Here is a 55757-nt window from a genome sequence, read left to right on the forward strand (position 1 = left end):
GAGACGGTGCGGATTGCCAGGCGCGGCGTGCTCAACGTGCTGCGCCATGCGGGCATCGTTTCCGGGGCGGTCGAGAAGACCCGAACCCAATGGCTGGACATGCCCTCCGGCGATTGCTTTGCCTTCGCCGGGGACGACGGCATGATCGAGACCATAGTCGATCTCGGCGAGAAGGTGGAGGAAGGCCAGGCCGTGGCGCGCATCCATTCGACCGGCCGTACCGGCATCGCGCCACAGGAAGTCAGGGCCAAGATGTCGGGCCTGCTGGCAGCGCGTCATTTCCCGGGCCTGGTCAAGGCCGGCGACTGCGTCTCGGTGCTTGCCGTCGAGGTCGATTGACGCGGATCGTGCCAAATCGCGCGTCGTACTGAGCGGTTGAGAGTGCGAAGCCGTAACGCAGGCCCAACTGGCTGCGTTACGGCTCGTATTCAACCTTGGTGCCGGTAGGCGACGATGGAATCCGGCTTCATCTCGATCGAGAAGCCCGGCGCCGCCGGCGGCATGTAGGCCGCATTCTCGATGACGCAGGGATCGAGGAAATGCTCGTGCAGGTGATCGACATATTCGATCACGCGTCCCTCCTTGGTGCCTGAAACCGCGACGTAGTCGATCATCGAGAGATGCTGGACGTATTCGCATAAGCCCACGCCGCCGGCATGCGGCCAGACCGGCAGGCCGAACTTGGCTGCGATCAGCAGGACGGCCAACACCTCGTTGAGCCCGCCCATGCGGCAGGAATCGATCTGCACTACGTCGATGGCACCGCCGGCGATGAACTGCTTGAACATGATCCTGTTCTGGCACATCTCGCCGGTCGCGACCTTGATCGGCGCCACCGCCTTGCGGATCTTCGCATGGCCGGCGACATCATCCGGGCTGGTCGGCTCCTCGATGAAGAATGGCTTGGCGAAGGCGAGGTCGCCCAGCCAGTCGATCGCCTGATCGACTTCCCAGACCTGGTTCGCGTCGATCATCAGGTAACGGTCCGCACCGATCACCTCGCGGGCGATCCTGAGGCGGCGGATGTCGTCCGCACGATCTCGACCAACCTTGAGCTTGATGTGGTTGAAGCCCTGGTCGACCGCTTCCTGGCAAAGCCGCCTCAGCTTGTCGTCGGGATAGCCGAGCCAGCCGGCCGAGGTGGTGTAGCAGGCATAGCCTTCGCGCTCGAGCGTGGCGATGCGCTCGGCCTTGCCGGCCTCCGCCCGTTTCAGGATTTCCAGCGCCTCCGCCGGCGTGATCACATCGGTGAGATAGCGGAAGTCGACGATCCGCACGATCTCTTCCGGGCTCATCTCGGCGACCAGGCGCCAGACCGGCTTGCCGGCTTCCTTCGCCCATAGGTCCCAGACCGCATTGGCGACCGCACCGACCGCGAGGTGCATGGCGCCCTTGTCGGGGCCGATCCATCGCAACTGGCTGTCGCCGGTCACGTGGTGCCAGAAACGGCCGGGATCCTGTTTAACCCAGTCGAGGTCGAGCCCGACGACCAGGTGGCGCAACGCTTCGATCGCCGCGCAGCAGATCTCGTTGCCGCGGCCGATGGTGAAGGTGAGCCCGTGGCCCTTCAATGACTGGACGTCGGTGTCGAGGATGACGTAGGCCGCGGAATAGTCCGGGTCAGGGTTCATCGCGTCCGACCCGTCGAGGCTTTGCGACGTCGGAAAACGCAGGTCGAAGACGCGAAGATCGGTAATGCGGGTCATGTTTTCAATCCCATCAGATCGACCAGCCGCCGTCGATATTATAGGCCTGTCCGGTGGTGTAAGTGGCGCCAGCGAGATAGACGGCAAGATCGGCGATTTCCTCCGCCGTGCCCAGCCTTCCCATTGGCTGGCGAGCGATGAAGGCTGCGCGCGCGGCCTCATAGTCACCCTGGGCGCGCATGCGGCTTTCGAGCGACGGGCTCTCCACCGTGCCGGGGCAGATGGCGTTGCAGCGGATACCCCTGCCAACATAGTCGGCGGCGATCGATTTGGTGAGGCCGATCACGGCCGCCTTGGTCACGCCATAGGCGAAGCGATTCGGTACGCCCTTCGGTGCGCCCGCGACCGACGACATGTTGATGATGGCGCCATCGCCGCGCTCCAGCATGCCGGGCAGCACGGCGCGGATGGTGCGGATCATGGCGCGCACGTTGAGATTGAAGGCGAAGTCGAGGTCCTCGTCCTTCATCTCCAGGATGGAGCCGGAATGGACGAAACCGGCGCAGTTGAACAGCAAGTCGACGCGGCCGATCTCGGCGAAGGCCACCTTGACGGCATCGTCGCTCAACACGTCGAGCCGGCGAATGACGATCCCTTTATGGCCGTCGAGATCGGCCAATGCGGCTTCGTTGATGTCGGTAGCGTGGACAATGGCGCCGACGGCGGCAAAGGCGAGCGCGCTAGCCCGGCCGATGCCTTGCGCGGCCGCTGTGACGACGACGGTCTTGCCGTCCAGTGAATGAGCCATGTCGTGTCTCCTTCGGTCTATCTCTTTGTTTGACGCAATTCCGGACGGAAAACCGTTTCACACTCTTCCTGGAATTGCTCTAGGCCGGCTGCTTGCGCCGCTCGACGATATAGATGTGGTCCGCGGCCAGCACGACTTCGTCGCGCTGGTTCAAAACTTCGACGCGTTCGATGACGCGGCCCGATCCAGGGCGTTTCGGGTCATCCTCCTTCGCGGCGATCGTGGTGCGCGTGCGGATCGTGTCGCCGATAAACACCGGCTTGATGAAACGCAGCCTGTCGTAGCCGTAGGAGAAGGCGACCGGGTTGATCACGTTCGCCGTCAGGCCGACGCCGACCGAGAACACCAGCGTGCCATGGGCGATGCGCTGACCGAAGGGCGTCGTCTTCATGAACTCGGCGTCCATGTGGTGCGGGAAGAAATCGCCGGTATGGCCGGCATGGACGACGAAGTCGGTCTCGGTGATCGTGCGCCCGCTGGTTAGGCGCGACGAACCGATCTCGTAGTCCTCGAAATAGGTGACCCGTTCCATGCCGTTCCTTACGGTTTCTCGGCCAGCGGCGTCGCCGGCGCGACGCTCGATCGATAGGCGGCTTCCACCAGCGCCATCGTGTTCCAGGCATCCTCGACGGAACTGACCAGTTCGCTGTCCTCTCCTGAAGCGAAGCGCTGGACATTGGCCATGCGCCCGACAAAGGCGTCGGGGAACCATTCGCCGGTGAGCGGCACGCTGACCCAGTCGGATCCACCTTTGGGGTAGATCTCCAGCACGTCGGGCTCACCGCGCGGATAGTCGAGATTGAGGCCGAGCTTGACGTAGGCGGCACCCTCGGTGCCGCAGATGCGGAATTCGCACGCCTGATGCCGGCGCCCGAACTTGTGGTCGTGGTTGATCGAGAGCGAGCAGCGCAGCGTGTCGCCATAGTCGAGAATGGCGCTGGTGCGGGTCTGCGCGACCTTGTGATTGGGATGGCCGAGCGTCTTCGCATGAACCCCCTTCGGGTCGCCGAGGAGCTGCCGTATCAGGTCGAGATAGTGGATCGAATGCATGGCGATCTCGACGCGCGGTGCCTTGAGCAGGAATTCCCAGAGCTGCCACGGGGTCGCCAGCGCCAGCCAGGCATCGAAATCGACGACCTCGCCAAGCCAGCCCTGGGCGATCGCATCCTTCAGCGCCAGCATCATCGGCGCGAAGCGCAGCTGGAAATTGACTGCAGCCTTGAGTTCCTTGGCGCGGCAGATTTCGAGGATCTCGGTTGCCTCGCCGAGATAGTTGCCCATCGGCTTCTGGATCAATGCGACTGCATCGTCGGGCAGAGCCTTCAGGACCTCGGCATGCCGCCCCGGCGGCGTTGCCAGATCGAAGATCGCATCCTTGACGGCGGCCGCCTCGTCCACCGAGCGGAAGGCCGCAACGCCCCATTGCTCGGCCAGTGTCTGCGCCTTGGCCCGGTCGGGATCATAGAGGCCCGCCACTGGAAAGCCGGCCTTGCGGTAGGCCGGGAAATGCGCGTCGCCGACGATCGAGCCGGCGCCGAAGGTGACGATGGGGCGCGGCTTCGCAGGGCTTGGCCAGGACTGCGCCAGCGATCGAGGATCGAAGGCGTCAGTCATGATGGAAGACTTCATCCATCATCGCCCACCATTCGCCTTCCTGCCTGGTCGGCAAGGGCTCCTGGCAAGGCATACAGACAGCCCACCATTCCTGGGTCTTGGGATCGGCGGCCATCTTGGCCATGTCGGCGGCGTAGTCGGTGCCGTGATACTCGAAATAGGAAAAAAGCAGGTTCTCCGGCCGTTTGAGATAGATCGAGTAGTTTTTGATGTTGCAGGCCGAGATCATCTTCAGCACGTCCGGCCAGACGGCCGCGTGCAGGCGCACATATTCCTCGACCTTCTCCGGCTTCAGACCGAGCACCATGCCCATTCGCTGCATTCTCAATTCCTCCGTTCGGTAACGGTGACGCTGAATTCGGCGATGCCGCGCGCCTTCAGCGCATCGAAATCCCAATCGATGCCGAGGCCCGGTTCGCTCGGCGCCAGCGCATGGCCGTTCTCGATCACCATCTTGTTGCCCGTCAACTCATCCAGCTGCGGAATGTACTCGACATATTTGCCGTTCGGCACCGCGCAGGCCAGGCTGACATGCAGTTCCATCAGGAAATGCGGGCAGATCGGCATGTCGAAGGCTTCCGCCATATGCGCCACCTTCAGCCATGGCGTGATGCCGCCGAGGCGGCCGACATCGACCTGGACGATGTTGCAGCCGCCCTTTTGCATATACTCGCGGAAATGGCGGATCGAATAAAGCGATTCGCCGACCGCCACCGGCGTCGCGGTCGAATGCGACAGCCGCACATGGCCATCGATGTCGTCGGCCGGCAGCGGCTCCTCGATCCAGGCGAGATCGAGATCGCGCAAGCGCTCGGCGCGCCGGATGGCCTCGTCGACGCTAAAACCCTGGTTGCAGTCGGTCATGATCTCGTAGCCGTCCCCGACCGCCTTGCGCACCGCCGAAAGACGGGCGAAATCCTCCGAGCCGTGCGGCTTGCCGATCTTGACCTTGGAGCCGGTGAAGCCTTTCGCCTTGGCGGCCAGCGCGTCGGCGACCAGCGCCTGCGTCTCGATGTGCAGCCAGCCGCCTTCGGTGGTGTAGAGCGGACAGCGATCCTTGGCGCCGCCGGCGAGTTTCCAGAGCGGCAGCTTCTGCTTTTTCGCCCGAAGGTCCCAGAGCGCGGTGTCGATTGCCGCGAGCGCGATTGCGGTAATCGCGCCGATGGTGGTGGCATGGGTGGCGAATTCGAGATCGTGCCAGATCGCCTCGATCTGGTCGGCGTCCTGTCCGATGAGGCGCGGCCCCAGATGATCGGCCAGCAGCCGCATCACCGAAGAGCCGCCGGTGCCGATCGTGTAGCTGTAGCCCATGCCGACCGCGCCGTCGGCGTCGGTGACGGTGACGATCGGGGTCTCCTGGCTGACAAAACTCTGGATGGCGTCGGTGCGCTTCACCTTCGGCACCAGATCGACCATTGCAAGCTCGACTTTCTCGATCTTGGCCATCGTCAGCTCCTCAAGGATTTGCCGGTTTCCGCGCAAAAGAGATGCGCCTGCGACAGGTCGAAGCTCATGGCGACCCGGTCGCCAGCCTTCAGCGGCCTGGGATTCAGCATACGCGAGACCCAGTCGCGGCGGTCGAATTCGGCGAAAACCAGCGTTTCGTTGCCAAGCGGCTCGGTCACCGTCACCGGCAGCTCCATCTCATGGACGTCCGCGGCATCGCCCGAATGCAAGCCGTGGCCCACGGGGTAGAGATCGTCGGGACGCAGGCCGAACACCACCTTGTCGCCGGCGCTGACCCTGTCCTTGAAACGGCCGGGCAGCGGCAGGCTCTGGCCGCTGGCGAAGACCACCTTGCCGTCGGCGACGGTCGCCTCCTGCAGGTTCATCGGCGGCGAGCCGATGAAGCCCGCGACGAAGCGGGTCGCCGGGCGCTGGAAGACCTCGTCCGGCGCGCCGACCTGCTCGATATAGCCGTCGCGCATGATGACGATGCGGTCGGCCAGCGTCATCGCCTCGATCTGGTCATGCGTGACGTAGATGACGGTGGATTTGACCTTGGCGTGCAGTTTCTTGATCTCGGTGCGCATCTGGGTGCGCAGCTTGGCGTCGAGATTGCTGAGCGGCTCGTCGAACAGGAAGACGTCCGGATCGCGCACGATGGCGCGGCCCATGGCGACGCGCTGGCGCTGGCCGCCGGAGAGCTGGGAGGGACGGCGCTCGAGCAGCGCATCGAGGCCGAGGATAGCCGACGCCTCGGCGACGCGGCGGTCCATCTCCCCTTTCGGCGCGCCGGCGATCTTCAGCGAGAAGCCGAGATTTTCGCGCACCGTCATGTGCGGATAAAGCGCATAGGACTGGAACACCATCGAGATGTTGCGCGAGCGCGGCGGCAGGTCGTTGACGACGCGGCCGCCGATCTCGATCGTGCCGCCGGAAATCTCCTCAAGCCCGGCGATCATGCGCAGCGTCGTCGACTTGCCGCAGCCGGACGGCCCGACGAGCGCGATGAACTCGCGGTCGGCGACATCGAGGTCGATGCCGTGCACGATCTCCATGTTGCCGTAACGCTTGGTGAGTTTCTTGAGCGAGACAATCGCCATCGGATCAACCTTTCACCGCGCCGGAGGTCAGGCCGCCGACGAGGTGTTTCTGAACGATGAAGGTAAGGATTAGCGCCGGAATGATCATCACCACGGCCAGCGCGCACATGCCGCGCCAGTCGATGGTGAATTCGGCGGTGTAGTCGAGCAGCCCGACGGGCAGCGTCTTGGAATTGATCGAGCGCGTCAGCTGCGAGGCCAGTGCGAACTCGTTCCAGGAAGTGAGGAAGGCGAAGATGCCGGCGGAGGCGATGCCCGGTCCTGCGAGCGGAAACTCGACCTGCCAGAAAGCTTGCCAGCGCGTGCAACCGTCGATCTGCGCGGCCTCGGCAAGGTCCTTCGGCACCTGGCGGAAGAAGCCGTCGATCAGCCAGATGGTGAACGGCACGTTGAGCGCGACATAGGCCAGGATCAGGCCGAAATGCGTATCGATGATGTCGAGCCGCGCATAGACGAAAAACAGCGGCAGCGACAGCGCGATGCCCGGCACGGTGCGCGTCAACATCAGGCCGAGGAACATCGCCGACTTGCCGCGGAAGCGGTAGCGCGCGAAGGCGTAGCCGCCGGCCATGCCGATGGCTATGGCAATGACGGTCGACGTGACCGAGATGATCAGCGAGTTGCGGAAATAGTCGAGGACGGGAATGCCGCCCTTGCCGACACCGCTGAACATGGCGATGTAGGCGTCGAGCGAGACCTGCTGCGGAATCCAGACCGGCGGCTTGGCGAGGATCTCGACCGTCGGCCGCAGGGAGGAGAGCACGATCCAGATGCCGGGCAGGCAGATGAAGAGCATGGCCAGGAAAAGGCCGACGCGGTGCGCGACGGTCGCCGCGCGGCGCTTCAGGCGGGCGGATGCGTTGGCGTCCATTCTTACCACTCCGCGCCGATCTGGGTGCGCGCCGCGGCGAGCTTCCTGAAGAAATAGACGGTGAAGACGATCGACAGCAGGATCGAAAAATAGGCCATCGCGTTGGCCACGCCCATACGGGCATCGCTGTAGGCGGTGCGCGCGACCAGCGTCCACAACAGCTCCGTGCGGCCGGCGGGGCCGCCATCGGTCATGATCTTGACGATGTCGTAGGCGCGCGCGACGTCGAGCGAGCGGATGGTCATGGCGATGTAGGCGAAGGGCGTGATGAAGGGCCAGGTCACATAGCGAAAGGTCTGCCACGGCGTGCAGCCGTCGACGCGCGCTGCTTCCACCGGCTCCTTCGGCATGGCGAGCAGGCCGGCGAGGATCAGGATCGCGAAGATCGAGGTCGACGACCAGATCTCGGCGATCGAAATGGCGATGAAGGCGAGGTGGCCTTCGATCAGCCAGGGGATGGCATCCCGCGTCAGACCAAGCGACTGCAGCGCGTTGTTCACCAGGCCGATGTTGTCGTTGAACATGAATTTGAACTGGAAGCCGACCAGGATCGGCGAGAACATCATCGGGAACATCATGATGGTGCGCAGCAGCCGCTGGCCGCGGCTGGCCTTCTCGACCAGCAGCGCGAGGCCGAGCCCGAGCAGCATCTCCAGATTGAGCGCGACGGTGAGCAAAAGCACGGTGCGGCCGAAGGCCCACCAGAAGTTCGCGTCGAAGAGGATGTTGCGATAGTTGCGCAGGCCGATGAAGGTGAAGAAGGTTTCCGGCCGCGTCAGCCTGAACGGCGTAAAGCTGGAATAGAGGGACAGGCAAAGCGGTACGACCACGACCGCCGCCAGCACGAGGACGGCCGGCAGCAGGAGAAGGGTTGGCGCGGATAGCCGCTTGGCCGTCATGCAATGTCCCAAAGCTGGTTGCGCGGCCGGCGATTCGTGTCGCAGGCGGCCGCATCGGTCAAAGCGGCGCCGGTCGCGAGGACCGGCGCCGCGGGGAGGATAGCGCTTAAAGCGCGTCGCTTCGAAACGAACTCCAAGCGACGCGCTTTAAGCCTTTGTTCTGATGCATGTCGTTCACCCAAAACCGCTGCGCACTATTGGGCGACATGCATTAGAGCTTGCCCGCGTCCTCGAGGATCTGCGTCGCCTTGGCGGCCGCGTCATCGAGCGCCTGCTTGGAGGTCTTGTCGCCAAGGATCGCGGCCTGCAGCTCCGGATAGACGGCGTTGGAGATCTCGATCCACTCAGGCGTCTGCGGCACCGGGAAAGCGTTCTTGGCGGCTTCCTGGAAGGCCTGCAGCACTTCAGTCTTGTAAGGATCGGACTTAGCCTGCTCGAGGTCCCATTCCCACACCTTGGTGCGGGTGGGCAGCGGGCCGGCGGCGGCTTCCAGCTTCTGGCTGTCCTCGTTGGTCAGCCACCAGACGAGCGAGGCGGCGGCTTCCTTGCTGGCGCAGTTCTCGGTCACCGAGAAGCCATGCGCGCCGGACCAGCCGGAGCGCTTGCCGGACGAGCCCTTGGGCTGCACCTTGACGCCGACATTGCCGGCGACCTTGGACGATTTCGGGTCGTTGAAGAAGCCGGCCCAGCCCGGCCAGTCGAGGTTGATCGCCACGGTGCCGGACGCGAAGCCCTGGCCGAGATCGTCCCACAGATAGTTGGTCGTGCCGGCCGGCACGGCCTTGGCCTTGTAGAGGTTGACGAACCAGTTGAGCGCCTTGACGCCGGCCTCGGAGTTGAAGGCCGGCTTGCCGTCCTTGTCGAGATATTCGCCGCCGTCGGCGATCAGCATCTCGTAGAAGCGGCCGTTGATCGCCTCTTCCTTGCCGGCATATTGCGTGCCGTAGAAATCGGGCGGGCTGGCGAAGAATTCCGCCTGCTGGGCCATCTCGTCGAACGTGTCCGGCGGCGCGAGGTCCTCGCCGTACTTCTCCTTGTAAGCCTTCTTCTTGGCTTCGTCCTGATAGAGGCTCTTCTGGTAATAAAGCGCCGAGACGTCGAACTGGGCGCGCGGCAGCATCACCAGCTTGCCGTCCAGCGTCCCGGCCGCGATGTTGGCCGGAACGAAGGCGTCGATCTCCTCCTTTGGCAGGAGCTTGGCGAGATCGGTGTAGATGCCCGGATATTGCGGCGCGAACGAGGTGTGGTTGGAGCCGACGCACCAGGTGATCGAGTTGGAGGCGATGTCCGACTTGATCTCCTTGTCGAGATCGAAGTGGTTCTTCTTGGAGATGACGTTGACCTTGGCACCGGTCGCCTTCTCCCACTCGCCGATGCGCTCGTAGAGCTTTTCGTATTGCTGGCCGCCAATCAGCTTGGCGTCGATGGCGACGCCGGGAAACTTGCCCGGCAGATCGGCTGCGAGGGCTGCGCCCACGCTCGATGCCATGAGCAATGCGCCGGCGGCGACGCCGGAAAGCAGTCTGTTCATGAATTCCTCCCTGGACGGCCGCGGGCCGTCATGACTGAAGCCTTGCCGCTTCATTCATATGCAAACAAAATATTCATAAGTCGTCAAGCCGAAACTTCTTCCCAATGAAGGCGCTCTTGCGTATATGAAGATAGCAATTCACCAGAGAGGCATCCGGTGCAGGACAACGAGGAAGACCGCTATCGCGCGCCGGCTCTGGATAAGGGGCTGGACATTCTGGAGCTGTTGGCGAGCGTCGATGGCGGCCTGACGCAGGCCGAGATCGCCAAGCGGCTGGACCGAAGCCCGAACGAGTTCTACCGGATGCTCGACCGTCTGGTGAAACGCGGCTACGTCACCCGACCCGAGGGCGACCGCTACTCGCTGACCTTGAAACTGTTCGGCCTGGCGCAACTGCACGCGCCGGTGCGCCGGCTCGTCTCCTACGCGACGTCGATCATGCGCGAACTGGCCGAGACCTCGTGGCAGGCGAACCAACTCGTGGTGTTCGACCGCGGCAATGCGGTGGTTATCGCGCAGCAGGAGGCTCCGCATTACTGGGGCATCTCGATCCGCGTCGGCTCGCATATCAGCCTGTTCGACACCGGCTCTGGGCACGTGCTCTTGGCATTCCGTTCGCCGGAAGAGCGCGAGATGATGATCGCCGAGCACCTGCGCACCAATGAGGAGATGAAGCAGTCGCCGGATTTCTTCGCCCGCCTCGACCAGGTGCGCGACCGCGGCTACGAGATGATGGCCTCGCTGCAGACGGCCGGCGTCTATAATCTGTCGGCGCCGGTGATCGGCTCGGATGGCCGCGGCATCGCGGCGCTCACCATCCCTTACATCACGCTGGTCAATGCGCAGACCGCTCCCGACATCACCAGGACGATCGCGCTTCTGCAGGCGGCCGCGGCGAAGCTGTCGCAGCTTGCCGGGTCGGATATGCAGATGCGGATATGATTCTTATTTGAATGATGAATTCTCCCGTGAGATGATCGAATCCATGTTTTGATGCATGTCGCTTCCAAAACCACTGCATAGTTTTGGGCGAACTGTATGTGCGCGACAAGGGAGGAAGCGATGATCGTCGACACGCATCTGCATCTCATCGACAAGACGGCGCTGCGCTATCCGTGGCTCGCCGGAGTGCCGGCGCTCGACCGCGATTTCTCTGAAGGTGAATACGCCACCGAGGCGCGCCGCGCCGGCATAGAGCTGGCGCTGCACATGGAGGTCGACGTCGACCCGGCCGATATCGAGGCCGAGACGGTTCACGTGGAAGGATTGTCTAAGAAGCCGGGCGGCCTGGTGCGGGGCGCGATCGTCTCCTGCCGGCCGGAAGAGCCGGACTTCGCCGCCTGGCTGGACAAGGTGAAGGCCGATCCCTTCGTCAAGGGTTTCCGCCGCGTGCTGCATGTCGTGCCCGACGATGTCTCGGAGGGTGCGTTGTTCCGCGAGAACATTCGACGTATCGCCGGCAGCGGCCTGACCTTCGATCTTTGCGTGCTGCCCAGGCAAATGAAGCAGGCGATCGCGCTCGTTGATCTGGCGCCGGACGTGCAGTTCGTCCTCGATCATTGCGGCGTGCCCGACATCAAGGGCAAGGCCGAGCACCCGTGGCGCGAGCAGATCGCCGAGATCGCGCAGCGCCCCAATGTCGTCGGCAAGATTTCCGGCGTCGTCGCCTATGCCGATCCCGCGACCTGGACCGTCGAGACGCTGCGGCCCTATGTCGAGCACACGATCGAAAGTTTTGGTTGGGACCGTGTCGTGTGGGGCAGCGACTGGCCCGTCTGCACACTGGGCGGCGGGCTGCTCGGCTGGGTGGCGGCGACCCATGCGCTCCTTGCAGGCGCAAGCGACACCGAGCGCGCCAAGCTTTTGTCCGGCAACGCGAAGAAGCTGTGGCGGCTATAAGCTGGACACGGCTGCGCGGTTGGGCGACGGGCGTTAGCCGGCGACGGCCGCCGCGAAACTTTCTCGGAACAGGCGGTTGATGTCGGCGACGACGCGGCGTGCGTCCTGCCTGCCGACAAGGCCCTCGTTGAGGCGGTCGGATGCCGCCTGCTGGAACGGCATGTAGCCGTCATGGCGCGGACGCACCCAGGCGCCTTCGAGCGTTGCCCGTGTGGCGCGATAGAAGTCGCCGGTCGCGGCGTTGACGGCCTCGTCCTCCCAGGCGGCGGCATGGCCGGGCTGGCCACCGGCGGCGGCATAGGGTCCGCGCTGCACCTCGCCGCTGGCGATCCAGTAGGCGAAGTCGATCGCCTCCTTGCTCGCGGCGGAGAAGGCCGAGACGGCGATGCCGGTGCCGCCGAGGGCGGAGCCGACCGGGCCGTTGCCGCCGGCGAGCGGCATGTCGCAAAAGGCAAGCCGGTTCGGGCGGAACCCTGCTACCGCATAAGGCACGTAGCCATAGACCAGCGGCACACAGGCCATGCGCGAGCCGGCCTCGGCCGTCTTTTCGAACACGGCGATCGGATCCATCGTCAGGCATTCGGGATCGACGAGCGCTATGATCTCGCGCAGCATTTCGAAGGCGATCTCGCCGGTCTCCGGATCGGCCAGGTCGCCTGATCCATCGACAACGCATGGCCGGCCGAGATCGGCGGCAAGCGTGTAGAAACACATCAGCGAATGGGGTGGCCTGAGCGGCAAGAGCACGCGGCCCTCCAGAGCAAGCTCCAGCACTTCCGTCCAGAACGTCGGCGCGGCCTCGATCAAATCCGGACGCCAGGCCTGAACCTGGGTCGCGGCATCGATTGGGAAGGCCCATTGCCGTCCTTGCCAGGTATAGCTTGGGTAGGATCGGCCGACGCTTGCCTTCGCCAGCGCTTGGCGTTCCGCCTCGCGGCCCGGCACGTCGAGCGGCGCGAGACACTTCTCGGCGGTGATCTGGCCGACATGCGGATGGTCGATGACGATCAGGTCATAGGCGCGGGCGAGCTCTTCGACCGGGAAGGATTCGAAATCCTGCAGCGAGCGCTTCTCCCATTCGATCGAAACGCCGGTCTTTTCCTTCCATAGCCCGGAGCAGGCGACCATCGGGTCGTAGCCGCGCGGATGGTTCCAGGTCATGCCCTTGAGCGAAGTCACAGTCCGAACTCCTTACGGATTTTTGCGCTGTGTTCGCCGACGCGTGGCGCCGCCCGCTCGACCTTGGCGCGCACGCCGTCGACCCTTAGCGGCGACCGGGTGGTGTGGATCGCAACACCGTCCTCGCGCGTCACGGTCTGCAGCAGGTCGAGCGCCGTGAAGCCGTCGCTCTCCAGCACCTCCTTCCAGTTCAGCACCTTCGCGCACCAGATGTCGGCCGGCTCGAGGATCGCCAGCCATTCGTCGACCGACTTCTGCGCGATGCGTTGGGCGATGATCGCCTTGATCTCGTCGCGCGCGGTGAACCAGGTCGACGGCTGGTCGCGGTAGGGCGCCAGCGCCTCGATCTCCAGCAGGTCGGCAAGTCTCGGGATCGGAGTCATGGCGATCGCCAGGAAACCGTCCTTCGCCGGATAGACGCCGTAGGGCGCCGCCAGATAGGCGTGGGCGCTGCGGAAGGACGAGCGGCGCGGCAGGCGCCGGCCATCGTTGAGATGCGTCGTCAGGACCTCGAACTGGAAGTCGATCAGCGCCTCGAACAGGCTGGTCTCGACATGGCCGCCTTTGCCGGTGATGCCGCGCCGGACCAGGGCGGCGAGGATGCCTTGCGCGCAGGCGGCACCTGCCAGCATGTCGGCGATCGCCAGGCCGAACGGCACCGGACCCTGATCCTCGTCGCCGTTCAGCCACATCACGCCGGAACGCGCCTGGGCAAGCAGGTCCTGGCCCGGGCGCTTCACCCACGGGCCTTCCTCGCCATAGCCGCTGATCGAGGCGTAGACTAGGCGCGGGTTGAGCGTGCGCACATGCTCATAGTCGAGGCCGAGCCGCTCGATGACGCCGGGCCGGAAATTCTGGATCAGCACGTCGGCTTTCGCGAGCAGCCCGCGCAGCGCTTTCAGGTCGTCCTCGTTCTTCAGATCGACCGCAAAGCTTTCCTTGGCCCGGTTGATGGCGTGGAAGATGGTGGAATCGCCGCCGATCTCGGTGTCGCTGAGATAGAGCCGGCGCGACAGGTCGCCGCCATCGGGCCGCTCGATCTTGATGACGCGGGCGCCGAGGTCGAGGAGCCTCAGCGAGCAGTAAGGTCCCGACAGGAACTGGCTCATGTCGACGACGACAAGGCCGGACAGCGGCAGGTCGGCGGCCATCGTCACTTCTCCGTCTTGCCGGCGAAGTCGGCCGGGTTCTTGTATTTCACGGTCTGCAGGTGCTCGCAGTAGAGCACCAGCTCGCCTTCGCCCTTGAACACTTCGTAGCTGGCGCGGATCAGCCCCATGTCCTTGTAGCGAGGCCTTTTCTCCATGTTGGTGCGGATCGAATAGATGGTGTCGCCGATGAAGACCGGCTTGATGAAGCGAAGCTTGTCGTAGCCGTAGGAAAAGGCGTTGACGCAGTTGGTCGCGACGAGGCCGAGCCCGGCGGAGAAGACGAATGCACCCGCCACCAGACGCTTGCCGAAAATGCCTTCGCGCTCGGCGAACATCTGGTCCTGAACATAGGGATGGATGTCGAGCACCAGGGTGTTGAAGAGATGGCTGTCGCCCTCGGCCATGGTGCGCCGGAGCGAGCGGATCTTCTGGCCGACCGGCCAATCCTCGTAAAACCAGTTCTCAGCGTTCCACACCGGCAGCTCGGCGTGATCGGCCGGCATGTCGCAAGGGCGTGTCGAAGCGACGCCGACGGTGGGCGGGAAGCTGGTCATTGTCCTGTTCATCCGCTGCCGGAGAATAGGCCGCGCCGTCCGGGCAAAGCCGGAGCCAGACGCGATCGATCCTCCCCAAATCTTCTCTTGTGAAGATTATATTCACATATGAGATTTCGGTACAAGCGGGGTCGACAGAAATTTTGGCTGTGCGGTTGCGCCGTCGATAGCGCCGTGTTGGTCGGGACAGCGGCAGCATCCTGCAGTGGCTCAAGGGCTGATCGCAAAGGCTGGCCAGGGCAATCAGGAAAGGCATGCATTGGCTCTCCACCGGATTCACGCGAAAACAGATGATTATTAGTCGATCCTACAACCCTTAAATATCTTTGGAGTTGTAGAATTTGGAAGCTCAGTTGTGGCGGAGGAGCGCTGCGCGGCGGCGTGAGATATGGCCAATAAAATTGGCTTCGCCAGCAGTGTAATTCGTTAGTAATCGATCGTCAGGATAATACGGACCTCGACCATATCCGGTGCCTTTTTTCTTGAGTCGACCATGGCGGTTCTCGGTGCATTTCCTCCCGGTGTCGGCTGCCGACCCTTCGACGAGGGAGATTGGGAAGGCGTGGCGGATTGCCTGCACAGGGGCTTTCCGGAACGCAGCCGGGGCTATTGGATAGATGCGCTGACGCGTCTCTCGCAGCGGCCCGTGGTCGCCGATTTCCCGCGATATGGATTTGTCCTCGAGAAGTCAGGCCGGATCGTCGGCGCCGTGCTTACGCTTTATGCCAGGCACAGGAGCCTGGAGGGCGACGAAATCCGCTGCAATCTGTCGAGCTGGTCCGTGGACGCGGAGTTCCGGCCCTATGCCAGCAGGATGATCGCGACGGTCATCATGCGGAAGGACGTAGTCTATACCAATATTTCTCCATCACCCGGGACCGTGAAGCTCAACAAAGCGTTCGGGTTTCGCCTGTTTTCCGGGGGACAGGTCGCCTTCCTTCCGGCTTTCAATTCCGTGCCGCCGTCGGACCGCGTGCTGGAAGCCCATGCGGAGCTCGCCGAAATGGCTGAGCTCACCGACAATGAAAGATACATACTCCTGGAGCATGCGGCGCTGGGCTGTCTTTCGCTAATCTGCATTTGCGATGGCGTAGCGCTGCCCGTTGTACTCAAGCCGCGCCGGATCTTGCATGGCCTAATTCCGTGCTGCCAGGTCGTCTACTGCCGCTCCCACACGGACTTGGTCCGGTGCGCCGGAGCTGTGGGGCGTTTTCTCCTGCGGCGCGGAAAACTGCTTTGCCTTGTCGACGCCATGGGGCCGGTTTCCGGTCTGTCCGGCAGGTATTTTCCGAAGAAGGGGATCAAGTATTTCAAGGGTCCGAAACAACCTTCGCCGGGAGACCTGACGTTTACCGAGATGGTTCTGTTCGGCTCCTGAACGACATCGCGCAGCTGGCTAAATCAGCCGGGCGAACCAGCTCTTGCCGCGGCGGCCATGCGCCAGCGTGTTCCGAGCGAGATCCCGACGAGCAGCAGGCAGAAGGCGAGGGCGAGCGGGGAGTAGAACGCTTCCTCCTGCAGCACGGCGTTGGCCGAGATGGTGGCGATGCCGACAAAGCCGAACAGGAAATCAGGGTCGCCGGTTTCGATGAGCTGCCGCCGCAATGCCACCAACAGTGACGCCAGGAAGCCGAAGAACACCAGGCTGCCTACGCCCATCTGATAAAGCATGACGCCGACCGCGCTCTCGACCGGCACGGAGGCGGCACCCTCGGCCTGAGCGCTTTGCCAGTTGAGATTGATGCTCGTGCTCGACAGGTTGCCGCCGAGACCCAGTCCTTGGCCGAGCGGATCGGCCAAGAAGTCGCGCATACCGGCGATCAGCCCGAGGACATGGTAGTCGCCATGCGTGGCGCCGTAGGCGATCGCCGCCGTCGTCCAGACCACGGCCAGGGCGATCACGGCCATGAGCGCCAGACCGGCGCGGGCGGGGCTGTAGATGAGCCGCACGGCAATCGCGACGAAGAGCATGAAGGTGGCGCCCTTGGAGCCGATGACGAGCAGCAGCGGCAAGGCCGCGAGAGGCAGCAACCATCGTCCCCTGAAGAGAAGCCAGGCCGATATGATGCTCAAGGCGTAAGCATAGCTGATCGGATGGAAGTTGGGGCCGCCGATGCGGAAGACGCTCGGCAGGATGTCGTTGAACAGCGGCGTGTTGAAGAAGGTCGTGGTCATCACGTCCTCGATCCCACGGTAAACGAAACCCGTCTCCTTCAGCGCCTGCTCCCATACACCTGTCTCGACCTGTCGCGATATGCTGCGCTCGACATATTGGTCGCCATGGAAGAGCCCGAGGAAATCCATGGTGAAGGTCAGTTCCGCATAGCCATAGATGATCGCGCCGGCGCCAAGCCAGAGCATGCTCTTGCGCAGGTCGACGGGATAAAGGCTGGCGGCAAGGACCGCGACGTGGAAGCAGGCCAGCGGCGTGATCGTATTGCGGAAATAGACGACGGCGTCCTTGGGGCCGCCATGCACGACCCCGAGGGCGAAATAGAAACAAACCGTGCCGCACAGAACCATGCTCAGCAGCAGCCATGGCCGCAATTCGGTCAGCGCGCGGACGCGGTGCTGAAACGAGGCGGCCAGGAAAATGCCGAACGCGGTCATCAGGATGATGAAGTTGGTGCCGCGCAGCGTGTCGAATGTGTCGTTGTCGGGAATGTAAGGGGTGAACCAGGCGACCACGAGGTTCTGGTAGAGGAAGGCGCAGATGATCAGCACGGGAACGCCCGAAGGCATCGCGTTCGCAATGATCAGCGTCAGCACGAAGGTTGCGGCGACCCCGAACGGCGTCCAGACGGCGAAGGAGGAGACGGCGAGCGCAACCACAAGCAGGGCCGTGCCGACATGCAGCAGGGCTTCGGGCGTGTCGCGGCCCGGCACGCCCAGCCCGGCGGGCGAATAGGCCTGCGTCGTGCTCATCGCTGTCCCGCTTCGGTCAATGCTTGCCGCGGCAAGCGTTTGTGTCGCCCTTCGTCCACGTCCGTTTTCCGCCTAACCGCCAAGGAGGGCGGCGATCATCGAGCCGTCGAACCCTTCGACGCTCTGCCTGCTCCTGATGAAGCCGAAACCCTGATCGAGCTCCCAATAGGTCCATGCCACATGGTTCGCTTCGGCCGCCTTGCGAACGGCGCGCACCCAGGATGCGCGGCTTTCGGCGTCCACGCAGAAATTGAGCACGCCGAATTCGTTCAGCATGACCGGACAGCCGTGGGTCGCGGACCAGCGCGCCACGTCGGCAAAGTCCGCGGCGATCCGCGCCTCCGTCCAGGGCGCCGACAGTTCGTCCTCGACGAGGTTCGCGGCCTCTTCGTCGCCAGTGGCGCGCAATTTGGAGAGCACCTGACTGACTGCCGGTGTTCCCCTTGTGGCGGGAAAGGGCAGGTTGGCGATGCGGGCGAGCGGCGAGGCATCCCAGTTCTCGCATTGATGGGTGAATGCCATCGGCGCGTAATAGTGGACGGCGGCAATCTGATTGCCGTCGGCGAGCGGCGGCGTGTCGGCGATTTCCCAGATGCCCTGGAAGCGCGCCGGTCCCCAGACCAGCGTGTGAAGCGGACAGCTCGCCCTCAGCGTTGCGGCGATCTGTTCACGCAGCGCCAGCCAGGTGCTCCGTTCCATGGGCGGCTCGTTGAGCAGCTCCGGATAGACCGATGCCGCCGGCAGGTCGGCGACGACGACACGCAGCGCCGTCCATGCCTGGAGGACCCGTCCGCCCGCGGCGTCGGGATCACGCCGGAAGGCTGCCACCAGTTCGCCCGAGGGATGCATGTCGAGGAGAACCGAAAACCCAACCCCGACAAGGTCCCTGATGCCGTTCTGAATGCGGCGAAGCATTGCCGGGTCGCCGCTGGAGACGAGATCGCCGTTTACCGGCAGCCGGATCGTTTCGAATCCCGCCTGGCGCAGCTTTTCAAGCGTGGCGGTGGCGGGGACCAGCCCGCCGTTACGGTCGAGCCATCCGGGAAGGTTGAAGCCGCGCGTCGGGACGCGGGTGGCGGTGGTCGCCAGCGCGGCCGACCTTGGCAGGAGGGAAGTGGCGAAAAGGGCTCCGGCGGCGAGCGCCAGCGCATGTCGCCGCGACACCTTGGGCGGTGATGTCATCGATCCACCGCCTCCACGGCTCATCCGCGGGCGGCGGTTATGTGGCGCCGTTCGCCCATCGCTCGCGGACCGTCGATCGCTCCGGCCGGCCGCGCGCCATCCGGCGCGACAACAAGAGTGGCACTGCGGCCGATCTGGCCGGCGCCGAATTTCTGCGCGATGAGCTTGGCAGCCTCCGAAGGCTGTTCGGACGGGCTGAGCGCCAGAATCGCCAGGTCGGCTTTGGCGAAGAGTTCAGGATTCCAGCCGTCCTCCTTGAACGAAGGCACGGTCACGAGCACGAAATCGAATGCGCTCCCAGCCTCGGTCAGAATGCCGCGGAACGTGTTGCGGTCCGCAACGCCAGGACTTTTCTCCGCCACGGAACTGCACACGACCGTCTGTAGACCGGTCGCGCCATCGATGAACAATCCGGCTCCGTCCGTCGTCGAGTTGGACAGGTGATCGCCGATTTCCACCATCAGCACATTTTGATCCGCCCTTTGCATGCCGATGCCCAGCATGGCGCCCGCAATTCTTGCCTCGAAGCTGCTGCGTATCGACGACACGAGGATGACAAAGGGTTTGCCATGATCGTTCAAGTGCAGGATCATCTGCCGCATGATCTTCAGGACGTCGAGCGAAAGCGTTTCGTTTCCGGTCTGGAACAGCTGCTTCCTGATCGCCTTGATGTTGGAGTAGGCGGTCCCGCCGGCAACGCCAGGCAGACGGTATTCGCCGAAATTGGCAGGCATCGGCAGCGGCCGGGGGCTGACAGTCGCGCTGTCCTTGCGGTCCGCGACGGGCTCCGGCGCGGTATCCTTCGGTGCCTGCGGATCCTCTTCCGGCTGCGGGACCGGACCAAGCGCCAGAGCGAGGCCGCATCCGGCGAGAAGCCCCAGGACGGCGCTGACCAGGAGGAGCAGGACGGGCTTCGGCCATGTCGGCTGGACAGGCGGCGAGGCGACGCCGATCTTGCGCGCCTCTGAGGTCTGCACGCCCTGCATCTGGGACGTTTCCTGCGCACGCTTCAGGTAGTCGTCGAGTACGGCGCGCGCGGCCTGCGCCTTCGATTCCAGTTGTCGCAACTGCACCTGCGCGATGTTCGAGTTCGTGGACTGCTGACGCAAGGCTTCGAGCTTGTCCTGCAGCTTCCCGACATTCTGCACCGCAAGATCGTAGTTGGCCTTGAGCTGCTGCCTGATCCGATCGGCTTCGGCGGCCATCAGCCGCTTCATCCGCTCCAATTCGGACTGCAGGCGCCCAATGGCCGGATGACGAGGCCCGTACATGGTCTGCAGGCTGGCAAGCTCGGCGGCGCGCTGGTTGTAATCGTCGCGCAATTTAATGGCGGAGGTGGAGGTAAGAATGTCCGCGAGCTTGGCGAGCCCGGCCGGCGAATTGCCCGCCGCCAGCGCCTGGTTGTAGCGGTCCTTGGCCTGATCGGCGTCGCTCTGGGCGGCGATCAGCTGCGCCGTGAGCTGATCGAGCTGCGACTGCAGCGTGCCGCCATCCGTCGAATTCACGATATTGTGCTTCGTCTTGAAATCCTCGACCGCCCGCTCGGCGTCGCTGACGTCCTTCTGCAGGCCGGAGATCCTGTCCGTAAGGAGCGTATTGACGTCGCTGTTGGCGGTCTCGCGTTCTCCGACCAGGCCTGCCCGGTACTGGTCAACGATGGCATTGGCGATGCGCGCGGCCTTGTCCGGCGACGGCGACGTGAAACTGACATTGATGACGTAGGTAAGCCCTTCGCGCTCCACCGATACCTTGCTCTGGAAGCGCTTGAAGGCTGCATCCGGCGGCGAGGTTGCGCCGGCTCCAAACATCGACAACAGGCGCGACATCAGGCCGACGCTGGCAAACTCCGGATCGCTGTCGAGCTTCTGGCTTTTGAAGACGGAACCTAGCAGGTCGGGCGACTGGATGACGAAGACCTGGCTGGCGATCGCGGCGCTGTCGGAGCCTATCCCGGGAAGCACGTTGTTGAAATTGGTCGCGCGCGTGTCGCGAGGGTCGATCAGTATCGAGGCGGTCGCCGTATAGCTCGGCTTCGTCACCGCAAGATAGGAGAGCGCCAGCAGCACTGTCGCGCCGGCGATGGCAAGCACCATCAGGCGACGCGCCCAAAGGATGGCCCAGACGGCACCTATGTCGAACAAGGGCGGGAGAGAGCGCTCGTCGATACTGGCTGGCTTCATCATTTCCCTCATGCAGAGCCGCAATCTCACGACCTCACGCGTCTCCACATTATTAAGGATCATCGTTAGCCATCCGTTAAGGGTGGCGGCGTGAGGATGCTTTTGATGTGGGCGATGCCGGTAACCATGCGAAGCGTTCGTGCTGGCGCGATTGCGGCATTTTGCTTATGCAAGATTGGGTTTTGAGCGTCGTCGTAGGTGCGGGGTAGGCCCATCGCCGATCGTCTCAGGAGGCGACGTTGAAGGACAAGACAGGGGACCGCGAGGCCGCCCAGGGGGCAGCGGCCAGCCCGGCGACCGACATGCGCATGTCGATTACCGCGCTCGCCAAGAGCGGCGCCGTCGCCGGCATCATCAAGCTCGCAAGCGCCGGCCTCTCCTTCCTCATGTTCGTGGCCGTGGCGATGGTGACGGACGAACGGGAATTCGGCCTTTACAGCGCGACCTATGCCGGCGCGAGTCTGGTTTCCTTCTTTGCTTCGGTGGGCCAGCAGAGCACCGTGCTCCGGTTCTGGCCCCAATATGCCGGATTGGGCGACCTCGCCTCGGCTCACGGGCTGATGGCGCGCGCCATTCTGGTTGCGCTGGCCGGGCTTATCGGCACCAGCCTGCTCATCGTCGTGGTGGGATTCCTGCCCTTGATCGGCAGGGGAACGCCCGAATGGCTGCCGCTGTGCGTGGCGGCCGCGGTGCTGTCCTTCTCGCTCGGCTGGTCGGAGTTTACCTCCGGCGCTTTCCGGGCCAAGAACGCGTTGATATCGGGCCTGTTGCCGCGGGACATCATCTGGCGCGCGGCGACGATCACCGCAGTGCTGGCGCTGCATTTCATGCATGTGAAGATGGATGCGGTTACCGCAACGTACCTGACGGCACTGCTGCTCATCCTCTCGGTCGTCCCGCAAACAATCATCCTGGCGCGCGACACGGCGCGGGCCGATCGCGGCGGTCTCACCGAAGGGCAAAAGCAGGAATTCAAGACCGTCACCCTTGGCCTTTGGGGCGTCACCTCGCTGCCGCCAGCTCTCGGCCAGGTCAGTACCCTCCTCGTGGCGATGATCCTGGGGCCCGAGGCGGCCGGCGCGATCTTCGTGGCGGACCGGACCACCCGTTTCGTGACCCTCGCCCTCAACGGCCTGAACCAGGCGCTGGCGCCGCAGATATCGGCCGCTTTCTACAGCGGCGACAGGGCTCATGTTCAGCGCATCACCAGTCTCGCCGCGCTTGGCGGCTCGGCCATTGCGCTATGCGTTCTGGCGACGTTCTGGATATTCGGCAGCTTCATCCTGTCCATATTCAATCCGGCCTATGCGACACCGACCATGAGGGCAACGCTCGTCATCTTCGGCATAGGGGCGACATTCGGCACCGCCTGCGGCCCGATCGAAGTCCTGCTGCAGTTGACCGGTCTCCAGCATGCGCTGTTCAAAGTGCTCATCGTCGTCAACGTCGTCGGACTTTGCGTGACGGCCGTGGCAACCTACTACCTCGGACCCATAGGCGCGGCACTCAGCATCGCCGGAACAGTGATCGCCTGGACGGCCTTCGGGGTGTCGATCGCCCGGCGCAGGATCGGCATCAACCCGTCGATCCTCGGCTTGTCTTTTGACAGGATTGGTCTCGTGCCCCACCTGCTCCTGAGAGGGCGCACGTGAAAATCGTCCAGGTGCAGACCCAGGCGGAGGCGGCGGGGGCGCAACGCATCTCCGATATGGTGGGCGAGGGATTGCGGGCCCGCGGCCATGACGTGCGCACCGTCTTCATGTATCGCAAGACAGATGCCTATGACCGCGACCCCAATGCGGATTTTGTCCTGCCGGAACGCCCGCGCGGATTGCCGGGGCAGATCCGGGCGACCATCGGCCTGGCGCAATACCTGCGTAAAGCACGCCCCGACGCCGTCATCACCTACCAGCACTATGGCAATATCTTCGGCACGATCGGCGCTCGGCTGGCCGGTGTCAGGCACATCGTCGCAAACCAGAGCGGTGCCCCGCACAGCAAGGGCGTCATGGGTCTGCTCTCCCAGATCGACAAGCTGATGGGCGTGGTCGGCCTTTACCAGGCGAATGTCGTCAATTCCGGCTGGACGCAAGCGCAGTTCGATTCCTATCCACGATCCTACCGGCAGCGTATCCGCCGCATCGACCATGGCGTTCCCTTGCCGGGCGAGGAATTCGACAAGGCGGCGGCGCGCGCTGCCTTCGGCCTGCCGCAGAACGTATGGCTGGCGGTCTCGTCCGGCCGGCTGACGCCCATGAAGAACCAGATCGCGCTTGTCGGCGCGCTCGACCGGCTGCCCGATGTCCATGTCGCGCTCGCTGGCGCCGGGCCGGAGCGCGAGGCGCTCGTCGCCTTCGCCGAAAGCCACGGCGTGGCGAACCGCCTGCATCTCGTCGGTGAGGTTCTTCCGACGCGCATCTTCGAATTCCTCGCTGCCGGCGATGCCTACGCGTTTCCGTCGATGACGGAGACCTTCGGCCTTGCCTGCGTCGAAGCGGCTATTTCCGGCTTGCCGGTCGTTGCGAGCAACCTTGACGTCATGCGCGAGGTGCTGACCGCGGAGGACGGCGAGTCCGCCGCGCTGTTCGTCGAGGCCGACGCCGCCGGCATGGCTACCGGACTTGCCGATCTGTTTGCGCGGCCGGAATTCAAAGCCAGGCTTTCGGCCGCGGGGCGGCGGCTCCGCGACAAATATTCGCCGGCCAGGATGTGCGCGGGCTACGAGGCGCTACTTCTTGCCTGATCGTTTCCGCACGGCGGCGATCCCGTCGATCACCTCCAGGCGGCCCGCCCGGTTGAGCGTGTGGATCTTCGGATAGGGCCAATCGCCGGCGGCATCGATCGACCGCGGCGCGGAGAGCCGCACCGCCTGCTGGCTGAGCTCCAGCAGTTCGGACAAGCCAAGCCCGCCGCCATAACCCAGCGTTCCGTCCTGGACCGGAAGAAGGATGCGGCCCTCGCGGTCGCGGACGAAGGCGCCGCCGGGGCGAGCCATGCGATGGTCGATCAGGATCGGGTTCGCGGGATGCGGCCGCCATGGGCCCGCGAGCGCGGGAGCGGAGAAAACCGCCAGCGTATCGGAAGTGCTTCCGCGGCCGTCCCGGTCCGTGGCGAACAGCCAAAGCATGCCTTCATGCTCGAACAATGTTGCGTCGGAAATCTCGCCTTCGACCAACACGGTCTCGGCAACCCAGCCATCCGGGAAGCCCGAGGCGCGGTAGAGCGTGAGCTTGCCGCTGGCGCTCGCCTCCGGCAGCATCCAGATCACGCCGTCGCGCTCGAATACCTGCGGGTAGGAGAGGTGGTGGGCCTCCTCCAGCACGACACGAGGCGTACCGGGGACACCGTTCGCGTCGAACGCAACAACGGAGATGACCGCCTTGCCGGTGGCATGCGGATAATCCTCGACGAAGACGAAAGGGCGACCCTGCCACCAGAAGGGGAAGGGGTCGGCATAGAAATGATCGCCCAGGTCCGGCAATACCGACCAGCCTGTCCCGAGCTTGCCCGTATCGGCGACGCCTGGCGCATCGGTGAAGCGGTAGCCGACGCGCCAGTGCGCATGACGGAAGCGTGCGCGCCGGAGTGCTTCCCGGCCCAGCCGCGGCAGCGCGGCGCCGAGATATGCCGATGTGAACCGGCCTCGCTGATCGCGAGCATGGGTCTCAGCGATCGGCTCCAGCGGCAACCGACCCGCAGCAAACGCGCGAGCTACCGATTGAACCAGGGTAATGGCCCGGGCGAACACGTCCTCGGTTCCGAGCGCGGTGGATTCGCGCTTGTCCACCATCGGCCGCGCCTGGCCCACGACTGTCTTCTTGTCGAGGACTGCCTCGATCACCGGCAGCCTGCCGGCCGCGACGGCAATTGCCGCCGAGAGATCGGCGCCCGATCCGTCGAACCAAAGGCCGATGGTCGGAACGTCCGATGGGGCCGCATCGCCGGCGAGGTCGAGCCTCAGCGCGGCGGGGCGATTGCCGGATCGAGCCTGGATTGCTTGCACCGCTGAGCCGAGAAGCGGTCCGGGCCGGCGGAAAAGACGTTGCTCGAACTGGAAGGCGGCTTTTGCCGCGGCCGGCCAGCTCGCCGGCCCCGGTCGATACGCCACCGCGACATCGTGGCCGTCCGCCTCAAGCCGCTCTATGACAAGCTGCTGCCAGCGGCGGGGCGCCGATTGCGGAACAATGACCTCGATCGCCAGCATGTCTTCCCGTCCGGCTCTCATCGTGCTCGGGTTTGCGAGGAAGAAATGACTTGGCTGAAAAAGCTTACCTTGCGGTTACAGGCAAAGCCCGACGGCGCGCTTCCAGGCAAAAAATTCTTGGGGCCACCCGCCGCAATCCGGTCGCCTTCCGGCCCTGTGCAACGCAACATTAGCACTTTGCGCATATACCAAGATTCCAACAATCCCGGCGATCGATCTTGACCTGAAACGCAAGACGTCGTCGATAGGCCGCTGTCGCGCCGGTTCGGATCACATGTTTGAAGTCACTGCCGAGGATGTGTTCGATTTCCGCTCGACGGAATACGCCGAGCTGTTCGCCAGTTCGGCGGCGACCGCTTTTCAGCATCCCATATGGCTCGCGCAACTGTATGAGAGGCTCGTACGGCAAGGCGCCGCGACGCCGCTGATCATCCTCGTACGCGCGCGGGCAAGCGGGAAGCTTGCGATGGTCCTGCCGCTGGTGAGGCGCCGCTACACGCTGCTGAAGGCCGTGGAATTCGCGGATATGCGGGTTTCCGACTATGTGTCGCCGGTCGCCGATGAGGAGACCTTCTCCCGCATCCTCGCCGACAGCCACGCAGTCGCCGCCATCCGCAAGCATTTGCGGCCCTACGATCTCTTGCGCGTCGGCAAGCTGGCGGACCGCTCGCTGGCGATGGAGCGCTTGCTTGGCATCGACAAGCGCGACAGCATGGGCATGAGCGCCTATTCCAGCAAGCTGGAACCGACATTCGCCGGCTGGCGCGAGCACCGGCTGGACCAGTCCTATCGCAAGGAGCTCGACAAGAAGTCCCGGCAGCTCAACCGCATGGGCGAGGCGCGCTTCGAATGCGTGGACGGCGCGGCCGCCATCCGCACGACATTCGATGCCCTCAAGCTCTATCGCGGCAAACGCTTCGACGGGAGCAACGGTCCCGCCGACCTTTTGCAGTTGCCCTCCTATTTCGATTTCTATCTGGCCGTCGCCAATGAAGGATGCGGCGGCTTCGCCCGCACCTATGCATTCTGGATGAACGGACGGCCGATCGCCGGCGCGCTCGGGCTCGAACACCGCGGCTCGCTCCTGGTCATTCTGGGCGGCTTCGACGAAGCAGGCTACAGAAAACAGTCGATCGGCAGCCTGATGTTCGAGCAGATCGCCCGCGACTGTATCGAGCGTGGCGACCACCAGCTCGATTTCACCATCGGCGACGAGCCCTACAAGCGCATCTTCGGCGGCCGGCCTTCACCGATGTGGCAAATCTACCGTGCGGGGAGCCCGCTCGGTTTCGCGGCGCATCTGACGGTGGAGAAATTGCCGGCGGCCAAGGCGCTGGCGCGGCGTATCCTGGAAGCCGCGCACGTCAAGAAGGCCAAGCCTTCCCCCGTGATGGTGCCGCCGGCCTCCGATGAGGCTGCCGAATCGTCCTGATGCGTCGGGCTTGAACGGCTTAGAGCGTTTCACCGTTTCACGGAAACGGCGAACCGCTCTATCTCTTTGTTTTTGACGCAATTCCGGACGGAAAACCGCTCACACTTTTCCTGGAATTGCTCTAGGTGCGCTTCAAAACCCTGTTCCATCGCGCCGTCAAAACGGCCGCGCATCTTCATGCCGGAGCCCGGCATCGAACGAAATGCGCTAAGGCGCGTCGCAACGGAATCAGGCGACGCGTTTTTAAGCCCTTGTTTTGATGCATGTCGTTTTCCCAAAACCGCTGCGCACTTTTGGGCGACATGCATCGGCCGACGGTCCGCGATCAGGTGACGGCTTCGATTTGCGGCCGCTTGAGGCCGCGCAGCCTCGCGGCAAAGCTTGGGCTCACCTTGTCGATCTCGTGCAGGATGCGGCGGCGGCTGAAGTGAACCTGCCGGCGCGCGCGCCAGCGCAGGTCGGTGTCGATGGTCAGGCTGCGGCGGAAATTCGCCATCTCGAGTCCCCGCTCGTCCATCGCCTGCTTCATGGGATCATCATAGAAAGTGGCGATCTTTGCCGCCGCCATGCCGGGCGATGCCATCCACTGCGGCACGTGCACCATGCACAAGCGTTCGACGTCGGTGAGCAGCCGGCTGACCCCTGTTCCGGCGGCAGGACAGGATGTCTGATAGGCATCTCCGATCAGGACGACGCCATCGCGCTTGCAATTCTCGGCGACGGTGATGTCGGTGAGCCAGCTCGAGACACGGTCGATGACCTCGAAATCGCCGAATGTGTTGAGAAGTCCGGGAAGCGTTTCGATGAGCGTCTCGCGAGGGCGGTCGCGCAGCGCCTTGACCCACGGGTCGGTGTGCTCCCGGAAAACAAATAGATTGGCGCGGGTGACGCCGCCGGCCGGGAAAAAGTTCAGGTAGTCGATCCCGTCGGAGACCCGTTCGCCGTAGTAGGTCAGCGCCGGATGCTTGAAGGCGCTTGCGCCCGCCGGCCGGACATTGAAGCCGAAGGTCAGCGATTGGCGCTGGTGGACGAAGCGGCGCTCGATACCCACGTCACGCCGCAGGATGTCTCCCATGCCGGTGGCGAGCACAAGCAGGCGAGCCTTCACGTCCGACTGGCCAATGATCGACACACGCTGCCGTTCGGGCCCTGCCTCCACCGCGCTCACCCGGCCGGCGACGAAGCGTACGGTCTCAGGCAGTTCGGCCCGCATCGCCGCGACGAGGTCGTCGTAGAAAATGCCGTAGTGGCGGGCGCGCGTGCGGTCGAGCACGCGACCCCTGCGCACGTTGACGATCTCGTCGAAGGACTCGGCCGCCGCGGAAAGACTGTCGAGGAGACCGATCCGGCGCAGTTTGTCGATCTGGTCGCCGGCGATCTTCTCGACGCGGAACTCGCGCGGAAAAACGGGGTGCCGGTCGATCAGCGTGACACGGTAGCCCGACCGCCCGAGCAAGGTCGCGGCAAGCGTCCCGGAGAGCCCGCCGCCGACGATGGCGATCTCCGTGTCGGTTCCCTCCGGCAGCGGACGAAGCGAATGGTCGGCTGTCATTGCGAATACCTCAGGAGGGCATAGAGGGCGCGGGGGTTGGTGGTGAAATAGCGCCAGAAAAGCCGGCGCGGCTCCATCAGCATGCGCCAGAGCCATTCGAAGCCGGCCTTCTGGACCCAGAGCGGCGCGCGCCGGACCTTGCCGGCGATATGATCGAAGAGCCCTCCGGAGGTCTTGATCACGCCGACATTCGAGAGCCGCGACGCAAAATCGCGGACAAAAATCTGCTCGCGCGGAACGCCGAGGCCCAGCCACAGTATGTCCGGCGCAAGCGCGTTGATCTCATCGAGCTTTTTCTCGAGCGCCAGGCCGGAAAGATAGCCGTGGCTGTGGCCGACGATGCGCAGGCGCGGATAGCTGGCCTTGATGGCGGCCACGGCGTTGGCGTTCCCAGTCTCTGTCGACCCCAGCAGATAGAAGCTCGCGGCCTCGTTCTCGGCGAGCTTTGCGACGTCGTGGAACAGATCGGTGGTCGCCACCCGTTCGGGTAGCGGCGTGCGGCACAAAAGGCGCGAGGCAAGAACAAGCGGCTGGCCGTCGGCGAAGATCTGGTCGGCTTCGCGGAAGAGGGCAGCTATTTCCGATTTCGCACGCGCCTGGGCGATGACCTCGCCGTTGGCGGAGGTGAAATAATACGGGCGGCTGCCGTGGCGGTGTTGCCGCGCCGCTGCGATTATCAGCCGGGCGGCGCCCTGCCGATCGATCACGGTGACGGGCAGCCCGCCCAGCTGCACCGTCGGCAATGCGAGCAGTTCCTGCCGGGAAGGCGCTGCCTCCAGCTTCGTTACGGCGTTCACGCTGGTGTGCCCGATGGAAGTCTGATGCTGCAACCGGGGGAAATGAGAGGTCTCATGATTCGCGGGCGTCAAATGTTGGCTGGGATAGAGCGGATCCGATCCGCCGGTCGTAGCGCCGTCTTCTTCAAAATCCTTTTTTGAATTCCCTAAAACTTTTCGCATAGGAGAAATCGCCCCATTCTCCGATATTAAAGCTACCCCCTTCATGGGCACCATAAGTAAAAAAATCAAAAAGTTAAGCGATATATTAATAGTTAGTTAATATATAAAAATTGAATTGAAATATAAATTAATTTAATTATTTTGGTTGCAATCGCAGCTTGTTTTTTTGGCGGTTCGAAGTTGCAATTTGTCCAGACGAATTGTGATGCGCTGGTCGCGGCCGCTGCGGCTGCGCAGCGGCGCGCCTCAGGCCGCCTGTCACATGATGCCGAAGGTCTTGTAAGCGTCCACCGCGCTCATGGAGGCCCGTCGATCTGGTCATCGGGCTTCGATCCGGATGCTGCTGGATTGATCGGTACGGGAAGGTCCCAGCGCCGCGGCGTTCTGCATCAGTGCGCGCATATAGCCGAGCGCGAAGGCCTTGCCCGCATGCCAGGGCGCGTCGCAGGACATTTCCGGCGTATGGTCGGGGATGATGACGCCATCATAGCCCTCGTCGCGCAGGATGCGGACGATCTCGGCCATGTCGATATCGCCGTCGTCGACGAAGGTCTCGTGATAGTTCGGCACCTTGCCGCGCACGTTGCGGAAATGGATGTAGCCGATCCGCTTCCGTCGGGCGAAACGCCGGACATGCCCGTAAATCTCGTCGGTGCCCGGCATCTCCTGCAGCGAGCCGAGACAGAGCTCCAGCCCGTTGGACGGCGAATCGACGATGTCCATCAGCCTGGAGTACTTTTCCGGCCTGTTGACGAGCCTTGCCGTGCCTCGCAGCGTTTCGGCCGGCGGATCGTCAGGGTGCGCGGCGAGCACCACGCCGGATTCCTCGGCCACCGGAACGACTTCCCGCAGGAAGGCGCCGAGCCGCTGCCAAAGCTCATCGCTGCTCACCGTCACTGGTTCGGCGTCAGGCCGGCCGGCGCGGTAGCGCATGTTCCAGACGACGCCGTCGGGCAGCGGCAGATCGGGATCGATGGCCGCAAGATCGAGCCCCACGGACATCGCCTCGCCGCGCGCAAACGGTCCGCGCGACCAGCCCCAGACGCCGGCAATGGAGAAGTTGTAGCCGATGCACGGAATGCCGGCGCGCCCGGCATCGCGGATCAGGCGCTTCAAGCCTTCGATCTGCTTGGCCCTGTCGGGGCCGTCGAGCAAGATGTCGGACCAGAAGCGCGGCGAGAAATTCTCGATCGCGGCGATTTCCAGCCCGTTGTCGCGTACTGTCTTCACCAGGCCGACGAAGTCCTCGTAGTTCCAGAGCTCGTCGGTGGAGCAGTCGCCCCAGCCTTCCTTCTCGCTGCCGGCGGACAGCGAAGGATCGCGCCCGCGAAAATAGTTGGTGAGATGGGCAACGATGTGCGTGGCGCCCGCCTGACGGGCAAAGCGGAAATTGTCCGGCGTCAGCGACTCCCGGTAAAGGCCAAGGCCGATCTTCATGGTTACTTCACGCCGATGCCGGCGGTCAGGCCGCCGTCTATTTTGTAATCCGCGCCGGTGCAGAAGCCGGCCTTCGACGAGCACAGAAAGGCGATGAACTCCGCCACTTCCTCCGGCTCGCCGATGCGGCCAAGCGGATGCGCCGCGCCGAAGCGCTTGTAGGCTTCCTCGACATCGGCATCGCTGCCGTTTTCGCCGCGAGCGGCCTTCTCGAGGATCGGCGTGCGGATCGAGCCCGGGCTGACCGAATTGACCCGGATACGGGCGGCCGCGTAGTCGAGCGCCAGCGAGCGCGTCAGCGTGTGGATGGCGCCCTTGGTCGTGGCATAGGCGGCGACGTTCTGCTGGCAGGCGAAGCCCTGCACCGAGGCGACGTTGACGATCGCGCCGCCGCCGCGCTTGATCATTTGCGGGATGCCGAAATGGGCGGTCAGATAGATCGAGCCGATATTGACCGTCATCGCCTTGTTCCAGGTTTCCCAGTCAGTCGTCGTCGCGGTTCCGTAGGGATGGACCGCCGCCGAATTGACGATCACGTCGAGGCCGCCGAAACGCCCGACACCGGCGGCGACGGCGTCTCGAACCTGGTCGGAAACGGAGACGTCGGTGTCGATGACCAGCACGCCGGCCTCGGAACCTTCCAGTTCCGCTCTCATCGCCGCATTGGCCGAGCGGTCGATGCCGCAGGCGATGATCGCGGCGCCCCCTGCCGCAAGGCGCCTGGCGGTTGCGAGACCAATTCCGGTCGTGCCGGTCACCAGGGCGATCTTGCCTTCAAAATCCTTCATTGCGGGGGACTCCTTCAGTCACTCTCGGAAGCCGGCTCTTCCGGCAGGAATCGCAGGGCGAAATCGAGGTGGCGGCTCATCAGGTAGGCGTAGGCCAGCCTGTCGCGCGCGCGCAGCGCGGCGATGATCTCGCCATGCGCGGCGCGGGTGTCGGCCAGCACCGGGCGCATTTCCTTGCCGATGGTCATGATCCGCAGGATCACGGGGGAAAGGAAGGAATACATGTCCGTCAGCATTCGGTTGTCGGCCAGCCCGATCAGCGCCATGTGGAAATTGAAATCGTTCTCGGCGGCTTCCTCGATCGAGCGGCTGTCGACGATCCGGGCATTGATCTCGTCGAGCGCCTCGATCTGTTCGTTCGTGGCGTTGAGCACGATGTGGTCGCCGATACCGACCTCGATGATGCGCCTGAAGCCCTGAATGTCGGCGAAGGACGAGCGCGAGACATCCATATGCGCGGCGAAGAAATTCTGGATGGCGATGCTCTGCCCGTCGGCGAGCACAGCGCCGACGCGGGGTTTTGGTTCGATCAGCCCGTAGGTTCGGATGGTGCGCAACGCCTCGCGCACGGTGTTGCGGCTGGCGCCGGTGATCTCGCTGAGCTCGCGCTCCGTCGGCAGCACGTCGCCGACATTCAACCGCCGCGCGCGGATTAGGTCGAGGATCCGCCCGGCCGCGGCGTCGACCGCAGAGCTGCCGCCGGCGCGGCGGGCGACGACATTGTCGCGCGCCACTTGAGAGTTTTCCGACATCGATCCTCCTAATTGTTGGACCACAATATCGTAAGATTTCGGGAAAACAACCGCTTTTGGCCATGTCAGCGAATTTCGTAAGCCTTATTGCGAGAAGATAATCGCCGTGAGCGCCGCGATTTTTAATTTGACTCCCATTGTGGCCCAACAATAAGTTGCCGACCTCTCACACAAAGGAAGGCGGCAATGGAACAGTGTTGGCGTTGGTATGGCCCGGACGATCCGGTGACACTCGATCACGTCAAGCAGGCGGGCGCGACCGGCGTTGTCTCGGCCTTGCATGACATCTATGACGGACGCGCCTGGCCGCTGGAAAACATCCTGGAGCGCAAGCGGATCATCGAGGCGGCAGGGCTGACCTGGTCGGTCGTCGAGAGCATTCCCGTCCACAACTCGATCAAGATCGGTTCGCCGGAGCGGTCCCGCTATGTCGGCTTCTACAGGGACACGATCCGCGCGCTCGCCAAGGCCGGCATAGCGACGATCTGCTACAATTTCATGCCGGTGGTCGACTGGACCCGCACGGATCTGGCTTACCGCCTTCCGACGACCGGCTATGCGTTGCGTTTCGATGCGATCGATTTTGCGGCTTACGACCTGTTCGTGCTGAAGCGCAGGAATGCCGAGGCCGGCTACGCGCCCGCACGCATCGCCGAAGCAGAAGCGCGGCTGAAGGAACTCGGCGAGGAGAAGATCGACGGGATCGAGCGCAACCTGATCGCCGGCCTGCCGGCCACCGAGCGCAGCTACAACCGCGACAGTTTTCGGGAGGCATTGGCCGAATACGATGCAATCGGACCGAAGGAATTGCGCGACAATCTCGCCTGGTTCCTGCGCGAGATCATTCCGGTGGCCGAAGAGGGAGGGGTGCGCATGTGCATCCATCCCGACGACCCGCCCTTCTCGCTCTATGGCCTGCCGCGCATCGTTTCGACAGCCGAGGACGCGCGCTTCATCCTCAACGCCGTCGACAGTCCGGCTAACGGGCTGACGTTCTGCACCGGCTCCTACGGCACGCGCGCCGACAACGACATCGTTGCCATGGTCAAGGAATTCGCCGACCGCATCCATTTCGTCCATCTGCGCAACATCACGATCGAGGATGACGGCTCTTTCCATGAGGCCGAGCATCTCGAGGGCGGCACCGACATGGCGCATGTCATCCTCGCCCTGATGCAGGAGGAGGCGCGCCGTCGGAAGGAAGGCCGCGCCGACTGGCGCATTCCGATGCGGCCGGATCACGGACATCTGCTTGCCGACGACATCGGCAAGACCAGGATCAATCCCGGTTACTCGCTGATCGGCCGCCTGAAAGGCCTCGCCGAGTTGCGCGGCATCATGCGGGCCGTCGAGCGGTTTGGCCTGGCTTGAGGTTGCGGCTGGCCGGGGGAGCGCTGCAGTTTGCGTATGTAAAAACTATTTGCTCAGGTAAAAATACCTGCTACTGATTTGCGAGCCGGGCAACAAGCCCGGTTCCAGGGAGGAATTGCCGGATATGACAAGACTGCGCGGTCTTGCGTGGGATCATCGACGCTGCTGGGGTCCGCTCGACGCCAGCGTCGCGCCGTATTGCGCCGCCAATCCCGGCCTGGAAATCGAATGGGACCGCCGCAGTCTCTATGAATTCGGCGAAGGCGCGCTCGGCCCGGTGCTCGGCAAGTACGATCTGGTCGTGTTCGACCATCCCTTCATCGGCGACATCGCGCAGGACGGGCTGATGGTGCCGTTCGACGCCTATCTGTCGGCGGAGCAGATCCGCTTCTTCGAGCGGGATTCGGTCGGTCCGTCCTGGCGGTCCTACGAGAAGAATGGGCGCCAATGGGCATTGCCGATCGATGCCGCCTGCCACGTCGCCTCGTATCGTCCGGACCTTATGGAGCGCTATGGGCCGGTGCCCCGCACGCATGAGGAGGTCATCAAGCTCGGCCGGCTCGCGCGCAAGGACGGCAAGTGGCTCGGCCTGCCCTTCGTGCCGACGGACGCCATGTGCCTGCTTTTGACGTTGACAAATCCGCAGGAAGACGGCGAGCAATTCATCGCCAGGGAGATGGTCGAGCAGGCCGTGGCACAACTGCGCGAGCTTGCGGCGTTGTCACATCCCAACTCGTCCAAATGGAATCCGATCCGCTGCTACGACCACATGGTCGCGCATGACGACGTGGTCTATGTGCCTTTCGCCTTCGGCTACGTGAATTACGCGTCGAAGACCGACGGGCCGTATGTGCGCTTTGCCGACGTGCCGACGACGCGATCGGCCGGCGCCTTGCTCGGCGGCGCCGGCATCGGCGTCAGCGCCCAGTCGAAGCACAGGCAGGAGGCGATCGACTACGCGCTGTTCCTGTGCTCGCCCGAATACCAGCGTGGCGACTATGTGAGATCGGGGGGACAGCCGGGATCGCTGGGGGCCTGGAAGGATGCGAAGGTTAACGAGCGTTCCGGCGATTTCTTCAATTCCACGCTGCGGACGATCAGCTCGTCCTATCTGCGTCCAACGCATCCGGGCTTCATCGCCTTCTTCCGCGAATGCGCGCCGCGCGCGGCCGCTGCCATCGCCGGCGACATCGCGGCCGCCGAACTGGCCGAGCACGTGAACCGTCTCTACCGCGAAACCAGGCAACCGGAACGGAGCGTCGCGTGATGGCTGCCGGCATTGCCGAAACGATCGACGAGGGCGAAAGCGGCCGCAACGGCTATCGCGTGCCGGCGGTGGAGAAGGCGCTCGACGTCCTGGAGTTCATGGCTTCAAGCGCCGAGGCGCTGACGCAGACCGAGATCGCGACCGGTCTCGGCCGCTCCATCCACGAGATCTACCGCATCCTGCTCCTCCTGGAGAAGCGGGGCTATATCTTCCGCACGCAATCGGACCGCTTCCGGCTGTCGCTGAAGCTGTTCGAATTGGCGCATATGCATCCGCCGGTAAACCGCCTGGTCGAATGCGCGCTGCCGGTGATGCGCGAATTGACCGCCAATGCCGATCAAAGCTGCCACCTTGTCGTGCGCGAGGGACAGAACGCGCTGGTGGTGCTGCAGATCGATTCACCGCTGCCGATGCGCTATTCGGTTGCGCTGGGATCGCATTTCCCGATCCTCGAAACCAGTTCCGGCGCGGTCCTGCTCGCCCACTTGAACTGGGCCGAGCGCGACCGCATCGTCGAGCGCATCGTGGCCGCCGGCGAAGGCCAGGGAACGCGGGCGGAAATCGAGGCGCGGCTGAACGAAGTGGCCAGGCTCGGCTACGAGATGCGCGCTTCCTTGGCCGTCGAGGCCTGCACCAACATCTCCATGCCGGTGCGCGATCACACCGGCGCCGTCATCGCCGCGCTCACGGTGCCGCTCTTGCCGCAGAAGGCGGCGCGCTTCGACCGCGAAACCGTCTTCGAACGGACCCGCGCCGCCGCCGAGAAGATATCGGCTGCGCTCGGCTGGGGCGAATCCACCTCTTCGTTACGTGCCGACCCGGAACGGCGGGACTACCCGTTCAGCGACTGACAAAAGCGAAAAAACCTGGGAGAAGGAAATGCACTGGACCAAGACAATTCTGTTCGCATCCGCGGCCGTACTGGCCTTGGGCGCCGCCGCGGCGCACGCCGAGAACATGCCCAAGCGCATCGGCTACGTCACCAATTACGCCACCCATGAGTGGTACCAGAACGTCATCAAGGGCATGAAGGCGCGCGCCAAGGATCTCGGCATCGAGTTCGAGGTGCAGGACGCCAATCTCGACATCGCCAAGGAAGTGTCCGCCGCGGAAGACTTCATGGCCAAGGGCGTCGACGTGCTGATCATCACGCCTGTCAACGAAGAGGGCGTGGTGCCGTTGCTGCGCCAGGCGAAATCCAACAACATCCCGGTCGTGCTGGAAGGCAACCCGGTCAAGGGCATGACCACAATGGTCGCCATCTGCGACTACGACACCGGCTACATGTCCGGCGTCGAGGCCGGCAAATACGCCAAGGAAAAGCTCGGCGGCGTCGCCAAGGTGATGAATGTCGGCCTGCCGCTGCTGTCCGCCACGGTGCTGCGCTCGCATGGCTTCATGGACGGGCTGAAGACGATCATCCCCGACGCGGTCATGGTCCACGACCTCGACGGCGGCGGCAATCCGGACCGCGCGCTCGAAGTCTCCTCGGCGGCGCTCGCCAAGAATTCCGACATCAACATCATCTACGGCATCAACGATTCCTCGTCGCTCGGCGGCCTGCAGGCCTGGAAGGCGGCTGGCAAATCGCAGGACGGCCTGCTGACCGTCGGCACCGGCGGTGAAGGGCTTGCCTTCATCAACGCGATGCAGAACGAGCCGTCCTACCGCATCGAGGCCGCGATGTTCCCGGAAAAGGAGGGATTCACCGCCATCGATGCCGCGGTCAAGCTCTTCAACGCCGAGGAGGTGCCCGAGCACATCGTCAGCCCGACCGCGCCGATGACCGGCGAGGACTGGAAGAAGTTCTATGATTACGACGGCACTGCCCGCACCATCAAATGGGACGCCGTCAATGCGCTGCAGCCGCCGGCAAAGTGCATGAAGACCTCGGCCGACCTGAAGAAGTAGGCCGATCGACCGGCCCTTCCCGCGGCGCGGGAAGGGCCCGAGGTGCTGCGCCTGACCTCGAGCGACGGGAATGGACTGAGATGAGCGAACTTACACACGCCCCCGCGCAGAGGCGCTCGATCGGCGGCCAGCTTCTGGGCGGCAGCCAGCTCGTGCTGGGCGCCATCCTGGCCGCGCTGTGCATCGCCATCTCGATCGCGGCGCCGCAATTCTATTCGGAGGCCAACATCATCGCCATCCTGCGCCAGTGCGCGCTGGTGCTGATCGTCGCCTCGGGCATGACCATGCTCATCATCACGGCGGAAGTCGACCTGTCTGTCGGCGCCTCGCTCGCCTTCGTCGGCTGCATCGGCATGGCGGTGCTCAATTCCACACACAGCCTCACGCTCGGCATGCTGGCGGCGCTGGCCTTTGCCGGCGGGGTCGGCCTGTTCAACGGGCTGGTCGTCACCAGGCTCCGGGTGAACTCGCTGATCGCCACCATCGGCACGATGATGATGCTGCAGGGCGGCGTCTATCTGTTCACGCGCGAGGCGGTGCAGAACCACAATCAGCTGGCGAGCTTCACCGATCTCGGCGCCGGCTATGTCGGCGCGGTGCCGGTTCCCGTCATCCTGGCGGCGCTGATCTTCGCGGTTGCCTATGTGACGCTGCGCTTCACCACGCTCGGCCGCTATCTCTACGCGGTCGGTGCCAACGAAAAGGCCGTGCGCCTGTCCGGCCTGCGCTCGGAACGGCTCAAGCTGTTTGCCTTCGTCGTCACCGGGCTATGCGTCGGCGTTGCCGGCATGATCTTGTCGTCGCTGATGAATGCCGGCCAGCCGACCGCCGGCCGCGGTTTCGAACTGACGGTCATCGCCGCCGTCATCCTCGGCGGCACCAGCCTGCTCGGCGGCCGCGGCTCGCTGTTCGGCACGTTGCTCGGTGTGCTGGTGCTGAAGGTGATCGACAACGGCATCATCATTCTCGGCTGGAACCAGGATCTGCAGATGGTGGTGCCGGGCATCGTCATCATTCTGGCGACTTATCTCGACATCATCCGGAACAAAGCCAATGTCCGTTGATTTCCTGCATCCCGGCGAAGGCACGGCTATCGATACGAATGTGCCGGCGCTGGAACTGCGCGGCATCGGCAAGCGCTTCCCGGGCGTCGTGGCGCTGGACAATGTCGATTTCACCCTGGAGCCCGGCAAGATCCACGCCCTGATGGGCGAGAACGGCGCCGGCAAGTCGACGCTGATCAAGATCATGGCCGGCGTCTACGGCAAGGATGCCGGCACCATCCGCATGCGCGGACGCGAGGTCGACATCCGGTCGCCGCGCGACAGCCTCAAGGAAGGCATCAAGGTCGTGTTCCAGGAGATCGCATTGATCCCCGAATTCACCGTCGCCGAAAACATCTTCCTCGAAGGCTATCCGACCGGCAAGGCCGGCTCGATCGACTGGAAGAAGATCCGTACCGATTCGGCAGCGCTGTTCAACCGCATCGGCTTCAAAGTCGATCCGGCGGCCCGCACGGGATCGCTGCCGGTCAGCCAGCAGCAGATGGTCGAGATCGCCCGCGCGCTCGCCCACGAGGCGCGCGTCGTGGTGATGGACGAACCGACGTCCTCGCTGACGCCGAACGAAGTCTCGCTGCTGTTCACCGTCATCCGCCGCCTGGCGGCCCTCGGCATCGCGGTGGTCTATGTCAGCCACAAGCTCGACGAGGTGTTCGAGATCGCCGACACGGTGACGGTGCTGCGCGACGGACGCCACATCTCGACCAAGCCGATCGGCGAGCACAGCAACGACACGCTGATCCAGGACATGATCGGCCGGCGCATCGACAATCTGTTTCCCCGCAAGCGCGGCGCGCCAGGCAGCAAGGTGGCGCTGTCGGTGGAAAACCTCAGCACGACGAAGAAGCTGATCGACGTGTCCTTCGAGGCGCGCGCCGGCGAGGTGCTCGGCTTCTTCGGGTTGATGGGCGCCGGCCGCACCGAACTCGCCAAGGCGATCGTCGGTTACGACCCGATCAGTTCGGGCACGATCACGGTCGACGGCCAGCGCCTGGCGCCGCATGACACGCGCGCCGCCGTCCGGCTCGGCATCGGTCTGCTCACCGAGGATCGCAAGAGCGAAGGACTGATGGGCGAGCTGCCCGTCTACCAGAATGCCAGCCTTGCTTCGCTCGGCGCCTTCGCCCGTCTGGGGTTCGTCGACAAGGCGAAGGAGCACAAAGCGGTGCAGGACTATGTCGACCGCTTCCGCATCAAGACCCCCAGCCTGTTCCAGCAGGTGAAGAACCTGTCGGGCGGCAACCAGCAGAAGGTGCTGATCTCGCGCTGGCTGATGCGCGGCCTGAAGGTCATCGTCGTCGACGAGCCGACGCGCGGCATCGATGTCGGCGCCAAGTCGGAGATCTTCGCGCTGATCGACCGGCTTGCCGGCGAAGGCCTGGCGGTCGTCATGATGACGTCGGAGATGCCGGAACTGCTCGGTCTCGCCGACCGCATCGCGGTGATGTGCGAGGGTCGCCTGACGGCGATCATGTCGCGCGAAGACGCCACGCAGGAAAAGATCCTCAATGCGGCGATCGGATAGAACCATGGCGCGTCGCCACGGCATTCCTTGCGATCCGCGCCATTCCTTCGAAGGGAGCAAGCGATGAGCCTTGCAAGCACGGCTTCCGCGAAAGACCAGCCATCCATGCTGGCGCGGCTCTTTGCCCGGCAGGAACTGGCGCTGCTCGTCTGCCTCGTCCTGGTGCTGGTGTTCTTTTCCGCCACGGTCGAGAATTTCCTCTCCGTGCGCAACATGACCAACGTGCTTGGCCAAGCCTCGCTCGCGCTCACCGCAGGCATCGGCTGCGCCATCGTCTTCATTTCCGGCGAGGTCGACATCTCGATCGGCTCGCTGCTGGCGACGATTGCCCTGCCGCTGATCATCATCATGAACGACACCAACTCGCTGCTGCTCGGCGTCGGCGGCGCGCTGCTGTTCGGCCTGATCATCGGTGTCGTCAACGGCTATCTCACCGCCTATGCCGGCATCAACTCGCTGATCGTGACGCTCGGCACGATGTTCATCATGCGTGGCGGCGTCTATCTCTACACCGGCCAGCGCGCGATCCCCGACGATGCCAGCCTCGATAGCTTCATCGCGCTGTCCGACGGGCGCCTGTTCAATATCATCCCGTATTCGGCGGTCATCGCCATCGTGCTCCTCGCCGCCTTCGGCTACATGATGCAGCACCGGCCGTTCGGGCGGCAGATCTATGCCGTCGGCGGCAATCAGGAAGTGGCGCGGCTGGCGGGCTACGACGTGCGGCGCGTCAAGTTCATCTGCTTCATCATCAGTTCGCTGCTGGCGACGGTTGCGGGCATCATCCTGGCGGCGCGTGTCGGCTCGGCGCAGCATACGGCAGGGCTCAATTTCGAATTCCAGGTTGTCGCCGCGACCGTGCTCGGCGGGGTGAGCCTCGCCGGAGGCATCGGCAGCCTGACCGGCATGGCGCTCGGCGTGCTGATCCTGCAGTTCCTGTCCAACGGCCTGCGCGGGCTTGGGCTGCCGACCGAATGGCAACTGGTCATCACCGGCATGATCATCATTGCAGCCGTCGCTTTCGACGAGGCAAAGCGCCGGCGTTCGAATGGAGGCTGACATGGCTCGTCTAGAAGGAAAAACCGCCGTCATCACCGGCGCCGCCGACGGCATTGGCCACGCGATCGCCGAGGCGATGGCACGGGAAGGGGCGCATGTCTTCCTCGGCGACATTGCCGACAGCGCCGGCGAGGATTTCGCGGCCGCACTTCGCGCTGCCGGCCACCTTGCCGACTATGTCCATTGCGACGTTTCGCAGGAAGCCGATATCGCCGGCCTCATCGACAGCGCGGTCAAGAAGACCGGACACCTCGACATCCTGGTCAACAATGCCGCAATCGCCATCGGCGGCATGCCGGTGCACGAGATGACCGACGAGCAATGGCACCGGCTGATCGCGGTCAACCTGACCAGCGTCTTTCGCGGCTGCAAATACGCGCTGCCGCACATGATCGCGCAGAAGTCGGGCTCGATCATCAATATGGCCTCGGCGCAGGGCCATATCGGCCTCGACGGCTGGACTGCCTATGCCGGCGCCAAGGGCGCGGTGTTGGCGATGACGCGTCAGATGGCGGTCGAGTTCGGCCCGGTGAACATCCGCGTCAATTCGATCTCGCCGGGCACCATCAACACGCCGATGAACGACAGGCTGATCAAGGAGATCGGCGGCAACCTCGCCAAGGCCTGGGTCAAGATGCATCCGCTCGGCCGCATCGGGGAGCCGTCCGAGGTGGCCGAGGCCGCCGTCTATCTGGCTTCCGATGCGGCCGGCTTCACCACCGGCACCGACCTGCGCGTCGACGGCGGGCTGACCGCAGCGCCGCGCTACGTTCCCGAACTGCTCTGAAACACGAAACGAGAATTGAAATGAACAAGGCCCTCGAAGGCGTCCGCATCCTCGATTTCAGCCATCTGCTGCAGGGGCCGTTCGCCACGCAGCTGCTTGGCGACATGGGCGCCGATGTCATCAAGATCGAGCGGGCTGGCGCCGGCGACATGTTCCGCGGCATGACCTTCTTCGCCAAATGGGTGGGCGGCTCTGAGAGCCCGAATTTCCTCGCCTGGAACCGCAACAAGCGCTCGATCGCGCTCAACCTGAAAAGCCGCAAGGTGCATGCCATCATCATGGAGATGGCGAAGAGCGCAGACGTGGTGGTGCAGAATTTCCGCCCCGGCGTGCTGGCCAAGCTCGGCTATGGCTACGAGGACTTCAAGGCTGTCAATCCGCGCATCATCTATTGCTCGGGTTCGGGCTACGGCGAGGAGGGTCCTTACGTCGAGCGCCCTGGCCAGGACATGCTGATCCAGGGGCTCGCCGGGCTGATCGCCAATACCGGCCGCGGCGACCAGGCTCCTGTTCCCGCCGGCGCCGGCCTCGCCGACCAGATCGGCGCCATGAACATGGTCTACGGCATATTGTCGGCGCTCTATTATCGCGAGAAGACCGGCAAGGGTCAGAAGATCGAGGTCAATCTGCTGGCCGGCCTTTTGGCGCATCTCAACCAGGAATATGTCGCCGTGCTCAATCTCGGCGAGGACTTCGTGCGGCCGAATTCCGGCATCGGCCACCCCGGCATGCAGGCGCCGTTCGGCATCTACGAGACCAAGGACGGCGGCTACGTGTCGATCGCCATGAGCCCGTTCAAGACGCTTTACGAGGTGCTGGAAGCGCCGCAGCTTGCCGTCTATGACGACTTGAAGACGCTGTTCGACAGGCGCGACGAGGTCTTCGAGAAGGTCAACGCCGAAACGAAGAAATTCGCCACGCAGGATCTGCTCAAGCGGTTGCTAAAGGCCGACATCTGGTGCGCCGAGGTGAAGGACATCCGCCGCGCGGCGGAAGACCCGCAGGTCACGCATATGGGCATGATCACCAGCTACGATCATCCGCGCGGCGGCAAGGTGCGGGTGGTGGCGCCGGCGGTCAAGATGAGCGAGACGCCCGCGACCATCGAACGGCCGGCGCCGCTGGTCGGCCAGCATGGCCGCGAGATCCTGGCCGAGTTCGGCCTCTCCAGGGACGAGATCGCGGCACTCGAGGCGTCCGGCGACATGACCGTGGACGCGGCCTGACGATGAGCGCCTACCAGACACTCGCGGTCGAAACCTCGGGTCGCGTGGCGATCGTCACCTTCCGGCGCGCCGATCAGCTCAACGCCATGAACCGGCTGATGCAAGGCGAGATCACCGAGGCCTTCGAGGCTCTGTCGGGTGACGCGGGCGTCGGCGCGATCGTGGTGACCGGCGAGGGGCGCGGCTTCATGGCCGGCGCTGACATCAAGGAATATGCCGCCCAGACGGCGGCCGAGTTCGACAGGTTCCAGGCCGCCGGCACGCGCATGTACGCGGCGATCGAGAACAACCGCAAGCCGGTGATCGCGGCGGTCAACGGCTTCGCCTTGGGCGGCGGCATGGAGCTGGTGCTGTGCTGTGACATCGTGATCGCCAACCAGTTCGCGAAACTTGGTCTGCCGGAGATCAAGCTCGGGCTGGTGCCGGGCGGTGGCGGCACGCAACGCAGCGTCGCCAAGCTCGGCCGCAACCGCGCCAATTTTCTGCTGATGACGGGCGCCATCGTGCCGGCCTCCGAATTCGTCAATGCCGGCCTGGTCAACGAGATCGTCGATGTGGACAGGCTGATGCCGCGTGCGCTGGAATTGGCCGAGATGATCGCCGCCGAGCCCGCCGCCACGATCGAAGGCCTGAAAGCGCTGACGGCGCATGCGGTATCGGGCGATCTGGCCGATGGCCTCGCCATGGAGCGTGACATACTGGGCGGTCTCTACCGCAGCGAGATCGGCCAGCGGCGCGTCAAGGAGTTCGCCGAGAGGAAGGCCGGCTCATGACGGGCGATGACTATCGCGGCCTGGGCTGGGCACATGGCGCGCTGACCGTGCAGCGGCTCGGCGCGATGCTGGCACCGATCACCTTTCTGCTGGCCGATGGCCGGCAGGTCTCGCCGGTGCACATCGCGCCCTGGTCCAACGAGCCCGGCACTGAAACGCTGCCTGGCATTCTGCGCAAGCTGCGCGGCGAATGGCCCTGCGTGCCCTTCGGCTATTCGGTGCCAGCCGAAGGATGGCCGGAAGATTGGGCGCGCGTGATGGGGCCGCCGGCGCCGGACGAGGAAGTCCATGGCCACAGCTCCAACCATGACTGGACCTGGCGCGACTGCGAGAGCGGGTCGCTATCGCTGGCGCTTGCCTATCCGCAGACAAGCCCGATCGAGCGTGTCGAGCGGACGGTGAGACCCGATCCGTCGGCGCCGGCCATCGACATTGAATTCAAGGTCGTCGTCCGCCGTGATTGCCGCCTGCCGATCGGCCTGCATCCGGTGTTCCGGCTGCCGTTCGAGACGGGTGCGGCCATTCTGGAGCTCGGGGGCTTCGATGAAGGCCGCACCTATCCGCACGATGTCGAACCCGGCGCGGCGCTGTTTGCCAGGAATAGAACGTTCTTCGAGCTGATAGCGGTGCCGGCGCGCGCTGGGGGCGCGATCGACGCCTCCCGCTTGCCCCTGGCTGCCGCCACGGAGGAGTTGCTGCAGATCGAAGGCGTCGACGGTATCGCGGCGCTTGCCAACCATGAGGACGGCTACCGGGTGCAGCTGTCCTGGCAAAAGGAGCATTTCCCAAGCCTTCTGCTTTGGTATTCCAATCGCGGGCGCAAGGCGGCGCCCTGGAACGGGCGTCACGTCGCCATCGGCATCGAGCCGATCTGCCCGCCCTTCGGGCTCGGTCCGGCGACCGCGCTGGCGGACAATCCGATCGCCCAATCCGGCATTGCGACGGCGCTGGAATTCTCGCCTGAAAACCCGTTCGTGACCCGCTACCGCATCGAGGCATCCGCGCTGTGACAGATCGCAGGTCAGTCTCCTTGGTCAAGCCGAACCGGCCTCAATTCACCGATGTCGAGGGGCTGGCGGCGATGGTCGGCCATGGCGATGCCTTCGGCGTCGGCGGCCATCATTTCGCCCGGCTGCCGGTCGCGCTGCTTCGCGCGATAACAAGGTCCGGCGTCAAGGACTTGCATTACGTTTCCTGGGCAGGCGGATTGCCGCTCGAGCTGCTGCTGGAAGTGGATGCGGTGGCGGAGATCGACCTCTGCTTCTCCAGCCTCGACATCTTCGGGCTGCCGCCGAAGTTCCGCGCCGCTGCCGAGAGTGGCGCGATTCCCGTTCGCGACTGGACGGCCCTGGCCATGATCCAGGCGCTGCGGGCGGCACAGCAGAACCTGTCGTCGATGCCGTTCCAGCTGCCGCAGGGCTCGGACATGCTGGCGCGCATGCCCAATGCGATCGCCGGGCCCGATCCGCTTGCCGGGACCGATACCGGATTTATCCCGCCGCTCAGGCTCGATACATTCGTCGTCCATGCCCAGCGCGCCGATGCAAGCGGCAATGTGCAGATCATCGGGCCGCGGGCACTGGACTTCGCCATGGCGGGCGCGGCGCGCAAGGTGCTGGTCACCGTCGAAGAGATCGTGCCGGTCGGAGCGCTGCGGCAGGATGGCCGCCAGAGCATCCTCACCCGCAATCAGGTTTCGGCGATAGCGCTGGCGCCGGGCGGCGCTTATCCGGCCTCGTGCCTGCCATTCTACGTCACCGATTATCAGGCATTGTCGGAGGCATTCGCGGCGAAGGACACAGTCTTGTCGGACAAGCTCCGCCTGCCTTCGGGCGGCCTGTCGGAGCGGCTTCAGGAAGCCGCGAAAGTCAGCGCCGAGACGGTGCTGGCGATGCCGGCGCCCGCGCAGGGCGATAAGAAAGCATCCGTCGACGAGATCATTGCCGCGCGGATCGCCGCCGAACTCGACAATGAGAGCTTTGCAAGCGCGGGCGCGGTATCGCCGCTCGCCAACGTCGCCTACCGGCTGGCCAAGGCAACGCACGCGCCGGACATGATCATCGCGACGATGAGTTGCGGCCATCTCGACATCGCGCCGAGCCCGATGGTGCTCTCGCTGATCGAAAGCCTCGATTGCGAGACGGCGGCGGCGCATGCCGGCGGCGATGACACCTATTCGACCTACTACCAGGCCGGCGCGGTGACGCATGAGATTGTTGGCGCGGCACAAGTCGACCGGCGCGGCCGCGTCAACACCATCGCGCTGCGCAAACCAAGCGGCGGCCTTCTGCGGCTGCCCGGGCAGGGCGGCATGGCCGACGTCGCCAACATGCACCGCGACTACCTGCTCTACATTCCCCGCCATTCGGTTCAGTCGCTGGTGGATGGGGTCGAGATTGCGAGTTCCGCCCGCGGGCTGCTGACGCCGGCCGAACGCGATCCGATGGGCTATCGCACGGGCAAGGCGCTGGTCTTCACCGATCTCTGCGTCTTCCGGCTCGACCAGACATCGAGGGAATTGATCGTCATCGAAACCATGCCGGGCGTCACCCACCAGCAGATCCGCGACGCCACCGGCTTTGCCGTGACATTCGATGCCGGTTGCCGGGAGGTGCCGATGCCGTCTGGCGATGTGCTCGCTGCTTTAAGAAACCGCGTCGATCCGCTCGGTCTGCGCCGTCTCGAATTCGTCAGCGCCAAGGAGCGCGGCGCGCTCATCGCCGAGATCCTTGCCGCCGATCGCGCCATGCTCGAGCGCTTGATCGCCGCACAGAAATCGCCTGCCGCAAGCTGAGGAGCGCTCCATGGCAACGCCGTTGCTCGATATGTCCGCCGCGCGCATCTTCTTCGACGGCATCTTCACCAATCCGCGTGTCGCGCATCCGGAAGGTGTGGCCGTCCACCGCGATGGATCCATCTGGTGCGGCACCGAAACCGGCGATCTCCTGAGGCTGGCCGCCGATGGCAACTCGGTCGAGCGCATGGGCGCCACGGATGGCTTTCTGCTCGGCATTGCCTTCGACAGCGCAGGGAATTGTTTTGCCTGCGATCTAAAGCATGCCGCGATCTTTCGCTGGGACGCCGCGACAGGTAGCATGGAGCGCTTCGCTTCCGCAGGCATCCGCGTGCCCAACTATCCAGTTATCGACGAGGCGAGAGGCTGGCTCTTCGTTTCGGACAGCGTCGGCGAGGACAATCGCTCCGGCATCTTCCGCTACGATCTCAAGACGGGCGAGGGCGGTCTATGGTGCCGGGAGGTCATGTCGTTCGCAAACGGCATGTCCATGGCGCCGGACGGCAACGGCCTCTACGTGGTGGAAAGCAACGCGCCGTGCGTCAGTCATGTGCCGATCCTTGCCGACGGCAGCGCAGGGGCCCGGCAGATCGTCGTCGAAGACGTGCGCAATGTTCCGGACGGTGTCGCCGTCGCTCCCGACGGCTCGCTGTTCATCTCATGCTACGAGCCGAGCCGGATCTATCGCTGGCGAAAGGAGCGAGGTCTCGAAGTGCTGATCGAGGATCCGGCGGCGACGACGCTGGCGCATCCTACCAACATTGCCTTCAAGGGTGACAAGCTCTACACCGCAAACCTTGGCCGCTGGCACATCACCGAGATCGATCTGGCGGCAATTCCAAGCTGAGCAGCTTGGCGCTGTCAGTGAGCTGCTGCTTGCGAGTGTTGACCGCCAGTTTGAGAGATGCCTTCAAGCGCTTTTCCAGCATGGGTCGTTTCGCCGTTTCCGACGAGGTCGCCGAGCGAGACGATGCCCACCAACCGTTTGTCCCTGTTGAGCACCAGAAAGCGCCGCACCTGGATATCGCCCATATCCTGAAGGACGGCACCGACTTCCTCATCCTCGAAGCAATATTTGACGTCAGTCGACATGACATCGCGCACGGGAGTGTCAGGTTCCATTCCCGCGGCGATGCCCCGGATGGCGATATCCCGGTCAGTCACGATGCCGACCAATCGGCCGTTGTCGGCAACGGGGATCAGCCCCGCGTCTAGAACGGCCATCGCTTGGGCAACATCACGCAGACTTGCTTCCAGTGTCGCAATCCGCACGTTCCTGGTCATACACTCTTGCACTTTCATAGCGTTCTCCCGGAAAAATTGGTGCGCTCGCTGAAGCGCTGATCAACGCCCAATGAACCTGCGGCAAAAAAGGTTCCGACAAATCTGGACCGGCCATTCAGCTAAGTCATGGCTCATGCAACCGGGGGCGACGCAAAAATGCCGCCGCGCGCACTCGCATTGCGGAACTGCCAGTCTGCGTCATCGGCCACTCAAGGAGCGCGATCGGTAAGCGCATCAGCGCCTTCCTGCTCCGCGCAGTGGACGCAACAGTAGATGACGTCACCTTGCTCGACGCCATGCCCAATGATGCGGACCTGGCAATGGGGACAGATAGGCGCGAGCTTCTGGATCGCGCATTCGAAGCTGTCGAATGTGTAGGTTTCTCCTCCCAGATGTAGCTGAAAGGACTTGTCGTAGTCGTTGCCGCACTGGTCGCATCTGGCCATGGTCATACTCCTTTGGAAATCAGTTCTCATCAGGGCTGCTCTCAGGCCGATCGCAACACCTGATCGATGTCATGAGGCTCTATCCCGAGATCGCGGAATCCCGGCAGTTGAGTATCCGCAATATTGTCGATCTGCATGAGCTCGACCTGGTTGCGCGTCAGCGGCACGCCGGGGACGAACTCGCCGAAAGTGGCGAGTGCGTGCCAAAAGACAAACGGAACGGGCACCAATCGTGTCCTGATGCCAAGCAGCCGGGCAACTTCCAGCACCAGGTCTCGATAGGTGTAGACACGCGGCCCACCGAACTCGAACAGACGAGCATGGGCGTCGGCACCTGCGGACGCGATGCGCGCAATGGCTTCCGCAACGTCTTCAACGAATGCCGGCTGGAGACGGGTGTCGCCGTTGCCGAACAGCGGATATGCAGGAAGGATGCGCAACAATCTCGTGATCGTCGTCAAAAAGGCGTCGTCCCGTCCGGTCATCACCGCGGGGCGGATGATGGTCGCGCCCGGAAATCCGACGTCGACGGCCTCTTCACCTTGCCCCCGCGCCTTGATGTAACTGGACCGCGAGCGTGAGTCGGAACCTATGCCGGATATCTGGATGTATCGTTCGGCGCCGGCTCGCCGCGCCGCGTCCGCCAATTGGGAAGCTGCCTCGACATGGACGCGCTCGAAAGTAACGCCTCTATGTTCGGAATAGAGGCTGACTGCGTTGACGACCGTGCTTGCATCCGAAACGGCCGCGGCAATTTGGCTTCGGTCGAGGATGTCGGCTTTGACCGCGCTAAAGAGCTCGTGATGAGCCTGCTTCCGTCCCGCACGTGCGGGATGGCGGGAAGCCGAGCGCACGACAAGCCCGTGGTTCAAGAGGTGCTTGACGATTCTTCGCCCAAGAAAGCCAGAACCGCCGAACACTGTAACGCATCCTGACTGCGGTCGAGTGTTTGATGACGAGGTTTGTGCGCCGGCCATATCCGTAAACGGTCTTGCGAGCGAAATGTTCGCTCGGAACGATCTCACGACATGCTTTGTCCCTACGGTACGCAGGACCTATCGGGCTCAAGCTTCGAGCGTTCCCGTCCGTTCGCTGCCTGGTCGTCAGGCCGAAGGCGAAAATCGCTTATGGGCGGGAACATTCATGCGCTGCCAATGTTCGTAAAGCATGGCGCGCAGTTCTCGCTCCCCTGCGAACAGCGCGCCGGCAAGCCGAGCATCAAGCCCGAGCAAAGCCGGCCCCGGCCGCCCTCTCGAGGCGGGCTCTGAAGTCAGCACTGGGAAAGATCATGCTCTATCGCGCGGCCAAGATCGCTGAAGAAGCTCATCGCGGCCAGAAAGACAAGACCGGCCAACCCTATATCGAACATGTCAGGCGCGTCGCCAACGCGGTCGAGACGCTCGACGAAAAGACCGTCGCCTATCTGCACGACGTGGTGGAGAAAGGAGAGGGCTGGACTCTCGATCGGCTGGAGGCGGCAGGCTTCAGCCTTCCCGTCGTGGCGGCGGTCGACGCCCTGACGAGACGGCTCGACGATAGTGAGCAGGGTTTCATTTGCCGCGCGGCTTCCGATCCGCTGGCGAGGCGCGTCAAGGAAGCGGATCTGACGGACAATCTGCGGCAGGCGCATCATGCAGGCGTATCGCCGGAAAAATACGAAACCGGGCTGCGCCTGCTCGGCGATATGGTCGTCAAAAACTGATAGCGCCTGCGAACGGCCAACTGACGAAGTTGGCCGCTCTGCAAAACACCACGGCGCGATCTCAGCTAAGGCATCATTTCGGCCTGGTGGGCGCTCATCGGAGCCATGTTCTGACCGAGATGCGTCATGATCCAGACCGAGCCGATCACAACGAGCGCGACGATCAGCACGCCGAAGGCGAGCGCAAGCACATTGTTGGTGTTGTCGGGTCCGGTTGTCAGGTGCAGGAAGAAGACGAGATGCACGCCCATCTGCGCAATGGCGAGCACCACCAGGGCCGAGATCACCGCCGGCTGATAGATCAGGTCGGTTTGTGCGGCGAGGAAGGACGCGATCGTCAAAAGGATCGCCAGGCCGAAGCCGAGCAGATAGCCCTGCAGCCCTCCCGCCAGCTCGTGCTCGGTGATGCGCTCCTCGCCCGGCGCTGAATCGCGGCGGTCGAGCTCCTCTTCAATCCGGCTTTCGATGTCGCTCATGGCGATACTCCCAGGAGATAGACCAGGGTGAAGATGGCGATCCAGATGATGTCGAGCGCGTGCCAGAACAGGCCGAAGCAGTGGAGCCGCCGCAATATCTCCTGCCGGAAGCCTTTCACCCAAAGCTGCGCCATCATGGTGCCGAGCCAGAGCAGGCCGAGCCCCACATGGCTGCCGTGGCAGCCGACGAGGGCGAAGAAAGCGGAAAGGAAGGCGCTGCGCGAGGGGCCTGCCTGCTCGGCGACCATCGCGGCGAACTCCTGCACTTCCAGGAACAGGAAGCCCGCCCCGAGCAGGCCGGTGACAAGCAGCCAGAACTGCGTGCCCGCCATCGACCTGCGGTGGATTGCGAGCGTCGCCAGGCCCCCGGTGAAGCTCGAGGTAAGCAGAAGGCCGGTCTGGGCCGCAATGCGCGTGAGCTCGAACAGATCCTTGCCGGTCGGTCCGCCGGCCGTCGCCTTGGACAGGACGGCAAAGCCGGCAAAGAAGGCCGAGAACATGATGATGTCGGACAATAGGAAAATCCAGAAGCCGTAGGCCACCGTGACGAATTTCGAGGCCGGGCCACCCTGGCCGTGGCCGGTCGCCGAGAACAGGCCATGGCCGTGCGTGTCGTGCTGTCGGGGCCGATACGGTTCGCGCACCGCGCTGCCAGCCGCGATGTCGCTCATGCCACGCGCTCCCGTCTGCGCATCCAGGCAAGCTGCGCGGCTTTGCCGTCGCGGTCGATGCGCTCGACCTCTTCCGCGGGAATCTCGTAGTCGCCATGCTCGCGCCAGGCGAAGACGACGAAGGTGGCGTAGGCGCCGATGAAGCCGACGATCGCCAGCCACCAGATATGCCAGATCAGCGCGAAGCCGATCAGCGTGGCGAAGAAGGCGGTAATGAAACCCGTCGGGCTGTTGCGCGGCATCTCGACCGGCTCATAGCTTTCTTCTTCATCCGGGCCTTGGCCGTCCAGCGCCCGCTGCTTGACGGTCCAGTAGGGCTCTTCGTCCTCGACATGCGGCAGATGCGCATAGTTGAAGAAGGGCGGCGGGGAGGACGTCGACCATTCCAGCGAACGCCCGTCCCAGGGGTCGCCCGTCTCGTCGCGCAGCTCGTCGCGATGCCTGATCGAGACGATGAGCTGCGCCACCTGGCACGCGGCGCCGACGATCATCACCGCAATGCCGAAGGCCGCCACTAACAGCCACGGAGTCCAGAGGTCCATATCGATATGCTGGAGGCGGCGCGTCATGCCGAGCAGGCCGACGATATAGAGCGGCACGAAGACCAGCATATAGCCGGCAAGCGTGAACCAGAACGCCGCCTTGCCCCAGCCTTCATGCAGTCGGAAGCCGAAGGCTTTCGGGAACCAGTAGGTAAAGCCGGCGAAGGCGGCGAACAGCACACCCGAAATGATGACGTTGTGGAAATGCGCCACGAGGAAGAGCGAATTGTGCAGCATGAAATCGGCCGGCGGAACCGCAAGCAGCACGCCGGTCATGCCGCCGATGATGAAGGTGGTGACAAAGGCCAGCGCCCACAGCATCGGCGTGTCGAAGCGCACGCGCCCGCCATACATGGTGAAAAGCCAGTTGTAGATCTTGACCCCGGTGCCGACGGCGATGACCGAGGTGGCGATGCCGAAGGCGGCGTTGACGTCGGCGCCGGCGCCCATGGTGAAGAAATGGTGCAGCCAGACCATGAAGGAGACGATGCAGATGAAAAGCGTAGCCGCCACCATCGAGCGATAGCCGAACAGCGGCTTCGACGAAAAGGTCGAGAAGATCTCAGAATAGATTCCGAAAGCCGGCAGCACGAGGATATAGACCTCGGGATGGCCCCACGCCCAGATGAGGTTCACGAACATCATCTGGTTGCCGCCGGCTTCGTTGGTGAAGAAGTGGAAGCCGAGATAACGGTCCAGCGTGAGCATGGCGAGCGTTGCGGTCAGGATCGGGAAGGCCGCGACGATCAGCAGGTTGGAGGCGAGCGAGGTCCAGCAGAACATCGGCATGCGCAGATATCCCATGCCAGGCGCCCGCATCTTCAGGATGGTCGTCACCAGGTTCACGCCGGTGAGCAATGTGCCGACGCCGGAAATCTGGATCGACCAGAGGTAGTAATCGACGCCAACGCCCGGAGAATAAGCCGTCTCCGACAGCGGCGCATAGGGCAGCCAGCCGGTGCGCGCGAACTCGCCGACGACAAGCGAGACGTTAACCAGGAGGGCGCCGGTTGCCGTCAGCCAGAAGCTGACCGAATTCAGCGTCGGGAAGGCGACGTCGCGGATGCCGAGCTGCAGCGGCACGGCGAAATTCATCAGCCCGATCACAAACGGCATCGCGGCGAAGAAGATCATGATTGTGCCGTGCGCCGAAAACACCTGGTCGTAATGCTCCGGCGGCAGGTAGCCGGGCCCGTGGATAGCCATCACCTGCTGCGTCCGCATCATGACGGCGTCGACGAAGCCGCGCAGCAGCATCAGCGCCGCCAGCACGATATACATGACGCCGATGCGCTTGTGGTCGACCGAGGTTATCCACTCGCGCCAGAGATAGGGCCAGTGTCCTTTCATCGTTATCCAGATCAGCACCGCGGCGGCCGCCAGGAAGACCATGAGGGCCGCGCCGAGCGGAATGGGCTGATCGAAGGGAATGGCCGACCAGTCGAGCTTGCCGAGCATCGTCATCCTCCCACCTTGGGCTGTTGGGCCTCGGGTGGCGTTCCCGCCTTCGGCACAGCCTTCGGGCTCACCTGTGGCTCGCCGGCGGCGGTTTCGGCGGGTCCGGGACCTGGCGGCAGCGTCTGCCGCACGATCGCGTCGAACAGGCCGGGCTGCACGTGGCCGAACGAGGCCGGCGGCACATTGATGCTCTGTCGAGCGAGCTCGCGATAGGCGCTGGCGTTGAGCACGCCGCCGCCGCCATGGAGCGACGAGGCCCAGCTGGCGAAGGCGTCGGCCGGGATCGCCCTCACGCGGAAATTCATGTCCGAAAAGCCGTCGCCGCTGAAATGCGCCGACAGGCCGAAATAGTCGCCCTCACGGTCGGCCTGCAGGTTAACTTCGGTCTGCATGCCGTTCATGACATAGACCATGCTGCCGAGCTGCGGCACGAAGAACGTGTTCATCACACTGGCCGAGGTCAGCTTGAAGCGCACCGGCACGCCGGCCGGAATGACCAGCTGATTGACCGTTCCGACGCCCTGATCGGGATAGAGGAACAACCATTTCCAGTCGAGCGCCACCACCTGGACATCGAGAGGCGTTTGGTTGGGGGCGATCGGCTTGCGCGGATCGAGATGGTAGGAGCCGTAATAGATCAGCCCGCCAAGGAAGAGGATGGTGAGGGTAGGAATGGACCAGACGATCAACTCGATCCGTCCCGAATAGGTGAATTCCGGATCGTAGCGGGCGTTGCGGTTGGAGGCGCGGAACATCCAGGCAAATAAAAGCAGCGCCACCAGGGTCGGAATGACGATGACCAGCATGACCGCCAGCGAGTTCAAGAGGATCGTGCGATTGCCCGCGCCGATCGGGCCTTGCGGGTCAAGCACGCCTCCCGCGCAGCCGGACAGAGCCGCGAATATCCAGAATAGCGACAGCGTTCGCCTAGATTTGCCGAAGGAGAACACTTGATCTCATCATGTGCGGCAAGAGCTTACCCTGTGAGGCGGCGCGGATTTTACGGTCGGCGGCATGTTTCTTTGTTTGGGCCCGATGTTGCGGTCATTCAGGCGTTCTGAAAGGCTCGCGCCGTTCGAGGCGCGTGCTTCGGCATCTTCCATCAGAAGTCTCCCCAAATCCAGATATCGCGACACTTTGTGCCGAGCACCATTCGATGGACAGAATAACTGAAGTCTCTGCCACTTGTTCCGCAGAAGCGTCCCTTTTTGTTCGATGGCGCCAAGCACCGCCGACAGGATCGTCCGTGAAGGCGTATCTGGATGGCCGGGAGCTAGCTGCGGCTCGCGCGGGTTCTGGCTGCCTTCTTGGCCGCTTGCTTCCTGCCCTGAGCGCCCTTGGTCTCCACAGCTTTCCGTGCGGCCGCCGAGCGCCCGGCTGCGCCTTTCGTCGCGGCAGCTTTTTTAGCAGCGGCCGATCGCTCACCGGCAGTCCGTCGCGAAGCCGCTCTTTTGGTTTGCCGCGACAGCGCCTCATGAGATGCGCTGCTTTTGGTTCATCCTGAAGGACCTCGGACACGGCCTTCGAAACCTTCGGCCGGCGCTTGGGTTTGCGTTCGCCCTGGCCGACTTCGTGTGCGTATTCAGCGCTTTTGCGCGTGCTCTCCTTGACCTTGCCCTTCTTTGGCGGGGGCAAGTCGACCCCGGCGCGGCGCGCTTCCGAAAGGCCGATGGCTATCGCTTGCTTTGTGGAGCGCGCGCCGTGCTTGCCGCGGCGAATCTCGTCGATCTCCTCGCGCACGAACTCGCCCGCTTGCGTGCTCGGCGACTTGCCTTCACGCTTGTCCTGTCGCGCCTTCTCGATGGTTTTCTTGTCCGGCATCGCCTTCTCCTTTCTCGGCTGGGGGACGGCCGATCCGCGTCCTTAAAAGGTGTCAACGCGTCAGGGAAGCAATTGATCCTTAACCCAAAAATTACGTCCGCATCTCACTCCGAAGGTTGGGTCTTCGCTACTGCCTGGCTGTCTGACCGCGCTATCGGCGAGCGCCTTCCCACAATCAATTTGCACAGAGTTCAGGCAATCGGCCGGATGGACGAAACAATAGCCTCAGCCGAACGTTCCAACCAAAGCAGGGATGCGTGGGGCGCTTTTGTTTGGGAGATTAAGATGAGCGCAAATGGCCTCGAGGTTTTCGACAAAACAGTCCAGATCACCAATATCTGGTTGAACGAGATCATGGATGACCTCGGCCCGGATCGGCAACTTGCATGGCACGCGCTTGGTGTGGTTCTGCGTGCTTTACGCGACAGGCTGCCCGCGGAACTGGGAGCCAATCTGGGCGCGGAGCTACCGCTCCTGATCCGCGGTGCGTATTACGACCAATACCAGCCGTCCAATTTGCCGAACCGGAATCGCTCGGTCGAAGAGTTCTTCAACACCATCGCCGAAGGCTTGGAGTCCGGACGACCGGTAAACGTCAACGACGCGGCCAGGACGGTATTCAAGGCAGTTGCCCATCACATCGATTTGGGGCAGTCGGCGAAGGTGCGCGATAGCCTGCCCAAGGACGTCAAGGCGTTGTGGCCCGAGAGCGTCGGGGCGTAGGCGACTGGATGGCACCCAGCGACGGCCAACGCCCCGCGAAGGCCTGACGTTCCGGCGATCCGACATTCCTGGATCAATGGGCAGTTTGCGAATGTTCCCCGCCAGGTACCGATATGCTGCCCAAAGCCTCTCCAGCCTCTGCCGCTTCTCCGCTCTTTGCGAGGTCGCCAAGGGAGATGATCCCGACAAGCCGTTTGTCTCGATTGAGAACGGGAAGTCGGCGCACCTGCAAGTTGCCCATATTCGCAAGTACATGCTCGATGTCTTCGTCATCGAAGCAATATCTGACCTCTCCGACGCTCATGACGTCGCGCACCTTGGTGTCAGGCCCGTTGCCCAGCGCTACGCCGCGGACCACGATGTCGCGGTCGGTGATCATGCCGACCAGCCGGTCGTTGTCGCCAACAGGCATCACGCCGGCGTCGAGGCTGGCCATCATCTGCGCCACGTCTCGAATTGGCTGGTCGGGATTTGCGATTTTGACGTCCCTCGTCATGCAGTTGCCGACTTTCATGGCAATCTCCTATCGCTTTGCAAAGCCCGCCGCTCGATGTCGATGAGGGAACGAACTCCTCGCCGATAACGTTCCACCAAATTCGGCCTTTCGAGCCGCTGACCCGACCGGCTTGCCAGAACTAGAAACAGCCCGACTGCTTCGCTTGCGAACTTAATGCATGTCGCCCAGAAGCGTGCAGCGGTTCTGGGACAACGACATGCATCACAACAAAGGCTTGATGCGCGTCGCCTGAAT

At 63.7% G+C, this 55757-nt stretch carries 54 protein-coding genes (1 of these 54 running past the window's edge); 22 read left to right on the top strand and 32 right to left on the bottom strand.

What is annotated here, in order from left to right; all coding sequences use genetic code 11:
• Positions 1-339: the final stretch of a N(2)-acetyl-L-2,4-diaminobutanoate deacetylase DoeB gene (doeB, locus tag RFM40_RS01330; RefSeq protein ID WP_320224892.1), read on the top strand. The gene continues 663 nt to the left of window position 1, outside the view; 339 of the gene's 1002 nt are visible here — the last part of the coding sequence; the start codon falls outside the window, past its left edge; its stop codon occupies positions 337-339.
• Positions 340-428: 89 nt separating this feature from the next.
• Here doeB and RFM40_RS01335 read toward each other — a convergent pair whose 3' ends face one another.
• The 10 genes from RFM40_RS01335 to RFM40_RS01380 form a co-directional block, all read right to left on the bottom strand.
• Positions 429-1706: an L-fuconate dehydratase gene (locus tag RFM40_RS01335; RefSeq protein ID WP_320224893.1), complete on the bottom strand. Its 1278-nt coding sequence runs from the start codon at positions 1704-1706 to the stop codon at positions 429-431.
• A 13-nt stretch (positions 1707-1719) separates the two neighbouring features.
• Entirely contained in the window at positions 1720-2454 is a 735-nt protein-coding gene (locus tag RFM40_RS01340) for an SDR family oxidoreductase (RefSeq protein ID WP_320224894.1), read from the bottom strand.
• A gap of 79 nt (positions 2455-2533) precedes the next feature.
• Positions 2534-2986 carry a MaoC/PaaZ C-terminal domain-containing protein gene (locus RFM40_RS01345; RefSeq protein WP_320224895.1) on the bottom strand — a complete coding sequence of 151 codons (453 nt, stop codon included), beginning with the start codon at positions 2984-2986 and terminating at the stop codon, positions 2534-2536.
• Positions 2987-2994: 8 nt separating this feature from the next.
• On the bottom strand, positions 2995-4068 hold the full coding sequence (locus RFM40_RS01350; RefSeq protein ID WP_320224896.1) for a Gfo/Idh/MocA family protein: 1074 nt from the start codon (positions 4066-4068) through the stop codon (positions 2995-2997).
• On the bottom strand, positions 4061-4390 hold the full coding sequence (locus RFM40_RS01355; RefSeq protein ID WP_320224897.1) for an L-rhamnose mutarotase: 330 nt from the start codon (positions 4388-4390) through the stop codon (positions 4061-4063). Before RFM40_RS01355 ends, RFM40_RS01350 begins: the two co-directional genes overlap by 8 nt.
• Positions 4391-4392: 2 nt before the next feature.
• The gene (locus RFM40_RS01360) at positions 4393-5514 is read right to left on the bottom strand and encodes a mandelate racemase/muconate lactonizing enzyme family protein (protein ID WP_320224898.1); all 1122 of its coding nucleotides are present in this window, start codon (positions 5512-5514) and stop codon (positions 4393-4395) included.
• Between the two features lie 2 nt (positions 5515-5516).
• Positions 5517-6614: an ABC transporter ATP-binding protein gene (locus RFM40_RS01365; RefSeq protein WP_320224899.1), complete on the bottom strand. Its 1098-nt coding sequence runs from the start codon at positions 6612-6614 to the stop codon at positions 5517-5519.
• Positions 6615-6618: 4 nt separating this feature from the next.
• Positions 6619-7485, bottom strand: coding sequence for a carbohydrate ABC transporter permease (locus RFM40_RS01370; protein WP_059184364.1), 867 nt, complete (start codon positions 7483-7485; stop codon positions 6619-6621).
• 2 nt (positions 7486-7487) lie between these two features.
• Positions 7488-8384, bottom strand: coding sequence for a carbohydrate ABC transporter permease (locus tag RFM40_RS01375; RefSeq protein WP_320224900.1), 897 nt, complete (start codon positions 8382-8384; stop codon positions 7488-7490).
• A gap of 211 nt (positions 8385-8595) precedes the next feature.
• Positions 8596-9915 carry an ABC transporter substrate-binding protein gene (locus tag RFM40_RS01380; protein WP_320224901.1) on the bottom strand — a complete coding sequence of 440 codons (1320 nt, stop codon included), beginning with the start codon at positions 9913-9915 and terminating at the stop codon, positions 8596-8598.
• A gap of 156 nt (positions 9916-10071) precedes the next feature.
• Here RFM40_RS01380 and RFM40_RS01385 point away from each other — a divergent pair, with 156 nt between their 5' ends.
• Positions 10072-10857 carry an IclR family transcriptional regulator gene (locus RFM40_RS01385; RefSeq protein ID WP_320224902.1) on the top strand — a complete coding sequence of 262 codons (786 nt, stop codon included), beginning with the start codon at positions 10072-10074 and terminating at the stop codon, positions 10855-10857.
• A gap of 120 nt (positions 10858-10977) precedes the next feature.
• On the top strand, positions 10978-11814 hold the full coding sequence (locus tag RFM40_RS01390) for an amidohydrolase family protein (RefSeq protein ID WP_320224903.1): 837 nt from the start codon (positions 10978-10980) through the stop codon (positions 11812-11814).
• A 33-nt stretch (positions 11815-11847) separates the two neighbouring features.
• Here the strand turns inward: RFM40_RS01390 and RFM40_RS01395 are convergent, their stop codons facing one another.
• The 3 genes from RFM40_RS01395 to RFM40_RS01405 are packed head-to-tail and all read right to left on the bottom strand — an operon-like array spanning position 11848 to position 14698.
• A complete protein-coding gene (locus tag RFM40_RS01395; RefSeq protein ID WP_320224981.1) occupies positions 11848-12975 on the bottom strand; it encodes an extracellular solute-binding protein in 1128 nt (375 codons plus the stop codon).
• Positions 12976-12989: 14 nt separating this feature from the next.
• Positions 12990-14144, bottom strand: coding sequence for a CaiB/BaiF CoA transferase family protein (locus RFM40_RS01400; RefSeq protein WP_430691628.1), 1155 nt, complete (start codon positions 14142-14144; stop codon positions 12990-12992).
• A 2-nt stretch (positions 14145-14146) separates the two neighbouring features.
• Positions 14147-14698, bottom strand: coding sequence for a MaoC family dehydratase (locus tag RFM40_RS01405; protein ID WP_320224905.1), 552 nt, complete (start codon positions 14696-14698; stop codon positions 14147-14149).
• A 493-nt stretch (positions 14699-15191) separates the two neighbouring features.
• Here RFM40_RS01405 and RFM40_RS01410 point away from each other — a divergent pair, with 493 nt between their 5' ends.
• Complete coding sequence (locus tag RFM40_RS01410; protein WP_320224906.1) at positions 15192-16076, top strand: hypothetical protein; 885 nt, start codon at positions 15192-15194, stop codon at positions 16074-16076.
• Between the two features lie 23 nt (positions 16077-16099).
• Here the strand turns inward: RFM40_RS01410 and RFM40_RS01415 are convergent, their stop codons facing one another.
• The 3 genes from RFM40_RS01415 to RFM40_RS01425 all read right to left on the bottom strand — a co-directional run bounded on the left by RFM40_RS01415 (position 16100) and on the right by RFM40_RS01425 (position 20985).
• Positions 16100-17623, bottom strand: coding sequence for a hypothetical protein (locus tag RFM40_RS01415; RefSeq protein WP_320224907.1), 1524 nt, complete (start codon positions 17621-17623; stop codon positions 16100-16102).
• A 72-nt stretch (positions 17624-17695) separates the two neighbouring features.
• Entirely contained in the window at positions 17696-18805 is a 1110-nt protein-coding gene (locus RFM40_RS01420; RefSeq protein ID WP_320224908.1) for a glycoside hydrolase family 5 protein, read from the bottom strand.
• 20 nt (positions 18806-18825) lie between these two features.
• Positions 18826-20985 (bottom strand): GumC family protein, encoded by a 2160-nt coding sequence (locus RFM40_RS01425; protein WP_320224909.1) that lies wholly within the window; start codon positions 20983-20985, stop codon positions 18826-18828.
• A gap of 239 nt (positions 20986-21224) precedes the next feature.
• Between RFM40_RS01425 and RFM40_RS01430 the strand changes: the two genes are divergently transcribed.
• Positions 21225-22637 (top strand): lipopolysaccharide biosynthesis protein, encoded by a 1413-nt coding sequence (locus RFM40_RS01430; protein ID WP_320224910.1) that lies wholly within the window; start codon positions 21225-21227, stop codon positions 22635-22637.
• Complete coding sequence (locus RFM40_RS01435; protein WP_320224911.1) at positions 22634-23728, top strand: glycosyltransferase family 4 protein; 1095 nt, start codon at positions 22634-22636, stop codon at positions 23726-23728. Before RFM40_RS01430 ends, RFM40_RS01435 begins: the two co-directional genes overlap by 4 nt.
• On the opposite strand, the gene RFM40_RS01440 is transcribed toward RFM40_RS01435, so the two are convergent.
• Positions 23714-25189 (bottom strand): glucosamine inositolphosphorylceramide transferase family protein, encoded by a 1476-nt coding sequence (locus tag RFM40_RS01440; protein WP_320277009.1) that lies wholly within the window; start codon positions 25187-25189, stop codon positions 23714-23716. The two genes, RFM40_RS01435 and RFM40_RS01440, sit on opposite strands and share 15 nt — an antisense overlap.
• Positions 25190-25463: 274 nt before the next feature.
• Here RFM40_RS01440 and RFM40_RS01445 point away from each other — a divergent pair, with 274 nt between their 5' ends.
• Entirely contained in the window at positions 25464-26621 is a 1158-nt protein-coding gene (locus tag RFM40_RS01445) for a GNAT family N-acetyltransferase (RefSeq protein WP_320224913.1), read from the top strand.
• A gap of 29 nt (positions 26622-26650) precedes the next feature.
• On the opposite strand, the gene RFM40_RS01450 is transcribed toward RFM40_RS01445, so the two are convergent.
• The 6 genes from RFM40_RS01450 to RFM40_RS01475 all read right to left on the bottom strand — a co-directional run bounded on the left by RFM40_RS01450 (position 26651) and on the right by RFM40_RS01475 (position 32109).
• On the bottom strand, positions 26651-26929 hold the full coding sequence (locus RFM40_RS01450) for a hypothetical protein (RefSeq protein WP_320224914.1): 279 nt from the start codon (positions 26927-26929) through the stop codon (positions 26651-26653).
• 17 nt (positions 26930-26946) lie between these two features.
• Entirely contained in the window at positions 26947-28173 is a 1227-nt protein-coding gene (locus RFM40_RS01455) for an FAD-dependent oxidoreductase (protein WP_320224915.1), read from the bottom strand.
• Positions 28170-28907 carry a WecB/TagA/CpsF family glycosyltransferase gene (locus tag RFM40_RS01460; protein WP_320277046.1) on the bottom strand — a complete coding sequence of 246 codons (738 nt, stop codon included), beginning with the start codon at positions 28905-28907 and terminating at the stop codon, positions 28170-28172. Before RFM40_RS01460 ends, RFM40_RS01455 begins: the two co-directional genes overlap by 4 nt.
• A gap of 543 nt (positions 28908-29450) precedes the next feature.
• Complete coding sequence (locus RFM40_RS01465) at positions 29451-30569, bottom strand: mannonate dehydratase (protein ID WP_320224916.1); 1119 nt, start codon at positions 30567-30569, stop codon at positions 29451-29453.
• A gap of 2 nt (positions 30570-30571) precedes the next feature.
• Positions 30572-31357 carry an SDR family oxidoreductase gene (locus RFM40_RS01470; protein ID WP_320277010.1) on the bottom strand — a complete coding sequence of 262 codons (786 nt, stop codon included), beginning with the start codon at positions 31355-31357 and terminating at the stop codon, positions 30572-30574.
• A 14-nt stretch (positions 31358-31371) separates the two neighbouring features.
• Positions 31372-32109 carry a FadR/GntR family transcriptional regulator gene (locus RFM40_RS01475; protein ID WP_320277011.1) on the bottom strand — a complete coding sequence of 246 codons (738 nt, stop codon included), beginning with the start codon at positions 32107-32109 and terminating at the stop codon, positions 31372-31374.
• Positions 32110-32295: 186 nt separating this feature from the next.
• Between RFM40_RS01475 and uxuA the strand changes: the two genes are divergently transcribed.
• From uxuA to RFM40_RS01540, 13 genes are all read left to right on the top strand, one after another.
• Entirely contained in the window at positions 32296-33480 is a 1185-nt protein-coding gene (uxuA, locus tag RFM40_RS01480; RefSeq protein ID WP_320277012.1) for a mannonate dehydratase, read from the top strand.
• Positions 33481-33604: 124 nt separating this feature from the next.
• Positions 33605-34747: an ABC transporter substrate-binding protein gene (locus RFM40_RS01485; RefSeq protein WP_320224920.1), complete on the top strand. Its 1143-nt coding sequence runs from the start codon at positions 33605-33607 to the stop codon at positions 34745-34747.
• Positions 34747-35598, top strand: a complete 852-nt coding sequence (locus RFM40_RS01490) for an IclR family transcriptional regulator (protein WP_320224921.1) — start codon at positions 34747-34749, stop codon at positions 35596-35598. The genes RFM40_RS01485 and RFM40_RS01490 overlap by 1 nt, the downstream gene beginning before the upstream one ends.
• A gap of 28 nt (positions 35599-35626) precedes the next feature.
• Positions 35627-36658, top strand: coding sequence for a sugar ABC transporter substrate-binding protein (locus RFM40_RS01495; protein ID WP_320277013.1), 1032 nt, complete (start codon positions 35627-35629; stop codon positions 36656-36658).
• A gap of 80 nt (positions 36659-36738) precedes the next feature.
• Positions 36739-37722 carry an ABC transporter permease gene (locus RFM40_RS01500; protein WP_292303361.1) on the top strand — a complete coding sequence of 328 codons (984 nt, stop codon included), beginning with the start codon at positions 36739-36741 and terminating at the stop codon, positions 37720-37722.
• Positions 37712-39244 carry a sugar ABC transporter ATP-binding protein gene (locus tag RFM40_RS01505; RefSeq protein ID WP_320277014.1) on the top strand — a complete coding sequence of 511 codons (1533 nt, stop codon included), beginning with the start codon at positions 37712-37714 and terminating at the stop codon, positions 39242-39244. The genes RFM40_RS01500 and RFM40_RS01505 overlap by 11 nt, the downstream gene beginning before the upstream one ends.
• Positions 39245-39307: 63 nt before the next feature.
• Positions 39308-40303 carry an ABC transporter permease gene (locus RFM40_RS01510; protein WP_320224925.1) on the top strand — a complete coding sequence of 332 codons (996 nt, stop codon included), beginning with the start codon at positions 39308-39310 and terminating at the stop codon, positions 40301-40303.
• Between the two features lies 1 nt (position 40304).
• Positions 40305-41090, top strand: coding sequence for an SDR family NAD(P)-dependent oxidoreductase (locus tag RFM40_RS01515; RefSeq protein ID WP_320224926.1), 786 nt, complete (start codon positions 40305-40307; stop codon positions 41088-41090).
• A 20-nt stretch (positions 41091-41110) separates the two neighbouring features.
• Complete coding sequence (locus tag RFM40_RS01520; RefSeq protein ID WP_320224927.1) at positions 41111-42316, top strand: CaiB/BaiF CoA transferase family protein; 1206 nt, start codon at positions 41111-41113, stop codon at positions 42314-42316.
• Positions 42317-42318: 2 nt separating this feature from the next.
• The gene (locus RFM40_RS01525; protein WP_320224928.1) at positions 42319-43089 is read left to right on the top strand and encodes an enoyl-CoA hydratase/isomerase family protein; all 771 of its coding nucleotides are present in this window, start codon (positions 42319-42321) and stop codon (positions 43087-43089) included.
• Positions 43086-44099, top strand: a complete 1014-nt coding sequence (locus RFM40_RS01530; RefSeq protein ID WP_320277015.1) for a hypothetical protein — start codon at positions 43086-43088, stop codon at positions 44097-44099. The genes RFM40_RS01525 and RFM40_RS01530 overlap by 4 nt, the downstream gene beginning before the upstream one ends.
• 20 nt (positions 44100-44119) lie before the next feature.
• A complete protein-coding gene (locus RFM40_RS01535; RefSeq protein ID WP_320277016.1) occupies positions 44120-45883 on the top strand; it encodes a CoA-transferase in 1764 nt (587 codons plus the stop codon).
• A gap of 10 nt (positions 45884-45893) precedes the next feature.
• Positions 45894-46730, top strand: a complete 837-nt coding sequence (locus RFM40_RS01540; RefSeq protein ID WP_320224931.1) for an SMP-30/gluconolactonase/LRE family protein — start codon at positions 45894-45896, stop codon at positions 46728-46730.
• Positions 46731-46744: 14 nt separating this feature from the next.
• Here RFM40_RS01540 and RFM40_RS01545 read toward each other — a convergent pair whose 3' ends face one another.
• The 3 genes from RFM40_RS01545 to RFM40_RS01555 all read right to left on the bottom strand — a co-directional run bounded on the left by RFM40_RS01545 (position 46745) and on the right by RFM40_RS01555 (position 48533).
• Positions 46745-47185, bottom strand: a complete 441-nt coding sequence (locus RFM40_RS01545; RefSeq protein WP_320224932.1) for a CBS domain-containing protein — start codon at positions 47183-47185, stop codon at positions 46745-46747.
• Positions 47186-47376: 191 nt separating this feature from the next.
• Positions 47377-47613 (bottom strand): hypothetical protein, encoded by a 237-nt coding sequence (locus tag RFM40_RS01550; protein ID WP_059184572.1) that lies wholly within the window; start codon positions 47611-47613, stop codon positions 47377-47379.
• Between the two features lie 41 nt (positions 47614-47654).
• Positions 47655-48533 carry a complex I NDUFA9 subunit family protein gene (locus RFM40_RS01555; RefSeq protein ID WP_320277017.1) on the bottom strand — a complete coding sequence of 293 codons (879 nt, stop codon included), beginning with the start codon at positions 48531-48533 and terminating at the stop codon, positions 47655-47657.
• 368 nt (positions 48534-48901) lie between these two features.
• Here RFM40_RS01555 and RFM40_RS01560 point away from each other — a divergent pair, with 368 nt between their 5' ends.
• Positions 48902-49315, top strand: a complete 414-nt coding sequence (locus RFM40_RS01560; protein WP_320224934.1) for an HD domain-containing protein — start codon at positions 48902-48904, stop codon at positions 49313-49315.
• 65 nt (positions 49316-49380) lie between these two features.
• Here the strand turns inward: RFM40_RS01560 and cyoD are convergent, their stop codons facing one another.
• The 5 genes from cyoD to RFM40_RS01585 form a co-directional block, all read right to left on the bottom strand.
• Entirely contained in the window at positions 49381-49791 is a 411-nt protein-coding gene (gene cyoD, locus RFM40_RS01565; protein WP_320219785.1) for a cytochrome o ubiquinol oxidase subunit IV, read from the bottom strand.
• On the bottom strand, positions 49788-50462 hold the full coding sequence (locus tag RFM40_RS01570; protein ID WP_320224935.1) for a cytochrome (ubi)quinol oxidase subunit III: 675 nt from the start codon (positions 50460-50462) through the stop codon (positions 49788-49790). The genes cyoD and RFM40_RS01570 overlap by 4 nt, the downstream gene beginning before the upstream one ends.
• Entirely contained in the window at positions 50459-52462 is a 2004-nt protein-coding gene (gene cyoB / locus RFM40_RS01575) for a cytochrome o ubiquinol oxidase subunit I (protein ID WP_320277018.1), read from the bottom strand. The genes RFM40_RS01570 and cyoB overlap by 4 nt, the downstream gene beginning before the upstream one ends.
• Before the next feature lie 2 nt (positions 52463-52464).
• Positions 52465-53412, bottom strand: coding sequence for a ubiquinol oxidase subunit II (cyoA, locus tag RFM40_RS01580; RefSeq protein ID WP_320277019.1), 948 nt, complete (start codon positions 53410-53412; stop codon positions 52465-52467).
• 94 nt (positions 53413-53506) lie between these two features.
• The gene (locus RFM40_RS01585) at positions 53507-54283 is read right to left on the bottom strand and encodes a DUF6496 domain-containing protein (RefSeq protein WP_320277020.1); all 777 of its coding nucleotides are present in this window, start codon (positions 54281-54283) and stop codon (positions 53507-53509) included.
• Positions 54284-54568: 285 nt separating this feature from the next.
• Between RFM40_RS01585 and RFM40_RS01590 the strand changes: the two genes are divergently transcribed.
• The gene (locus RFM40_RS01590) at positions 54569-55006 is read left to right on the top strand and encodes a DUF2267 domain-containing protein (RefSeq protein WP_320224937.1); all 438 of its coding nucleotides are present in this window, start codon (positions 54569-54571) and stop codon (positions 55004-55006) included.
• 73 nt (positions 55007-55079) lie between these two features.
• Here RFM40_RS01590 and RFM40_RS01595 read toward each other — a convergent pair whose 3' ends face one another.
• Positions 55080-55520, bottom strand: coding sequence for a CBS domain-containing protein (locus RFM40_RS01595; protein ID WP_320224938.1), 441 nt, complete (start codon positions 55518-55520; stop codon positions 55080-55082).
• Positions 55521-55757 lie beyond the last annotated feature (237 nt).

Source organism: Mesorhizobium captivum (assembly GCF_033977165.1).
In the GTDB taxonomy this organism is placed as follows: Bacteria; Pseudomonadota; Alphaproteobacteria; order Rhizobiales; family Rhizobiaceae; genus Mesorhizobium; species Mesorhizobium captivum.

Bases quoted from the DNA above. Each gene is read 5' to 3' on its own strand.
- RFM40_RS01335 (WP_320224893.1), bottom strand. From the start codon at position 1,706: ATGACCCGCATTACCGATCTTCGCGTCTTCGACCTGCGTTTTCCGACG.
- RFM40_RS01340 (WP_320224894.1), bottom strand. From the start codon at position 2,454: ATGGCTCATTCACTGGACGGCAAGACCGTCGTCGTCACAGCGGCCGCG.
- RFM40_RS01345 (WP_320224895.1), bottom strand. From the start codon at position 2,986: ATGGAACGGGTCACCTATTTCGAGGACTACGAGATCGGTTCGTCGCGC.
- RFM40_RS01350 (WP_320224896.1), bottom strand. From the start codon at position 4,068: ATGACTGACGCCTTCGATCCTCGATCGCTGGCGCAGTCCTGGCCAAGC.
- RFM40_RS01355 (WP_320224897.1), bottom strand. From the start codon at position 4,390: ATGCAGCGAATGGGCATGGTGCTCGGTCTGAAGCCGGAGAAGGTCGAG.
- RFM40_RS01360 (WP_320224898.1), bottom strand. From the start codon at position 5,514: ATGGCCAAGATCGAGAAAGTCGAGCTTGCAATGGTCGATCTGGTGCCG.
- RFM40_RS01365 (WP_320224899.1), bottom strand. From the start codon at position 6,614: ATGGCGATTGTCTCGCTCAAGAAACTCACCAAGCGTTACGGCAACATG.
- RFM40_RS01370 (WP_059184364.1), bottom strand. From the start codon at position 7,485: ATGGACGCCAACGCATCCGCCCGCCTGAAGCGCCGCGCGGCGACCGTC.
- RFM40_RS01375 (WP_320224900.1), bottom strand. From the start codon at position 8,384: ATGACGGCCAAGCGGCTATCCGCGCCAACCCTTCTCCTGCTGCCGGCC.
- RFM40_RS01380 (WP_320224901.1), bottom strand. From the start codon at position 9,915: ATGAACAGACTGCTTTCCGGCGTCGCCGCCGGCGCATTGCTCATGGCA.
- RFM40_RS01390 (WP_320224903.1), top strand. From the start codon at position 10,978: ATGATCGTCGACACGCATCTGCATCTCATCGACAAGACGGCGCTGCGC.
- RFM40_RS01395 (WP_320224981.1), bottom strand. From the start codon at position 12,975: ATGACCTGGAACCATCCGCGCGGCTACGACCCGATGGTCGCCTGCTCC.
- RFM40_RS01400 (WP_430691628.1), bottom strand. From the start codon at position 14,144: ATGGCCGCCGACCTGCCGCTGTCCGGCCTTGTCGTCGTCGACATGAGC.
- RFM40_RS01405 (WP_320224905.1), bottom strand. From the start codon at position 14,698: ATGACCAGCTTCCCGCCCACCGTCGGCGTCGCTTCGACACGCCCTTGC.
- RFM40_RS01410 (WP_320224906.1), top strand. From the start codon at position 15,192: ATGGCGGTTCTCGGTGCATTTCCTCCCGGTGTCGGCTGCCGACCCTTC.
- RFM40_RS01415 (WP_320224907.1), bottom strand. From the start codon at position 17,623: ATGAGCACGACGCAGGCCTATTCGCCCGCCGGGCTGGGCGTGCCGGGC.
- RFM40_RS01420 (WP_320224908.1), bottom strand. From the start codon at position 18,805: ATGACATCACCGCCCAAGGTGTCGCGGCGACATGCGCTGGCGCTCGCC.
- RFM40_RS01425 (WP_320224909.1), bottom strand. From the start codon at position 20,985: ATGAAGCCAGCCAGTATCGACGAGCGCTCTCTCCCGCCCTTGTTCGAC.
- RFM40_RS01440 (WP_320277009.1), bottom strand. From the start codon at position 25,189: ATGCTGGCGATCGAGGTCATTGTTCCGCAATCGGCGCCCCGCCGCTGG.
- RFM40_RS01445 (WP_320224913.1), top strand. From the start codon at position 25,464: ATGTTTGAAGTCACTGCCGAGGATGTGTTCGATTTCCGCTCGACGGAA.
- RFM40_RS01450 (WP_320224914.1), bottom strand. From the start codon at position 26,929: ATGCATGTCGCCCAAAAGTGCGCAGCGGTTTTGGGAAAACGACATGCA.
- RFM40_RS01455 (WP_320224915.1), bottom strand. From the start codon at position 28,173: ATGACAGCCGACCATTCGCTTCGTCCGCTGCCGGAGGGAACCGACACG.
- RFM40_RS01465 (WP_320224916.1), bottom strand. From the start codon at position 30,569: ATGAAGATCGGCCTTGGCCTTTACCGGGAGTCGCTGACGCCGGACAAT.
- RFM40_RS01470 (WP_320277010.1), bottom strand. From the start codon at position 31,357: ATGAAGGATTTTGAAGGCAAGATCGCCCTGGTGACCGGCACGACCGGA.
- RFM40_RS01475 (WP_320277011.1), bottom strand. From the start codon at position 32,109: ATGTCGGAAAACTCTCAAGTGGCGCGCGACAATGTCGTCGCCCGCCGC.
- uxuA (WP_320277012.1), top strand. From the start codon at position 32,296: ATGGAACAGTGTTGGCGTTGGTATGGCCCGGACGATCCGGTGACACTC.
- RFM40_RS01485 (WP_320224920.1), top strand. From the start codon at position 33,605: ATGACAAGACTGCGCGGTCTTGCGTGGGATCATCGACGCTGCTGGGGT.
- RFM40_RS01490 (WP_320224921.1), top strand. From the start codon at position 34,747: ATGGCTGCCGGCATTGCCGAAACGATCGACGAGGGCGAAAGCGGCCGC.
- RFM40_RS01495 (WP_320277013.1), top strand. From the start codon at position 35,627: ATGCACTGGACCAAGACAATTCTGTTCGCATCCGCGGCCGTACTGGCC.
- RFM40_RS01500 (WP_292303361.1), top strand. From the start codon at position 36,739: ATGAGCGAACTTACACACGCCCCCGCGCAGAGGCGCTCGATCGGCGGC.
- RFM40_RS01505 (WP_320277014.1), top strand. From the start codon at position 37,712: ATGTCCGTTGATTTCCTGCATCCCGGCGAAGGCACGGCTATCGATACG.
- RFM40_RS01510 (WP_320224925.1), top strand. From the start codon at position 39,308: ATGAGCCTTGCAAGCACGGCTTCCGCGAAAGACCAGCCATCCATGCTG.
- RFM40_RS01515 (WP_320224926.1), top strand. From the start codon at position 40,305: ATGGCTCGTCTAGAAGGAAAAACCGCCGTCATCACCGGCGCCGCCGAC.
- RFM40_RS01520 (WP_320224927.1), top strand. From the start codon at position 41,111: ATGAACAAGGCCCTCGAAGGCGTCCGCATCCTCGATTTCAGCCATCTG.
- RFM40_RS01525 (WP_320224928.1), top strand. From the start codon at position 42,319: ATGAGCGCCTACCAGACACTCGCGGTCGAAACCTCGGGTCGCGTGGCG.
- RFM40_RS01530 (WP_320277015.1), top strand. From the start codon at position 43,086: ATGACGGGCGATGACTATCGCGGCCTGGGCTGGGCACATGGCGCGCTG.
- RFM40_RS01540 (WP_320224931.1), top strand. From the start codon at position 45,894: ATGGCAACGCCGTTGCTCGATATGTCCGCCGCGCGCATCTTCTTCGAC.
- RFM40_RS01545 (WP_320224932.1), bottom strand. From the start codon at position 47,185: ATGAAAGTGCAAGAGTGTATGACCAGGAACGTGCGGATTGCGACACTG.
- RFM40_RS01550 (WP_059184572.1), bottom strand. From the start codon at position 47,613: ATGGCCAGATGCGACCAGTGCGGCAACGACTACGACAAGTCCTTTCAG.
- RFM40_RS01560 (WP_320224934.1), top strand. From the start codon at position 48,902: ATGCTCTATCGCGCGGCCAAGATCGCTGAAGAAGCTCATCGCGGCCAG.
- cyoD (WP_320219785.1), bottom strand. From the start codon at position 49,791: ATGAGCGACATCGAAAGCCGGATTGAAGAGGAGCTCGACCGCCGCGAT.
- RFM40_RS01570 (WP_320224935.1), bottom strand. From the start codon at position 50,462: ATGAGCGACATCGCGGCTGGCAGCGCGGTGCGCGAACCGTATCGGCCC.
- cyoB (WP_320277018.1), bottom strand. From the start codon at position 52,462: ATGCTCGGCAAGCTCGACTGGTCGGCCATTCCCTTCGATCAGCCCATT.
- RFM40_RS01585 (WP_320277020.1), bottom strand. From the start codon at position 54,283: ATGCCGGACAAGAAAACCATCGAGAAGGCGCGACAGGACAAGCGTGAA.
- RFM40_RS01590 (WP_320224937.1), top strand. From the start codon at position 54,569: ATGAGCGCAAATGGCCTCGAGGTTTTCGACAAAACAGTCCAGATCACC.
- RFM40_RS01595 (WP_320224938.1), bottom strand. From the start codon at position 55,520: ATGAAAGTCGGCAACTGCATGACGAGGGACGTCAAAATCGCAAATCCC.